Annotated in this window: 54 protein-coding genes and 1 tRNA gene (2 of these 55 cut by a window edge); 41 read left to right on the forward strand and 14 right to left on the reverse strand. The window is 65.6% G+C overall.

Annotated features, from left to right (window positions below; genetic code table 11):
- From ACSF9G_RS10955 to ACSF9G_RS10965, 3 genes are all read left to right on the forward strand, one after another.
- On the forward strand, positions 1-93 hold the end of the coding sequence (locus ACSF9G_RS10955; RefSeq protein WP_436641424.1) for a methyltransferase family protein. 663 nt of this gene lie to the left of the window's left edge; 93 of the gene's 756 nt are visible here — the last part of the coding sequence; its start codon lies beyond the left edge, outside the window; its stop codon occupies positions 91-93.
- Positions 94-412: 319 nt separating this feature from the next.
- Positions 413-2,248: a dihydroxy-acid dehydratase gene (gene ilvD / locus ACSF9G_RS10960; protein WP_436641426.1), complete on the forward strand. Its 1,836-nt coding sequence runs from the start codon at positions 413-415 to the stop codon at positions 2,246-2,248.
- Between the two features lie 480 nt (positions 2,249-2,728).
- Entirely contained in the window at positions 2,729-3,535 is an 807-nt protein-coding gene (locus ACSF9G_RS10965) for a tetratricopeptide repeat protein (RefSeq protein ID WP_436641428.1), read from the forward strand.
- Between the two features lie 77 nt (positions 3,536-3,612).
- Here the strand turns inward: ACSF9G_RS10965 and xth are convergent, their stop codons facing one another.
- A complete protein-coding gene (xth, locus tag ACSF9G_RS10970) occupies positions 3,613-4,395 on the reverse strand; it encodes an exodeoxyribonuclease III (protein WP_436641430.1) in 783 nt (260 codons plus the stop codon).
- 125 nt (positions 4,396-4,520) lie between these two features.
- Positions 4,521-4,862 carry an iron-sulfur cluster insertion protein ErpA gene (gene erpA / locus ACSF9G_RS10975; protein WP_436641432.1) on the reverse strand — a complete coding sequence of 114 codons (342 nt, stop codon included), beginning with the start codon at positions 4,860-4,862 and terminating at the stop codon, positions 4,521-4,523.
- Positions 4,863-4,913: 51 nt separating this feature from the next.
- On the opposite strand from erpA, the gene ACSF9G_RS10980 reads away from it, so the two are divergent.
- The 14 genes from ACSF9G_RS10980 (at position 4,914) to ACSF9G_RS11045 (ending at position 19,964) form a co-directional block, all read left to right on the forward strand.
- Positions 4,914-6,140: a deoxyguanosinetriphosphate triphosphohydrolase gene (locus ACSF9G_RS10980; RefSeq protein WP_436641434.1), complete on the forward strand. Its 1,227-nt coding sequence runs from the start codon at positions 4,914-4,916 to the stop codon at positions 6,138-6,140.
- 52 nt (positions 6,141-6,192) lie between these two features.
- Positions 6,193-7,950, forward strand: a complete 1,758-nt coding sequence (gene argS / locus ACSF9G_RS10985) for an arginine--tRNA ligase (protein ID WP_436641436.1) — start codon at positions 6,193-6,195, stop codon at positions 7,948-7,950.
- 70 nt (positions 7,951-8,020) lie between these two features.
- Positions 8,021-9,898: an SPOR domain-containing protein gene (locus tag ACSF9G_RS10990; protein WP_436641438.1), complete on the forward strand. Its 1,878-nt coding sequence runs from the start codon at positions 8,021-8,023 to the stop codon at positions 9,896-9,898.
- A gap of 79 nt (positions 9,899-9,977) precedes the next feature.
- Positions 9,978-11,006, forward strand: coding sequence for a beta-N-acetylhexosaminidase (nagZ, locus tag ACSF9G_RS10995; protein WP_436641440.1), 1,029 nt, complete (start codon positions 9,978-9,980; stop codon positions 11,004-11,006).
- A gap of 16 nt (positions 11,007-11,022) precedes the next feature.
- Positions 11,023-11,817, forward strand: a complete 795-nt coding sequence (locus ACSF9G_RS11000; RefSeq protein WP_436641442.1) for a segregation and condensation protein A — start codon at positions 11,023-11,025, stop codon at positions 11,815-11,817.
- Entirely contained in the window at positions 11,814-12,509 is a 696-nt protein-coding gene (scpB, locus tag ACSF9G_RS11005) for an SMC-Scp complex subunit ScpB (protein WP_436641444.1), read from the forward strand. Before ACSF9G_RS11000 ends, scpB begins: the two co-directional genes overlap by 4 nt.
- An 89-nt stretch (positions 12,510-12,598) precedes the next feature.
- The gene (locus tag ACSF9G_RS11010) at positions 12,599-13,702 is read left to right on the forward strand and encodes an ABC transporter ATP-binding protein (RefSeq protein ID WP_436642124.1); all 1,104 of its coding nucleotides are present in this window, start codon (positions 12,599-12,601) and stop codon (positions 13,700-13,702) included.
- An 87-nt stretch (positions 13,703-13,789) separates the two neighbouring features.
- A complete protein-coding gene (locus tag ACSF9G_RS11015; RefSeq protein ID WP_436641446.1) occupies positions 13,790-14,026 on the forward strand; it encodes a twin-arginine translocase TatA/TatE family subunit in 237 nt (78 codons plus the stop codon).
- Between the two features lie 80 nt (positions 14,027-14,106).
- Positions 14,107-14,706: a Sec-independent protein translocase protein TatB gene (gene tatB, locus ACSF9G_RS11020; protein ID WP_436641448.1), complete on the forward strand. Its 600-nt coding sequence runs from the start codon at positions 14,107-14,109 to the stop codon at positions 14,704-14,706.
- A gap of 16 nt (positions 14,707-14,722) precedes the next feature.
- Positions 14,723-15,511: a twin-arginine translocase subunit TatC gene (tatC, locus tag ACSF9G_RS11025; protein ID WP_436641450.1), complete on the forward strand. Its 789-nt coding sequence runs from the start codon at positions 14,723-14,725 to the stop codon at positions 15,509-15,511.
- Between the two features lie 64 nt (positions 15,512-15,575).
- Positions 15,576-16,889 carry a serine--tRNA ligase gene (gene serS / locus ACSF9G_RS11030; RefSeq protein WP_436641452.1) on the forward strand — a complete coding sequence of 438 codons (1,314 nt, stop codon included), beginning with the start codon at positions 15,576-15,578 and terminating at the stop codon, positions 16,887-16,889.
- 107 nt (positions 16,890-16,996) lie between these two features.
- Entirely contained in the window at positions 16,997-17,767 is a 771-nt protein-coding gene (gene surE, locus ACSF9G_RS11035) for a 5'/3'-nucleotidase SurE (protein ID WP_436641454.1), read from the forward strand.
- Between the two features lie 58 nt (positions 17,768-17,825).
- Positions 17,826-18,497 (forward strand): protein-L-isoaspartate(D-aspartate) O-methyltransferase, encoded by a 672-nt coding sequence (locus tag ACSF9G_RS11040; protein WP_436641456.1) that lies wholly within the window; start codon positions 17,826-17,828, stop codon positions 18,495-18,497.
- Positions 18,498-18,701: 204 nt separating this feature from the next.
- The gene (locus tag ACSF9G_RS11045; RefSeq protein WP_436641458.1) at positions 18,702-19,964 is read left to right on the forward strand and encodes a peptidoglycan DD-metalloendopeptidase family protein; all 1,263 of its coding nucleotides are present in this window, start codon (positions 18,702-18,704) and stop codon (positions 19,962-19,964) included.
- A 68-nt stretch (positions 19,965-20,032) separates the two neighbouring features.
- On the opposite strand, the gene ACSF9G_RS11050 is transcribed toward ACSF9G_RS11045, so the two are convergent.
- A complete protein-coding gene (locus ACSF9G_RS11050) occupies positions 20,033-20,917 on the reverse strand; it encodes an ATP-binding protein (RefSeq protein ID WP_436641460.1) in 885 nt (294 codons plus the stop codon).
- Between the two features lie 233 nt (positions 20,918-21,150).
- Here ACSF9G_RS11050 and yajC point away from each other — a divergent pair, with 233 nt between their 5' ends.
- The 5 genes from yajC to ACSF9G_RS11075 are packed head-to-tail and all read left to right on the forward strand — an operon-like array spanning position 21,151 to position 25,363.
- On the forward strand, positions 21,151-21,483 hold the full coding sequence (yajC, locus tag ACSF9G_RS11055; RefSeq protein WP_436641462.1) for a preprotein translocase subunit YajC: 333 nt from the start codon (positions 21,151-21,153) through the stop codon (positions 21,481-21,483).
- Positions 21,484-21,527: 44 nt separating this feature from the next.
- A complete protein-coding gene (secD, locus tag ACSF9G_RS11060) occupies positions 21,528-23,132 on the forward strand; it encodes a protein translocase subunit SecD (RefSeq protein WP_436641464.1) in 1,605 nt (534 codons plus the stop codon).
- Positions 23,133-23,147: 15 nt separating this feature from the next.
- Entirely contained in the window at positions 23,148-24,086 is a 939-nt protein-coding gene (gene secF / locus ACSF9G_RS11065; protein ID WP_436641466.1) for a protein translocase subunit SecF, read from the forward strand.
- Positions 24,087-24,117: 31 nt separating this feature from the next.
- Positions 24,118-24,495 carry an Mth938-like domain-containing protein gene (locus tag ACSF9G_RS11070; RefSeq protein ID WP_436641468.1) on the forward strand — a complete coding sequence of 126 codons (378 nt, stop codon included), beginning with the start codon at positions 24,118-24,120 and terminating at the stop codon, positions 24,493-24,495.
- 1 nt (position 24,496) lies between these two features.
- A complete protein-coding gene (locus ACSF9G_RS11075) occupies positions 24,497-25,363 on the forward strand; it encodes a phytoene/squalene synthase family protein (protein WP_436641470.1) in 867 nt (288 codons plus the stop codon).
- A 5-nt stretch (positions 25,364-25,368) separates the two neighbouring features.
- Here the strand turns inward: ACSF9G_RS11075 and trmFO are convergent, their stop codons facing one another.
- Entirely contained in the window at positions 25,369-26,775 is a 1,407-nt protein-coding gene (trmFO, locus tag ACSF9G_RS11080) for a methylenetetrahydrofolate--tRNA-(uracil(54)-C(5))-methyltransferase (FADH(2)-oxidizing) TrmFO (RefSeq protein ID WP_436641472.1), read from the reverse strand.
- A gap of 139 nt (positions 26,776-26,914) precedes the next feature.
- Between trmFO and ACSF9G_RS11085 the strand changes: the two genes are divergently transcribed.
- Positions 26,915-27,049: a hypothetical protein gene (locus tag ACSF9G_RS11085; RefSeq protein ID WP_436641474.1), complete on the forward strand. Its 135-nt coding sequence runs from the start codon at positions 26,915-26,917 to the stop codon at positions 27,047-27,049.
- A 79-nt stretch (positions 27,050-27,128) separates the two neighbouring features.
- Here ACSF9G_RS11085 and uvrA read toward each other — a convergent pair whose 3' ends face one another.
- Positions 27,129-30,005, reverse strand: a complete 2,877-nt coding sequence (gene uvrA / locus ACSF9G_RS11090) for an excinuclease ABC subunit UvrA (protein ID WP_436641476.1) — start codon at positions 30,003-30,005, stop codon at positions 27,129-27,131.
- Positions 30,006-30,011: 6 nt separating this feature from the next.
- Positions 30,012-30,551 carry a GNAT family N-acetyltransferase gene (locus ACSF9G_RS11095; RefSeq protein ID WP_436641478.1) on the reverse strand — a complete coding sequence of 180 codons (540 nt, stop codon included), beginning with the start codon at positions 30,549-30,551 and terminating at the stop codon, positions 30,012-30,014.
- 212 nt (positions 30,552-30,763) lie between these two features.
- Here ACSF9G_RS11095 and ACSF9G_RS11100 point away from each other — a divergent pair, with 212 nt between their 5' ends.
- From ACSF9G_RS11100 to ACSF9G_RS11115, 4 genes are all read left to right on the forward strand, one after another.
- Positions 30,764-31,246, forward strand: coding sequence for a single-stranded DNA-binding protein (locus ACSF9G_RS11100; RefSeq protein WP_436641480.1), 483 nt, complete (start codon positions 30,764-30,766; stop codon positions 31,244-31,246).
- Positions 31,247-31,434: 188 nt separating this feature from the next.
- Positions 31,435-32,463, forward strand: coding sequence for an efflux RND transporter periplasmic adaptor subunit (locus ACSF9G_RS11105; protein ID WP_436641482.1), 1,029 nt, complete (start codon positions 31,435-31,437; stop codon positions 32,461-32,463).
- Positions 32,460-35,696 (forward strand): efflux RND transporter permease subunit, encoded by a 3,237-nt coding sequence (locus ACSF9G_RS11110; RefSeq protein WP_436641484.1) that lies wholly within the window; start codon positions 32,460-32,462, stop codon positions 35,694-35,696. The genes ACSF9G_RS11105 and ACSF9G_RS11110 overlap by 4 nt, the downstream gene beginning before the upstream one ends.
- Positions 35,697-35,796: 100 nt before the next feature.
- On the forward strand, positions 35,797-36,153 hold the full coding sequence (locus ACSF9G_RS11115; protein ID WP_436641486.1) for a hypothetical protein: 357 nt from the start codon (positions 35,797-35,799) through the stop codon (positions 36,151-36,153).
- Here ACSF9G_RS11115 and ACSF9G_RS11120 read toward each other — a convergent pair.
- Both ACSF9G_RS11120 and ACSF9G_RS11125 read right to left on the reverse strand, forming a co-directional pair.
- A complete protein-coding gene (locus ACSF9G_RS11120; protein ID WP_436641487.1) occupies positions 36,150-37,121 on the reverse strand; it encodes a cation diffusion facilitator family transporter in 972 nt (323 codons plus the stop codon). The genes ACSF9G_RS11115 and ACSF9G_RS11120 overlap by 4 nt on opposite strands.
- A 39-nt stretch (positions 37,122-37,160) precedes the next feature.
- On the reverse strand, positions 37,161-37,787 hold the full coding sequence (locus ACSF9G_RS11125; protein ID WP_436641489.1) for a MarC family protein: 627 nt from the start codon (positions 37,785-37,787) through the stop codon (positions 37,161-37,163).
- Between the two features lie 175 nt (positions 37,788-37,962).
- Here ACSF9G_RS11125 and ACSF9G_RS11130 point away from each other — a divergent pair, with 175 nt between their 5' ends.
- Both ACSF9G_RS11130 and gyrA read left to right on the forward strand, forming a co-directional pair.
- Positions 37,963-38,367, forward strand: coding sequence for a GFA family protein (locus ACSF9G_RS11130; protein ID WP_436641491.1), 405 nt, complete (start codon positions 37,963-37,965; stop codon positions 38,365-38,367).
- A 234-nt stretch (positions 38,368-38,601) separates the two neighbouring features.
- Positions 38,602-41,391 carry a DNA gyrase subunit A gene (gyrA, locus tag ACSF9G_RS11135; protein WP_436641493.1) on the forward strand — a complete coding sequence of 930 codons (2,790 nt, stop codon included), beginning with the start codon at positions 38,602-38,604 and terminating at the stop codon, positions 41,389-41,391.
- Positions 41,392-41,569: 178 nt separating this feature from the next.
- Here gyrA and ACSF9G_RS11140 read toward each other — a convergent pair whose 3' ends face one another.
- Entirely contained in the window at positions 41,570-41,902 is a 333-nt protein-coding gene (locus ACSF9G_RS11140) for a hypothetical protein (RefSeq protein ID WP_436641495.1), read from the reverse strand.
- Between the two features lie 243 nt (positions 41,903-42,145).
- On the opposite strand from ACSF9G_RS11140, the gene coaD reads away from it, so the two are divergent.
- From coaD to ACSF9G_RS11170, 6 genes are all read left to right on the forward strand, one after another.
- Positions 42,146-42,649, forward strand: coding sequence for a pantetheine-phosphate adenylyltransferase (coaD, locus tag ACSF9G_RS11145; protein ID WP_436641497.1), 504 nt, complete (start codon positions 42,146-42,148; stop codon positions 42,647-42,649).
- 38 nt (positions 42,650-42,687) lie between these two features.
- Positions 42,688-43,233 (forward strand): peptidylprolyl isomerase, encoded by a 546-nt coding sequence (locus ACSF9G_RS11150; protein WP_436641499.1) that lies wholly within the window; start codon positions 42,688-42,690, stop codon positions 43,231-43,233.
- Between the two features lie 31 nt (positions 43,234-43,264).
- Entirely contained in the window at positions 43,265-43,738 is a 474-nt protein-coding gene (locus tag ACSF9G_RS11155) for a peptidylprolyl isomerase (protein ID WP_436641501.1), read from the forward strand.
- Between the two features lie 22 nt (positions 43,739-43,760).
- Complete coding sequence (queA, locus tag ACSF9G_RS11160; RefSeq protein WP_436641502.1) at positions 43,761-44,849, forward strand: tRNA preQ1(34) S-adenosylmethionine ribosyltransferase-isomerase QueA; 1,089 nt, start codon at positions 43,761-43,763, stop codon at positions 44,847-44,849.
- Positions 44,846-45,979 (forward strand): tRNA guanosine(34) transglycosylase Tgt, encoded by a 1,134-nt coding sequence (tgt, locus tag ACSF9G_RS11165; RefSeq protein ID WP_436641504.1) that lies wholly within the window; start codon positions 44,846-44,848, stop codon positions 45,977-45,979. Before queA ends, tgt begins: the two co-directional genes overlap by 4 nt.
- Before the next feature lie 203 nt (positions 45,980-46,182).
- On the forward strand, positions 46,183-46,389 hold the full coding sequence (locus ACSF9G_RS11170; RefSeq protein WP_436641506.1) for a hypothetical protein: 207 nt from the start codon (positions 46,183-46,185) through the stop codon (positions 46,387-46,389).
- Positions 46,390-46,396: 7 nt separating this feature from the next.
- Here the strand turns inward: ACSF9G_RS11170 and ACSF9G_RS11175 are convergent, their stop codons facing one another.
- Entirely contained in the window at positions 46,397-46,825 is a 429-nt protein-coding gene (locus ACSF9G_RS11175) for a DUF4864 domain-containing protein (RefSeq protein WP_436641508.1), read from the reverse strand.
- Between the two features lie 157 nt (positions 46,826-46,982).
- Between ACSF9G_RS11175 and ACSF9G_RS11180 the strand changes: the two genes are divergently transcribed.
- Both ACSF9G_RS11180 and ACSF9G_RS11185 read left to right on the forward strand, forming a co-directional pair.
- A tRNA-Lys gene (locus tag ACSF9G_RS11180) sits at positions 46,983-47,058 on the forward strand.
- 414 nt (positions 47,059-47,472) lie between these two features.
- Positions 47,473-49,071, forward strand: a complete 1,599-nt coding sequence (locus tag ACSF9G_RS11185; RefSeq protein WP_436641510.1) for a hypothetical protein — start codon at positions 47,473-47,475, stop codon at positions 49,069-49,071.
- Between the two features lie 138 nt (positions 49,072-49,209).
- Here the strand turns inward: ACSF9G_RS11185 and gltS are convergent, their stop codons facing one another.
- Together gltS and ACSF9G_RS11195 are read right to left on the reverse strand one after the other, a co-directional pair.
- Complete coding sequence (gene gltS / locus ACSF9G_RS11190) at positions 49,210-50,433, reverse strand: sodium/glutamate symporter (RefSeq protein ID WP_436641512.1); 1,224 nt, start codon at positions 50,431-50,433, stop codon at positions 49,210-49,212.
- Between the two features lie 220 nt (positions 50,434-50,653).
- A complete protein-coding gene (locus ACSF9G_RS11195) occupies positions 50,654-51,139 on the reverse strand; it encodes a histidine phosphatase family protein (protein ID WP_436641514.1) in 486 nt (161 codons plus the stop codon).
- 249 nt (positions 51,140-51,388) lie between these two features.
- Here ACSF9G_RS11195 and ACSF9G_RS11200 point away from each other — a divergent pair, with 249 nt between their 5' ends.
- Positions 51,389-51,946, forward strand: a complete 558-nt coding sequence (locus tag ACSF9G_RS11200) for a DUF2585 family protein (RefSeq protein WP_436641516.1) — start codon at positions 51,389-51,391, stop codon at positions 51,944-51,946.
- 36 nt (positions 51,947-51,982) lie between these two features.
- Here ACSF9G_RS11200 and ACSF9G_RS11205 read toward each other — a convergent pair whose 3' ends face one another.
- The gene (locus ACSF9G_RS11205) at positions 51,983-53,845 is read right to left on the reverse strand and encodes a thiamine pyrophosphate-binding protein (RefSeq protein WP_436641518.1); all 1,863 of its coding nucleotides are present in this window, start codon (positions 53,843-53,845) and stop codon (positions 51,983-51,985) included.
- Between the two features lie 124 nt (positions 53,846-53,969).
- Positions 53,970-54,287, reverse strand: coding sequence for a hypothetical protein (locus ACSF9G_RS11210; protein ID WP_436641520.1), 318 nt, complete (start codon positions 54,285-54,287; stop codon positions 53,970-53,972).
- Between the two features lie 196 nt (positions 54,288-54,483).
- Between ACSF9G_RS11210 and rpe the strand changes: the two genes are divergently transcribed.
- The 3 genes from rpe to ACSF9G_RS11225 all read left to right on the forward strand — a co-directional run.
- On the forward strand, positions 54,484-55,152 hold the full coding sequence (rpe, locus tag ACSF9G_RS11215; RefSeq protein WP_436641522.1) for a ribulose-phosphate 3-epimerase: 669 nt from the start codon (positions 54,484-54,486) through the stop codon (positions 55,150-55,152).
- A 90-nt stretch (positions 55,153-55,242) separates the two neighbouring features.
- Positions 55,243-56,457 (forward strand): amino acid ABC transporter substrate-binding protein, encoded by a 1,215-nt coding sequence (locus ACSF9G_RS11220; protein WP_436641524.1) that lies wholly within the window; start codon positions 55,243-55,245, stop codon positions 56,455-56,457.
- 100 nt (positions 56,458-56,557) lie between these two features.
- On the forward strand, positions 56,558-56,662 hold the beginning of the coding sequence (locus ACSF9G_RS11225; protein ID WP_261617658.1) for a branched-chain amino acid ABC transporter permease. 798 nt of this gene lie beyond the right edge of the window; only the first 105 of its 903 coding nucleotides appear in the window; the start codon lies at positions 56,558-56,560; its stop codon lies off the right edge, out of view.

The following is a 56,662-nucleotide window of genomic DNA, read 5'->3' on the forward strand; positions in this document are numbered from 1 at the left end:
TGGCTGGCGTTCCTGATTATCGGCACGCTCGCCTATGTCGGCCTTCGCGTCGCCCGCAAGCACACGACCTGGCTTGCCGTAGCCGGACGCTAGCACCTCCAGGCGCCTGTCTCCGGGCGCCTCGATAGGCGTGAAACGCCGCGCAGATTCCCGCAGCGAGCGGTTCCTCCTTGCAGTCCTTTCCGACCACGATCGGCCGGGTGAGCGGGCCCGGTGCCCGCGCGCGCGGCCCGAATGGGCGCCATGCGGCGGGATAGTGTGGACAAAACCTGGCGCTTCCCCGATTGTTGCGCACCGATCTTCGGGCGGAAGACGCAATAACAACGCGCGCGCCCGCCGGCGACCTTGCTGTATTTGGCTTTTGGCGCCGGGTACTCCATTTAGTGAACTGAAACGGACCTAGGAAACGACAATGCCCGCCTATCGCTCCCGCACCACAACGCACGGACGCAACATGGCCGGCGCGCGCGGCCTCTGGCGCGCCACCGGTATGAAGGATTCCGACTTCGGCAAGCCGATCATCGCCGTCGTCAACTCCTTCACCCAGTTCGTGCCGGGCCATGTGCACCTGAAGGATCTCGGCCAGCTGGTCGCCCGCGAGATCGAGGGCGCCGGCGGCGTCGCCAAGGAATTCAACACCATCGCCGTGGACGACGGCATCGCGATGGGTCACGACGGCATGCTCTACTCGCTGCCCTCGCGCGAGCTCATCGCGGATGCGGTCGAGTACATGGTCAACGCGCATTGCGCCGACGCCATCGTCTGCATCTCCAACTGCGACAAGATCACGCCCGGGATGCTGATGGCCGCGCTCAGGCTGAACATTCCCGCGGTCTTCGTCTCCGGCGGTCCGATGGAGGCCGGCAAGATCGTCCTGTCCGGCAAGACCCAGGCGCTCGATCTGGTCGACGCGATGGTCGCCGCCGCCGACGACACCATGAGCGACGAGGACGTGCAGGCCATCGAGCGATCGGCGTGCCCCACGTGCGGATCGTGCTCGGGTATGTTCACGGCGAATTCGATGAACTGCCTGACCGAGGCGTTGGGGTTGGCGCTGCCCGGCAACGGCTCGGTGCTTGCCACCCATGCCGACCGCAGGCGCCTGTTCGTCGAGGCCGGTCATCTGATCGTCGATCTTGCCCGCCGCTACTACGAGCAGGACGATGAAAGCGTCCTGCCGCGCAACATCGCGAATTTCGGTGCGTTCCAGAACGCGATGACGCTGGATATCGCCATGGGCGGGTCCACCAACACCGTGCTGCATCTGCTGGCCGCGGCGCACGAGGCCGATCTCGACTTCACCTTGGAAGATATCGACCGGCTGTCGCGCCACGTGCCGGTCCTGTGCAAGGTCGCGCCGGCCAAAAGCGACGTCCACATGGAGGACGTCCATCGCGCGGGCGGCATCATGGGAATCCTCGGCGAACTCGACCGAGCGGGGCTCATCGACCGGGATCTGCCCCTGGTGCATTCTCCAAGCCTGGGCGAAGCACTCCGGCAATGGGACGTTGCGCAGACGACGAGCCAGAGCGTTCGCGACTTCTATCGCTCCGCGCCCGGTGGTGTGCCGACCACGGAGGCGTTCAGCCAGAACCGGCATTGGGACGAACTCGACCTTGACCGCGCCGAGGGCGTCATTCGCGACGCCGAGCATCCCTTCTCGAAGGATGGCGGCCTGGCCGTGCTGAAGGGCAACCTCGCTGTCGACGGCTGTATCGTGAAGACGGCCGGCGTCGACGAGAGCATCCTCACGTTCTCCGGTCCCGCGCGCGTCTTTGAGAGCCAGGACGCCGCGGTGAACGCCATCCTGACCAATAAGATCAAGGAAGGCGACGTGGTGGTCATTCGCTACGAGGGACCTCGCGGCGGACCGGGCATGCAGGAAATGCTATATCCGACGAGCTATCTGAAGTCGAAGGGACTGGGGAAGGCCTGCGCGCTCGTCACCGACGGACGCTTCTCTGGCGCCACCTCCGGCCTCTCGCTCGGTCACGTCTCGCCCGAGGCCGCCAACGGCGGCACCATCGGACTCGTGCACGAGGGCGACATCATCGAGATCGATATCCCGAACCGGACCATCAATCTCGCCGTCGCCGACGACGAGCTTGCCCGCCGCCGAAAGGCGCAGGAGGCCGAAGGCTGGAAGCCGGCGGAACCCCGCAAACGCCGGGTCACGACCGCGCTCAGGGCCTATGCCGCCTTCGCGACGAGCGCGGACAAGGGCGCGGTCCGCGTCGTTCCCGAATAGGGCCCGCGTCGTCCGGTATAAAGCACCGGATATCGTCGCGCCGATCGCTGTCGATGCGACGTTGCAATTTGCCGGGGGGCGCCGCGTTGGCGTCCCTTTTTTCGTTTGGTTGTTCCCGCGCCACATCCCGCTCCGGGTTTTGTTGCAGTTTCGCAACACGGCGTGAGGGAAATACAACCTATTAACCGCAATCGGACATCCGCCGCTATTGCGCCACAAACGCCGGCGATTGAGATAAGGCCTTGTGGTCAAGGTCGTTTCGCGCGGCGTCGCGCCGCAGGCTTTATTCGCCGCCGGGGTGAGACCCGCCGAAGCGCCGGACACGGGGCCTTGCGTTGGTTTCGGACGCCATGGCACTGAGCGAGCCGCAAGAGATTTGAGATTGCCGGAAGAGGGCAGTGGAACGAGTGCCTCGACGGTGCGGTCTTCGCGCGATAACCGCAGCGACGCGCCTGAAAGGGTCGGTAGAAGTGGCAGGCTATGTGGACCGTTAAGTTCGTAGCAGCAGGAGTTGTCACCGCCGCGGTGTTTGCCGCCGCTCCGGCGCGCGCGCTGGATCCCTCGCTGCCGCTTGCCCCCGATGCCTCGCCGGTCGACGCATTCCGCATGGGCGCCGAGCTGTACAGCTCAGGCGACCGCACCTCCGCCTTCAACGCCTTTGAATTCGCCGCCTCCAAGGGCCATGCGATCGCCCAGTGGAAGCTCGGCAAGATGTACGCCGAGGGCGATGGCGTGCAGGAGGACGACTACAAGGCGTTCCAGATGTTCTCGGCGATCGCCGACGAACACGCCGACGACAATCCCTATACGCCGTCGGCACGCGTCGTCGCCGACGCTTTCGTCAATCTCGCCAACTACTACAAGACGGGCATCGCCAATGCCGGCATCAAGCCCGATGTCGGCCGCGCCGTTGACCTGTTTACCCACGCGGCGACCTATTTCGGCGACGCCGACGCCCAGTACAATCTGGCCAGGATCTATCTCGACGGCGAGGGCGGTGTCGGCTCCGATCCGGTTCGCGCCGTACGCTGGCTGAGCCTTGCGGCCCGCAAGAACCATGTCGCCGCCCAGGCGGCCCTCGGCGAGGTGCTGATTTACGGCAACGGCGTCCGTCCGCTGCCGGAGAAGGGCTATATGTGGATCGTCGTCGCCCGCGAGAATGCGACGCCGAAGAACCGTGACTGGGTTCTCGCGGTCGACCACAGGGTCAGCGCGGTTCTGACTGACGATCAGAAGGCCGTAGGCTCCGCGCTCGCCCAGTCCTGGATCGACAAGACCAGGAACTGACGCTCCCGATCGGTGCGGGCGACCAGTGCCGGGCCGAACCGCCGGACAAGCGGGATCGGCCGGTGCCGACTGCGGCGTCAGTCCGCGAGCTCGACCCAGACGGGCACGTGATCGGACGGCTTCTCCCAAGCCCTGACATCCTTGTCGATCCCGACGCGGGCAAGCCGGTCGGTCGCCTGTGCCGACAGCAGCAGATGATCGATACGGATGCCGTTGTTCTTCTGCCAGGCGCCGCCCTGATAGTCCCAGAACGTGTAGATATCTTCGCCTGGGTAGCCGGTGCGCACCGCGTCGGTGAGGCCGAGGGCTTCGAGTTCGCGGAGCTTTGCGCGGCTTTCCGGCTGAAAGAGCGCGTCGTCTTTCCATCTTTCGGGAAATTTGGCGTCCATCGGCATCGGAATCACGTTGTAGTCACCGGCGAGCACAAGCGGCTCCTCGAGTGCCAGAAGCTTTCCTGCGTGGGCGATCAGCCGGTCCATCCAGGCGAGCTTGTAGGGGAACTTGTCGGAGTCCACCGGATTGCCGTTCGGTAGATAGATCGAAGCGACGCGGACGACGCCGGTATCGGTGGAGACGGCAGCCTCGATGTAGCGGGCCTGCGTGTCGTCCTTGTCGCCTGGCAGGCCGACGGTCACATCCTCCAGCGGGCGCTTGGACAGGATCGCGACGCCGTTGAAGCCCTTCTGGCCGTGGATGGCCAGGTTGTAGCCGGAACCCTCCAGCGCGTCGGCGGGAAAGGCGGCTTCCTCGGACTTCAGTTCCTGCAGGCACACCACGTCGGGACTGGCCTGGTCGAGCCAGGTTCTCAGGTTCTCGATCCGGGCCCGGACGCCGTTGATGTTCCAGGTGGCGATCTTCATGCGCTTCCCCACTTGCCGGTCACGTCTCCACGCGTCAGGCAGGGCCCCGCGTGCCAGTCACCGATATGCATACGCGCAGGACGTCCCGGGCGAAACCGCCTGCGAAATCCGTCCACCGTGTGTTTTTAAATGGAGAAGGATGTACCACAGCCGCAGGCGGCCGTGGCGTGCGGGTTTCTGACCTGGAAGGAGGCGCCGATCAGATCGTCGACGAAATCGATCTCGGAACCGGACATGTACATCAGCGACACCGAATCGATGAACACCTGTACACCGTTCTTCTCGATGACCACGTCATCCTCGCCGCGATCGGTTTCGAGCTCGAATCCGTACTGGAAGCCGGAACAGCCGCCGCCGGAAACGCTGACGCGCAGGGCGGATTTCTCCGGATCCTTGGCGAGGATCTGGGCGATCCGGCGCGCGGCGCGGTCTGTTACGGTTACGGTATTGTCTTGCGTGTCCAGCATGTATCGCTCTCCAGACGGACCCCGGAGGGGCTCCGCGTGTGGTCTTAAGGTATGAAGCAGCCGACGACTGTCAATCCACCCACCGAATTGCTGGCACCTTACGCCTGCGATCCGGCGCACAGCCGCGGACGGCTGCACGCCGAGCCGGTGAGCCCGACGCGCACCGAATTCCAGCGTGACCGCGACCGCATCATCCATTCGACGGCGTTCCGCCGGCTCCAGTACAAGACCCAGGTCTTCATCTATCACGAGGGCGATCACTACCGGACGCGCCTGACCCACACGCTCGAGGTCTCGCAACTCGCCCGAGCGCTGGCGCGCAGCCTTCGCGTCGACGAGGACCTCGCCGAGGCCGTCGCGCTCGCCCACGACCTGGGCCATCCGCCGTTCGGCCACGCCGGCGAGCGGGCGCTGGATCGGGCGATGGCACCCTTCGGCGGGTTCGACCACAACGCGCAGAGCCTGCGCGCGGTGACGCAACTGGAGCGTCGCTATGCCGAATTCGACGGCCTGAACCTCAGCTGGGAGGCCGTCGAGGGGATCGTCAAGCACAACGGCCCGCTGATCGACGCCGGCGGCAACGCGATCGGTGCCTACGCCAAATCCGGCGTGCCCGAGCCGATCCTCGACTACAACACGGAGCAGGAGCTCGGCCTGCACCTCCATGCCGGCATCGAGGCGCAGGCCGCCGCGCTCGCCGACGATATCGCCTACAACAGCCACGACACCGACGACGGCCTGCGCGCCGGCCTGTTCGAGATCGCGGAGGTGGAGGAGGCGGTGCCGTTCCTCCGGCAGATCGTCGCCGAGGTGCGCGGGCGATATCCGGGCCTTGAGCGCAACCGGCTGATCCACGAGACCACGCGCCGTGTGATCACCCGGCTCGTCGAAGACGCGTTGACGGAATCGATGCGCCGGGTCGCGTCGCGCGACCCGCGGTCGCCCGAGGCCGTGCGCGCCGCCGGCCACCAGCTCGTCGCGTTCAGCGAAGACATGACGGCTTCTCTGCGCGACCTGCGCGCCTTCCTGTTCACGCGAATGTACCGTCACAGTCGGGTAAATCGGGTGATGGGCGAGGCGGAGCGGGCGGTCGAGCGGATTTTCGCCGAGCTTCTTGCCCGTCCCGATCGCCTGCCGGCGGAGTGGGCGCATGCCTGCGAGGCGACCGATCGGACGCATCGCGCCCGCATCGTTGCCGACTATATCGCCGGCATGACCGACCGTTTCGCCCTGATCGAACACCGGCGCCTGTTTGACGAGGCGCCGGAATTGCGCTAGGCGGCGCGCGCCGTTCGGAAATCCGGCGGGCAATCTGGGAAAGCTCTGAAGTATGGATGTATTCGGCGATTTCACGGGCCGGGTCGTCGGCGCCGTCGAGGCCCTGACGGCCGAAGGCGTATTGCCGGCCGGCATCGACACCTCGCGGGTGGTGGTCGAGCCACCGCGCGATCCGAGCCACGGCGACCTGGCGACGAACGCGGCGATGGTGCTGGCCAGGGACGCCAAGGCGAAGCCGCGCGATATCGCCGAAAAGCTGGCCGAACGTCTGCGCGCGTCCGGAGACGTGGTGTCGGTCGATGTCGCCGGCCCCGGCTTCGTCAACCTGACGCTGAGCGACGATTACTGGCGCGCGGGCCTTGATGCGCTGGTCCGGGCCGGCGGCGACTACGGTCGCAGCGGCATCGGCAAGGGCGAGGCGGTCAACGTCGAGTTCGTCTCGGCCAATCCGACCGGCCCGATGCATGTCGGCCATTGCCGTGGCGCCGTCTTCGGCGACGCGCTCGCCGGGCTGCTGCAGTTCGCCGGCTTCGACGTCTCCCGCGAATACTACATCAATGACGCCGGCTCGCAGATCGACACGCTCGCCCGCTCCGCCTTCCTGCGCTATCGCGAGGCGCTGGGCGAAGACGTCGGCGCGATCCCCGAAGGGCTCTATCCCGGCGACTACCTGGTTCCGGTCGGCAAGGCGCTGTCCGACGAGTACGGCAGGGGGCTGCTGGAGAAACCGGAAGCGGAATGGCTGCCGATCATCCGCGATTTCGCCATCGACGCGATGATGGTGATGATCCGCGACGATCTCGCCGCCCTCGGCATCGTCCATGACGTTTTCTATTCCGAGCGATCCCTGTCGAAGCCGGTCGACAAGATCGCCGAGACGATCGCCGATCTGCGCGGCCGCGGGCTCGTCTACCAGGGACGGCTGCCGCCGCCCAAGGGGCAGTTGCCGGACGACTGGGAGGATCGGGAGCAGACCCTGTTCCGGTCCACCGATTTCGGCGACGACGTCGATCGCGCACTGATGAAATCGGATGGCAGCTACACCTATTTCGCGTCCGACATTGCCTATCACCGCGACAAGTACGAGCGCGGCTTCCTGGCCATGATCAACGTGCTCGGCGCCGATCATGGCGGCTACGTCAAGCGGCTGCAGGCCGCGGTCAAGGCTGTCAGCGACAACAAGGCATCGCTCGACGTGAAGCTCTGCCAGCTCGTCAAGCTGTTCCGCGGCGGCCAGCCGGTGAAGATGTCGAAGCGGGCAGGGGAATTCGTGACCCTGCGCGATGTGGTCGACGAGGTCGGCCGCGACGTCGTTCGCTTCATCATGCTGACGCGAAAGAACGATGCGCCGCTCGATTTCGATTTCGAGAAGGTGCAGGAGCAGTCGAAGGACAACCCGGTCTTCTACGTGCAGTACGCGCACGCCCGGGCGCATTCGGTGTTCCGCAACGCTGCCGAGGTCTATCCCGACATCGCGTTTCCGATGGAAACCCCTGGTCCAGAGGGGCTTTTGGCGCTCTCCGATCCGTTCGAACTGGCACTGATCAGGACGCTCGCCACGTTCCCGCGCGTCGTCGAAACGGCGGCGCTCGCCCATGAGCCGCACCGCATCGCATTCTACCTGTACGACCTTGCCAGCGCGTTTCATGGTTTATGGAATCGAGGCAAGGACTTGCCACAATTACGCTTTATTAACGCAGAAGACAGAGCTTCAACCATGGCTCGACTGACACTGGTGCAAGCCGTCGCGTTGGTGATTTCGTCCGGATTGGGCATGCTCGGCGTCGAGCCGCTCGAAGAAATGCGTTGAAACACGCTGCCCGTCCGACAAGGATGATTAACCGACCCATTCGCGACAACAATGCGAGATAGGGCGACGAATGTCGGATACGCGCTACCCGAAGCGTTCCGTACCTGGGGAATACGACGAACTGGCGGATACGCCGTCGCGCAGCAGTGACCTGCCAGCGGACGATCCGCTAGCGGAGCTTGCACGCCTTATCGACGAGGATCCGTTCGCCGATTTCAACCGGCGCAGACGGGAGCCGTCCGTGTCGCCGGAAACCGACCGGCAGGCCTACGGGACGCACCGGGTCGAAGCCGAATCGCAGGCCGAAGTCGAATCCGACGATCCGGGCGAAGCCTATGACGCCGGATACGTGCAGCCGATCGAGCCTGGACCGGCTGCTGGCGACGATATTGCGGACGCGACGGATTATGATCGCGAGTCCACGGAACGCCTCTATGCCGATCTCGCCGCCGCGAGCCAACGGGTAGAGCCGACGTTCGGCGGGGATTATCGCCAGCACGATACTTATGACGAACCGGTGCCGCAGGATCAGGCCTGGCCGGCAGACGAATACGAATCGCCTTCGCAGGCGCCCCAATCCGCCCAGCCGCCCTATCCGCAGGGCCATACCATTCATCGCGCGCCCGCTGAGCAACCCGACCCCTATCAGGCAGCGCCGGACTATTCCGATCAGGAGCAGTACGCGGCCGCGCCGGAGCTGCGTCCGGCCAACTACGAGGACGACGTCTACACGGAATCCGAGCCCGTTTATGACGAGTCCGGACATATCCCGCCCTATGAAGGCGAAGTCCCGGTCGAGCCGGAGGGGCGCCGAAAAGGAACGATGATCGTTGCCGGCCTTCTCGGTCTGATCGTCCTCGGCGGCGCGTCGGCGCTGCTTTATCGCGGCATTTTCGGAGACGGCGACAGCGGGCCGCCGCCGGTCATTCGGGCCGACAGCGCTCCGTCGAAGCTGGAGCCGGAAAAGACCGGTGCCGACGAGGCCCCGCAACAGGGCAAGCTCGTATACGACCGAGTCGGCGGCAATGCCGGGAACGACGAGGCCAGGCTCGTTTCGCGTGAGGAGCCGGTAGCCGACGTTGGTGGTCGCCAGGTTCGTGTCATCGATCCGAACCAGGGGCAGGCACAGGCGCAGGGCGCCGGTTTGCGCGGCACCACGCCGACCAGCGATTCGCCGGCCGATAGCGCCGCGGGCGAGGAACTGCCCAAGCGCGTCCGCACCGTCGTCGTCAAGCCGGACGGCACGATCGTCGGCGAGATAGAGGCACCGAAGCCGGCCGAGCCGCTGCAGCCCGCGCCGCTTCCCGGCACGCCGCAGCCCGCCGCGCCCGAGCAGGCCGCGGTCACGGAAACCCAGCAGACCACGACATCCGGTGTGCCTATTCCCGAACCGAAGCCCGCCGAGCTGGCGAGCGCGCAGCCGGCCGCCGTTCAGGCGGCACCTGCGCCCGCGGCACCGGCACCAGCTCCGGCACCCTCGGCAACTCGGAACCCGCCCGGCGCCAGTTTCGTGCCGCCGGCGGCCCCGGCGCCGGCGCAGCCGCAGTCCGGTCAACCGCTTCAGCTCAACCCGAATGTTGCCGCCACCCTTCCGACAACGCGGAACAACGCCGCCCCTGCGGCCGCGCCGGCACAAAGGACCACGACGGCCGCGGCACCGAGCCACCCGGCCGAAGCACAAACGACGACATTCCCGCCGGGATCCTATGTCGTTCAGGTCGCGGCCAGCCGCAGCGAGCAGGACGCACGCGGGACGGCGACGTCGATCAGTCAGCGCTACAGTGGCCAGCTTGCCGGTTATTCACCGGCGGTGGAACGCGCCGACCTCGGCGATCGCGGAATCTATTATCGTGTCGGCGTCGGTCCGATGAGAAGCCAGGGCGATGCTAACGCTCTGTGTTCAAAGCTGAAATCCGCCGGATTGGACTGCTTCGTGCGTCGCAATTGAGGGGTGGCCGGTTCGCCGGCCCTCCCGATCCGGAAACGATCCGGTTGACCGGGCCTCTGGCGGGGGCTAATCCGCCGCTATGGCAGCGAGAGCCTTCATTTCCGGATGTGCCGGCCCGGAGCTGATGCCGGCGGAGCACGATTTCTTCGCCAGCACCGATCCGTGGGGTCTGATCCTGTTCGCGCGCAACTGCGTCGACAAGGAGCAGATCCGCGCGCTGGTCGCCGATTTCCGGCGCGCCGTGGGACGTCCCGACGCGCCGGTGCTGATCGATCAGGAAGGCGGGCGGGTCCAGCGGCTGCGTCCGCCGATCTGGACCGACTATCCTTCGGCAGACGTAATCGCACGGATCCGCGAGCGCGACGCAAACGCCGGAAAACGGGCGGCGTGGCTGCTCGGCCGCCTGATCGGCGAAGAGCTAATCGATCTCGGCATAACCGTCGATTGCGTTCCCGTCCTCGATATCCGCCTGCCGGCGACGCACGACGTGATCGGCGACCGATCCTTCGGTCGCGAACCGGCGGCCATCGTTGAACTGGCGGGGGCTAAGACCGAAGGCGTATCCGCCGCCGGGGTCGCCCCAATCATGAAGCACATACCCGGCCACGGACGCGCGGGCGCCGACAGCCACTTCGACCTTCCAGTGGTCGACTGCGCGCGGGAGGAACTGGAACGCACCGACTTCGAGCCCTTCCGCTGCCTGGCGGGACTGCCGATGGCTATGACAGCGCATGTCGTTTACGCCGACATAGACAATAAGGCGCCGGCGACCCTGTCGCCCGTTCTCGTAAATGATATCATCCGTGGGACGATTGGCTTCGACGGGCTGTTGATGACGGACGACCTGTCCATGGGCGCGCTTTCGGGCACGCTGGAGGAGCGAACCGTCAGGGCTTTCCAGGCCGGTTGCGATATGGCCTTGCACTGCAACGGGGACCTCGACGAGATGGTGGCGGTCGCGTCCAGAACGCCGGAATTGTCAGGGCGCGCCGCGGAGCGCGCCGCGGGTGCACTCGTCTGGGCGAAGCGCGAGCCATGCGATATCGCGGCGGCTCGCGACGAGTTTCTCGCCTTGCTCGATCTGGCGGCCGGGGCGGGGGAGGCCTAGTGGCCGGGGCGTCTCCATGACGGACAAGGGCGCCGATCTCTGGGCCGAAACGTCGGAGCGCATCCCGCAACCCGATGCGGAGGCGTTCCTGGTCGACGTCGAGGGCTTCGAAGGGCCGCTGGACCTGCTCCTGGCTCTGGCCCGCTCACAGAAGGTCGATCTGGCCAAGATCTCGATCCTGGCGCTTGCCGATCAATATGTGGCTTTCATCAACGAGGCGCGCCGGCTGCGGCTGGAACTCGCAGCCGACTATCTGGTGATGGCCGCCTGGCTCGCCTATCTGAAGTCACGTCTGCTGCTGCCGAAACAGGCCGATGACGAGGAGCCGACCGGCGAGGAGATGGCCGCAATCCTCGCTTTCCGGCTGCAGCGCCTCGAGGCCATGCGCGACACCGCCGTCAAACTGGTGAACCGAGACAGGCTGGGCCGCGACGTCTTTCCTCGGGGGCTTCCCGAGGGTATCCGTGTCGAGCGTCGCAATGTCTACCACGCGACCCTGTTCGACCTTCTGAAGGCCTACGGTGAACAGGCCAGTCAGCATGCCGTTCGCAGGGTCGTTCTGAAGCCGCGCAATGTCGTCTCGTTGAAGGAGGCGCGCGATATCCTCGAACGTCTCGTGGGTACGATTGGCGCCTGGACGGCGCTCGACGCGCTTGTGGGCGAGTTCATTGCCGATCCGGCGATGCGCCGCACCGCAACCGCCTCGACGTTTTCGGCCAGCCTGGAACTTTGCCGCGAAGGCGTTCTGGAACTTCGACAGGAAAAAACCTTCGCGCCGATCTATATGAAGGCGCGGGAACCGCGAAAATGACGGAAACGACCGAAGACAACATCGCCAGCATGACGCCGAGCGAGCGCCGCGAACAGCTGCGCATGCTCGAAGCGCTTCTGTTCGCCGCCGCCGAGCCGCTGGACATCGCCACGATCGAGTCGCGCTTGCCCAAGGACGCCGATATCCCGGCGCTGCTGGGCGAACTGCAGGCGGCCTATTCCAGTCGCGGCGTCAATCTGGTGCGTGTAGGGGACAAGTGGCGTTTCCGCACCGCGGAGGACTTGTCGTTCCTGCTGCGCCGCGATGCCGTCGATCAGCGGCAGCTCTCGCGTGCCGCCCTCGAGACGCTCGCCATCATCGCCTATCACCAGCCGGTGACGCGTGCCGAGATCGAGGAAATCCGCGGCGTTTCCATCTCCAAGGGGGTGCTGGACGTGCTCATGGAGGCGGGCTGGGCGCGCATGCGTGGCCGCAGACGCACACCGGGTCGACCGGTCACCTACGGCACGACCGAGGAATTTCTCGATCATTTCGGCCTGGAGTCCCTGCGCGATCTCCCCGGCGTCGAGGAATTGAAGGGCGCCGGCCTGCTTGACAGCCGCCTGCCGCCGGACTTCAAGGTGCCGACGCCGTCCGACGGCGACGCCCTGGCGGAAGACGAAGATCCGCTCGAGGAAGAAGACGAACTCGCATTCGGCGAGGATTTCGCCGAGTGCGAGGAGGAGCGTTGATGTCGACGGCGACGAAAGACGCCAGTCCGGTGCATGAAGCGGTCGCGACGGGGCCGGGCGATCGGCCGAAGTCCGGGCGGCTGCGCGACATGGGGCGCTGGGGCCGGCGCGGCACCGCCGGTGCGGCGATCGCCGCCCGTCTGTCCTTCGACAACGTGTCCCACAGCTATGACACGGCGCTCGCGGTTGACCGGGTGACGCTCGATATCGAGCCGGCGGAATTCGTCTGTCTGCTCGGCCACTCGGGCTGTGGCAAGACGACTCTGCTCAAGCTCGCCGCGGGGCTGGAGGAGCCGGCGAGCGGCAGCATCAAGATCAACGGGCAGGAGGTTTCGGGCGGACGCCGCTTCGTTCCGCCGGAGAAGCGGGGCGTCGGCCTGATGTTCCAGGACTTCGCGCTGTTTCCGCATCTGTCGATCCTGAAGAACGTCATGTTCGGGTTGACGACCCTGCCGCGCGGCGACGCCGAGCACGAGGCGCTGAAGGCGCTGCGTCGTGTCGGGCTCGAGGATTACGCCGAACTCTATCCGCACGCGCTGTCCGGCGGAGAGCAGCAGCGCGTGGCGCTGGCCCGCGCGATCGCCCCCCGTCCGAGCGTGTTGCTGATGGACGAGCCGTTCTCCGGCCTCGACAGCCGGCTGCGCGACGAGGTGCGCGACGAGACCCTCGCCGTCCTGCGCGAGACGCGGGCGACCTGCATCATCGTCACGCACGACCCCGAGGAGGCGATGCGGATGGCGGATCGCATCGTGCTGATGCGATCGGGGCGCCTGGTCCAGGTCGGAACCGCATCCGAGCTCTATCACACGCCCGTGGATCTCTCCGCGGCGCGCTTTTTCACCGAGCTGAACGAAATTCCCGGGGAAGTCGAAGGTGGGCGCGTGGTGACGCCCGTCGGCGATTTTGCCCGCCAGGGGGTCGTCAACGGCGAGGAAGTCACCGTCTGCGTCCGCCCCCACGGCGTGCGGCTGGTCGAGCCGGGGACGGGCGTGCCCGGTCGCCTGGTCGCGAGGCGGTTTCTCGGCGAGGTGGAACGACTCGATATCGCCGTCGAGGGCCTCGACGGGCCACTGAAGGCCCGGTCCCGCGACATGAACCCGGTCGCCGTGGGCTCTGAGGTCGGCGTCGCCATCGACGAGGCGGCCGTGCTGATGTTTCCGATCCGCGGAGAACGGAGCCGTTTCGGCGATTAACCCCTTCGCGGCATCGTGTTGCCGCGGGGCGGCGACCTATATAATGTCGCGACGAACCCGGTAACCTTGTATTCGAGGAGAGCGTAAATGGCTCCCAGTTGGTTTCAGATCCTAATCGTCATCGTTCTGCTCGTCCTGTTGTTCGGCCGCGGCAAGATTTCCGACCTCATGGGCGACGTCGCCAAGGGGATCAAGAGCTTCAAGAAGGGGATGAGCGAAGACGAGACGGCCGCCGAGGACACCAACAAGACCATCGAGCACCAGGCAAGCGAGACGGTCGAAACGCCCAACAAAGAGACCAGCGGCGCCAAAAAGGCGAGCTGAGTCTGGACCGGCGGTCCGGACCTGCGTTCCCGGTCCGGCTTGATTTGATCTGGAGCCCGCCATCGCGGGCGGAGACCTAGATGTTCGATTTCGGATGGAGCGAGCTGCTGGTGATTGCCGTGGTGGCGATCGTCGTGGTCGGTCCGCGCGAGCTGCCCAGCATGTTGCGCACGTTCGGCAAATACGCCGGCCAGTTGCGCAAGATGGCGGGCGAATTTCAGAGCCAGTTCAACGAGGCGCTGAAGGAAGCCGAGCTCGATGACGTGCGCAAAAGCATCGAAAGCGTCCGGTCGGTCAATCCGGTCAACCAGATCAAGGACAGCCTCAATCCGCTGAAGGACGCCGGCGAAAGCGTCCGCAAGGCGGTCGAGGAACCCGAGACGCCGAAATCGCCATCGGCCAAGGCGGCGACAAACGGTGCCGGCGCGAAATCCGGGGCATCTTCGGCGCAGACCGCCAAGGACGCCGCGGACACGGCCGCCGAGGGCAAGGCCGCCGACGCCAGGAAGGCCGCGGCTGCCACGGGCCGGACCGGCGCGAGCAAGCCGGCCGCTCCCAAGAAACCGGCGACTCCCAAGAAGCCGGCAACTCCCAAGAAACCGGCTGCGAAGAAGAAGGCGGCCGCCAAGATGCCGAAAGCCGTCAAATCCGGCTCCGCCAGCTCCGATACGGCGGCCTGAGCCCGGAACCCGCTAGATGAGCCACGAAGATATCGAAGCGACAAAAGCGCCGCTGGTCGAACATCTGATCGAATTGCGGCAGCGGCTGATGTGGTCGCTGATCGCGCTCGGCATCGGTTTTGTCATCTGTTTCTTCTTCGCTGCCGAGATCTTCAACATCCTGTTGAAGCCCTACGAATGGGCCCGCGGCAACGTCGAGGGGCTGGAGCTCATCTATACCGCCCCGCAGGAATATTTCTTCACGCAACTGAAGATCGCGCTGTTCGGCGGGGCGTTCCTCGCGTTTCCGGTGATCGCGGCGCAGATCTACATGTTCGTGGCGCCCGGCCTCTACAAGAACGAGCGCGGCGCCTTCCTGCCGTTCCTGGTGGCGACGCCGGTCCTGTTCCTGCTCGGCGCGTCGCTGGTCTACTTCCTCACCATGCCGCTGGTGATGCAGTTCTTCCTGTCGATGGAGCAGTCCGGCCCCGGGGTGGCGAAGATTCAGCTGGTCGCCAAGGTCAGCGAGTATCTCGGCCTCGTCATGACGCTGATATTCGCGTTCGGCCTGTGCTTCCAGCTTCCAGTCCTGCTGACGCTACTCGGCCGCGCCGGGATCGTGTCCTCCGATGGACTGAAGGCCAAGCGCAAATACGCGATCATCATCACCTTCGCGGTCGCCGCCTTCCTGACGCCGCCCGATCCGATCAGCCAGATCGGGCTTGCGCTGCCGACCCTGCTTCTCTACGAACTGTCCATCATTTCGGTCAGGATGGTGGAGAAGCGGCGCGCCGAGGCTGAGGCCGAGCGCGAGGCGGACTCCTAGGGCCTGGCCGAGTTCCGCCAGAGCCGGCACGCCCGGCAGACCCATCCAGCAAGCCGTTACGCCCATGTTCGACATCAAATGGATTCGCGACAATCCCGACGCCTTCGACGCCGCGCTGATGAAGCGGTCGGAGGAGTACAAGGGCACGGCCGCCCGGCTTGTCGAGCTCGATGACCGGCGCAAACTCCTCGTCACCGATCTGCAGGCCCTGCAGGAGCGCCGCAACGCCGCGTCGAAGGAAGTCGGCCAGGCCAAGGCCGCGAAGGACGAGGAGAGGGCGCAGGCCCTGATCGTCGAGGTTGCCGGCATCAAGGAACGCGTCCCCGCGCTCGAGGACGAGGTGCGTACCGTCGAGGCCGAATTCGACAGGACCATGTCCTGGACCCCGAACCTGCCGCTCGACGACGTGCCGGTCGGCGCCGACGAGGAGGCGAATGTCGAGATCCGTAAGGTCGGCACGCCCCGCGCGTTCGACTTCGAGCCGAAGCAGCATTTCGAGATCGGCGAGGGGCTCGGCCAGATGGATTTCGAGACGGCGGCCAAGCTCTCCGGCGCGCGTTTCGTCGTGTTGAAGGCCGGTATTGCCCGGCTCGAGCGCGCGCTCGCCGCCTTCATGCTCGACCTGCATACGGGCGAGCACGGTTACACCGAGGTCAACCCGCCGCTCCTGGTGCGCGACGAAGTGATGTTCGGCACCGGACAGCTGCCGAAATTCCGCGAAGACCAGTTTTATGCCGGCAGCATCGAGGACATCGAGGCCGAGGATCGTAACGGCTATTGGCTCATCCCCACCGCCGAGGTGCCGCTGACCAATCTGGTCCGCGACGACATCGTCGAGGAGGACGCGCTGCCGCTGCGGGTGACCGCCTGGACGCCGTGCTTTCGGGCCGAAGCGGGCGCGGCGGGCAGGGACACGCGCGGCATGATCCGCCAGCACCAGTTCTCCAAGGTCGAGCTCGTCTCCGTCACCACGCCGGAGCAGTCTCTCGAGGAACTGGAACGCATGACCGCCTGCGCCGAGGAAGTGCTGAAGCGCCTCGCCCTGCCGTATAGGGTGATGGCGCTGTCGACCGGCGACATGGGCTTCTCCGCCCGCAAGACCTTCGACATCGAGGTCTGGCTGCCTGGGCAGAACGCCTATCGCGAGATTTCGAGCTGCTCGCTCTGCGGCGATTTCCAGGCCCGCCGCATGAACGCGCGCTATCGTCCTAAGGATGAAAAGGGCGTGCGCCACGTCCACACGCTGAACGGCTCCGGCGTCGCCGCCGGGCGCGCACTCATCGCTGTGCTGGAGAACTACCAGCAGGCCGACGGCACGGTGGCCGTGCCGGATGTCCTCAAGCCCTACATGGGCGGAATGGACGTGATTGGGGCGTGAGACGGCGGGAAGCCGTCTTTTGCCACGGCCTGTGATGCCCTTGAAAAACACAGGCACGACATCCGGGTTGGTTGAACGGTATTTGGAAGAAAGCGGACACTGATCGAATGCGTATTCTGGTCACCAACGACGACGGCATCCACGCACCGGGCCTCAAGGTGCTCGAGACGATCGCCCGCGAGCTGTCCGACGAGGTGTGGGTGATCGCGCCGGAGACGGACCAGAGCGGTGCCTCGCATTCGCTGACGCTGAACGACCCCTTGCGCCTGCGTCAGATCTCCAGGAACCATTTCGCGGTGCGGGGCACGCCGACCGATTGCGTGATCATGGGCATCCGCCACCTGCTCAAGGACCAGCAGCCGGATCTCGTTTTGTCCGGCGTCAACCGTGGCCAGAACCTCGCCGACGACGTCACCTATTCGGGCACGATCGCGGGCGCCTTCGAGGGCTCCATCCTCGGCGTGCAGTCGATCGCGCTCAGCCAGACCTTCCGCAATCCCGAGCAGATTCCCTGGGAAACCGCCGAGACGCACGGCGCGCGGACCGTCCGTCGTCTGCTCGACGCCGATTTTGATTCCAGCGTCGTCCTGAACGTCAATTTCCCGGCCTGCTCGCCGGACGAGGTGCAGGGCATCGAGGTGACGCAGCAGGGCAAGCGCGACCAGTCGCTGCTGCACATCGATGCTCGCTTCGACACCCGCGGGTTCCCGTACTACTGGATCGGTTTCGACCGGCGCAAGTCCAGCCCGGCGCAGGGCACGGACCTGCGCGCGGTGTACGAAGGCAGCATATCGGTGACGCCGCTGACCCTCAATCTCACCGACAGCGTGGCGCAGGCCCGGCTCCAGGAGCATCTCGCGCTCAGCCAGGAGGCGTGAGACACTGAGTGCATGACGGGGGCGGACGAGGGGGCCTTGAAGGGGCCCATAAAGGGCAATGAGCGACGAGGACGGCGGTAGCGACCTGAGCGAGGGCCGTATCGCGGTCGCCCGGCTCATCATGGGGTTACGCGCGCGTGGCGTGCGCGACGCCGGGATTCTCAAGGCGATCGAGACGATCCCGCGCGCGCTGTTCGTCGACGAGGTTCACGCCGTCCACGCCTATGACGATCGCTCGCTGCCGATCGATTGCGGGCAGACCATCAGCCAGCCTTTTGTCGTCGCCTACATGACGTCGCTGTTAAAGCTCACCGATCGTGACAAGGTGCTCGAGATCGGCACCGGGTCGGGCTATCAGGCCGCCGTGCTGGCCAGGCTGTGCCGGCGCGTCTACACGGTCGAGCGATACCGCACCCTGCACAGGCAGGCCGAGGACCGGCTGAGGGAACTCGGCGTTTCCAACGTCACCGCTATGGTGGGCGACGGCCTGCAGGGCTGGCCGACACAGGCGCCCTTCGACAAGATCATGGTCACTGCGGCGGCCGAGGCCGTGCCGCAGGTCCTCGTCGACCAGCTCAAGGTCGGCGGCATCATGGTGATCCCGATCGGTCCGATCGGCGGTGCGCAGTTCCTGCACCGGATCGTGCGCACCGAGGACGGTTACGACGACGACACGCTCATCGGCGTCATGTTCGTCCCCCTCGTTCCGGGCAAGGCGCAACAACTCTGACTTCCAGCGTCGAAAACGCTTAATTCTTCTTAGCCTTAAGCCAATGTTTACCTCAACGGCCGTTTACTAACGACTGTGTTTTTCAGTGTGTTCGGCGTGAGTGGTGCAATGCGTAGCGTAATCGGCGGATTCCGTCAGACCCTGTTGCTCAGGGTCGCGATCGTTGGGGCACTCGGGGCGTTGTCAGCGGGCTGTAGTTCCGATGTGACCCGGTTTAGCGGCGGCTCCTTCTTCGGTGGTGATCCCGGCGCCGACTACACCGGTTCGATCCCGCCGGTGCCAAGCGAGCCGGTGGCGAGCGGCGTGGCGCTGAGTTCCCCCGTCCAGCCCACCTACGGCCAGCCCACCTACAGCCAGGTCGGATCGGCTCCGGTTTCGTCCGGCAACGGTTCGGTCGTGACTGTGGCCCCCGGCGAGACGGCGTTCACCATCGCGACCCGGTACGGTGTTCCGGCGCCGGCGCTGATGAAGATCAACGGCATCAGCGACGTCAACGCCGTCCAGCCCGGGCAGCAGCTTATCATTCCGGTGTTCTCGCAGGCCCATGGCGGCTGGGTGCATCCCAGCCAGGCGCAGGGCGTGGTCAAGGTTGCCGGGCCGACGCCGGCCAGCGCCGCCCGGGTGGCGAACTCCACGACGGAAACGGCCAGGCCCAAGCCCGCGACGGCCGGTGGCGTTCATACCGTGTCCTCCGGCGAGACGGTCTATTCGCTCAGCCGCGCGTATGGCGTAAGCCCGAACGAGATCATCGCGGCCAACAATCTGCAGGCGCCCTACGGCATCCGTATCGGTCAGAAGGTGCGCATTCCCGGCGAAGGCGCGCAGGTCGCCACGGCCGCGCCGGCGCAGAAGGCCGCGCCGAAGGCTCAGACGAATGTCGCCGCCGCTCCGGCGCCCCAGCCCGCCGCCGAGACGCCACAGCCACAGCAGGTCGCTGCGGTCACGCCGGCTCCGGTCCAGAAGTCCGGAATCGAGAGCAGCGATCTGGATGCCCCCGAGCCGAAGAAGGTCGCTTACGCACCTCAGAACGACACCTCCGCGGGAACGTCCACTCGCGCCGGCGTGCCCGAGCCCGCCGCGCTGTCGGCCGGCAATTTCCGCTGGCCGGTGCGCGGGCGCGTCATCTCCTCCTTCGGCGACAAGGGAGACGGCGGCACCAATGACGGTATCAATGTGTCGGTTCCAGAAGGCACCTCGGTCCGCGCGGCCGAGAACGGCGTGGTCGCCTATGCCGGCAACGAGCTGAAAGGCTACGGCAACCTGGTACTGATCCGTCACGCCGACGACTGGGTCACCGCCTACGCCCACAACAGCGAGCTTCTGGTCAAGCGCGGCGACGTGATTTCGCGCGGTCAGGTCATCGCCAAGGCCGGCCAGACCGGTTCCGTGTCGACCCCGCAGATGCATTTCGAGCTGCGCAAGGGCTCGACGCCGGTCGATCCGCTCAAGCACCTGGCTTCTGACTGACCGTTCCACCTGGGTCAGACCAAAGACGGCGCGCCGGCAATCGGCGCGCCGTTGTCTTTAGTGCCGGGTCAACGGGCCGCCTTGAGCGGCACGCCGAGGCGACCGGCGAGATCCTGGATGAACTGCCAGGCGACGCGCCCAGAGCGGCTTCCGCGGGTCGTGGCCCATTCGAGCGCATCGCGTTCGACGGTTTCCGGCACGACATCCAGCCCGAAATGGCCGGCATACCCCCGAATCATGTCCAGGTATTCGTCCTGGCTGCACTTGTGGAAGCCGAGCCAGAGCCCGAAACGGTCGGACAACGACACTTTTTCCTCGACGGCCTCCGACGGATTGATCGCCGTCGACCGCTCGTTCTCCATCATGTCGCGCGGCAGCAGATGGCGCCGGTTCGACGTGGCGTAGAACAGGGTGTTGTCGGGTCGCCCCTCGATACCGCCTTCAAGCACCGCCTTGAGCGATTTGTAGGAGGTATCGTCGAAATCGAAGGAAAGGTCGTCGCAGAAGATCAGGAATCGCTCCGGAACGTCGCGAATCAAGGCCATCAGGACCGGCAACGTCTCGACATCCTCGCGATGGATCTCGACAAGCTTCAGGGGCCGGGCGCCGTCTGCGATCAGGGTCTGGTTCACGGTGGCGTGCGACGCCTTGATCAATGAGCTCTTGCCCATGCCGCGGGCGCCCCAGAGCAGGGCATTGTTGGCGGGCAGGCCACGCGCGAACCGCTCGGTATTCTCGATCAGGAGATCGCGGGCCCGGTCGATTCCCTTGAGCAGCACCATGTCGACGCGGTTGACGGCCGACACTGGCTGCAGGCCGGGCGGGGAGGGGCGCCAGATAAAGGCGTCCGCCGAGGCGATATCCGCCGGCGCGGGCGCGGGCGGAGCTATCCGTTCGAGACTGTCGGCAATTCGCCCCAGAAGTTTCGTCAGTTCGTCTTGTTCCCCGGACACCGCTACCTATCTCCAAGAATTCGCGCTTGCGGAGCATTACCCGTGCCCCGCGCGCGGACCGTATCACGCGCGCCTGCGGGGTCAATCGGCCCGGCAAGTCCGGGTTCCGACAACCTTTGCGGACGGTTCGGTATCAGTTTGCAAAGCGCGAGGCGCTCGCTATAGTCCGCGCGCTTTCGCTGCGGGGAATCCGACGGCGCAGTGCCCCGTTGTGTCTGGATTGGAGGACTACGATGTTTGTCACGCCCGCCTTCGCGCAGGTCCCAGGAGCGCCCGGCGGCGATTTCCTCATTTCGCTACTGCCTTTTGTCCTGATCTTCGTGGTTCTCTATTTCCTGATCCTTCGCCCGCAGCAACGGCGCGTGAAGCAGCAGCAGGAAATGATTGGCTCCCTGCGCCGTGGCGATACTGTGGTCACCGCGGGCGGCCTGATCGGCAAGATCTCCAAGGTGATCGACGACCGGGAAATCCAGGTCGAGGTTGCCGAAGGCGTGCGTGTCCGGATCGCCCGTCATATGGTTGCCGAGGTTCGCGCCAAGGGCGAACCCGTCAAGGACGAAGGCTAGAGCGACCTTTCCCACGAATGTTCCCCTCCGAGCGTTAGGCCCCCATGCTGCACTTCGCCCGCTGGACCGTTATCCTGATCATCGCGATTTGCGCGGCAGGGATACTGGCGACCGTCCCGAATTTCGTTTCCAAGCAGGAAGCCGAATCGTGGCCGTCCTGGATTCCGCACCGTCAGCTCGTCCTTGGCCTCGACCTGCAGGGTGGCTCGCACATCCTGATGGCGGTCGATACGGAGGCGGTCATCAAGGAGCGGGTCGATACGCTTCGCGATGACGCACGTCAGATCCTGCGTGACAAGCGCATCGGCTACACCGGCCTCGCGGCGCATGATCACTCGGTTAGCGTCCGAATTCGCGACGTCGCCCAGACTGATGAGGCGGTCAAGGCGCTGCGCGAGCTGTCCCAGCCGATCGGCTCGATTCTGACCGGTTCGACGGCGCGGGACGTCGCCATACAGGCCACGCCCGAGGGGCAGATCACCCTTGATCTCAGCGAGGAGGGGATCAACCAGCGCGTCAGCTCGGCGGTCGAACAGTCGATCGAGATCGTGCGCCGCCGTATCGACGAACTGGGGACGACCGAACCGTCGATCCAGCGCCAGGGCGCCGACCGCATTCTCGTCCAGGTTCCCGGACTCGACGATCCTGCCCGCCTCAAGGCGCTGATCGGCCAGACCGCAAAGCTCACCTTCCGCTTTGTCGATATGTCGATGCCGGCGACCGAGGCGCTCAACGGACGTCCGCCACCGGAATCCGAGTTGTTGTATTCGCAGGACGACCCGCCTGCTCCCTATCTGATCGAAAAGCGCGTGATGGTGAGCGGCGAGGACCTCGTCGATGCCCAGCCCGGTTTCGATCAGCGCACCAACGAGCCGATCGTCACCTTCCGGTTCAATTCCAGCGGCGCGCGCCGTTTCGCCGCCGCCACACAGCAGAATGTCGGCCGGCCCTTCGCCATCGTTCTCGACAACGAGGTGATCAGCGCGCCGGTCATTCGCGAGCCGATCCTCGGCGGTTCGGGTCAGATCAGCGGCGACTTCACGGTGGAGGAAGCCAACGATCTGTCGATTCTTCTGCGGGCCGGTGCACTGCCGGCGCCGCTGACGATCCTGGAGGAGCGCACGGTCGGTCCCGGGCTCGGCGCGGACTCGGTCGAAGCGGGCAAGATCGCGGCCGTGATCGGTACCGTCGCGGTGGTGATTTTCATGATCGTCGTCTACGGCCTGTTCGGGGTATTTGCCAATATCGCGCTGTTCATCAACATCGCGCTCGTCATCGGAGTTCTGTCCGTGCTCGGCGCGACCCTGACGCTGCCTGGCATCGCGGGTATCGTCCTCACCGTCGGCATGGCGGTGGACGCGAACGTGTTGATCTACGAACGTATCCGCGAGGAACAGAAAGCCGGAAAAAGCGCCATCGCCTCCATCGATTCGGGCTACCGGCGCGCGCTCAGCACCATCATGGATGCGAACATCACCACGCTGATCGCCGCCGTGATTCTGTTCTATCTCGGCTCCGGCCCTATCCGCGGCTTCGCCATAACGCTTGCCATCGGCATCGTGACGACGCTGTTCACGGCCTATCTCGTCAACCGTCTGATCGTCGCGGAATGGGTTCGGCTGCGTCGCCCCTCCGCCGTACCGATCTAAATTGGGAGCGAACCTTTGCGTCTCTTGAGGCTGGTTCCGGACGACACCCATATCGGGTTCATGCGCCTTCGGCGCATCACCTTGCCGCTGTCGGCGACCCTGTCCGTTCTGTCGATCGTCCTGTTCTTCGTGGTCGGCATGAATTTCGGCATCGATTTCCGTGGCGGCTCGCTGATCGAGATCCAGACCAAGGACGGCCCGGCCAACATTTCCGAGCTGCGCCAGACCGTTGGCAATCTCGGGCTGGGCGACGTCCAGATCCAGGAATTCGGCGCGCCCGACGAGGTTCTGATCCGTGTCGTCCAGCAGGAGGGCGGCGAACTCGCCCAGCAGGCGGTGATCTCCAAGATCCGCGAGGCGCTGGGAGACTCGGTCGACTATCGCCGCGTCGAGATCGTCGGACCAACGGTCAGCGCCGAGTTGGCCCGCACCGGCACGATCGCCGTTTTGGCGTCGATCCTCGCGATCCTGATCTACATCTGGTTCCGGTTCGAGTGGCAGTACGCCATCGGAGCGGTGATCGCCACGGTGCACGACGTCGTCATGACGATCGGCGTGTTCGCCGTTTTGCAGCTTGATTTCAATCTGTCGAGCATCGCCGCGATCCTGACCATCGTCGGCTATTCACTGAACGACACGGTCGTCGTCTATGACCGAATTCGCGAAAACGTCCGACGATTCCGGAAAATGCCCATGACGGATCTGCTCGACCTAAGCGTCAACCAGACGCTGTCGCGCACGATCATGACATCGCTCACCACTTTGCTCGCGCTCATCGCGCTCTATGTCTTCGGGGGCGAGGTGATCCGCAGTTTCGTGTTCGCCATGATCTGGGGCGTCCTGGTAGGAACCTATTCGTCGATCTATGTTGCATCTCCCGTCCTGCTCTATCTCGGCGCCAAGCCCGAAAGCGGCAGCGGATCCAAGGCCGCTGCGGCCGTGGAGGGGACCTGAGTCAGGGAGCGGCCGTGCGCCGTTCGACGAAATGCAGATGCGCGACGCGCACTTCCCGCGACGGGCTCCGATAGAAGCCTACGGGCATGGTGGATTCCGCTTCGCGAACATGTCGCATCGCGGATCGATCCTGATTTTGCACAGCGGTATCTACGCCTGGGAGGCGCCCGATCCGGCGCGTCTCGACGCGGCAAGCCTGAAGCGCGTGTTCCGCGAGGCCGAACCGCCGGAGCTGCTGCTGATCGGAACAGGCCGCCGGCTCCAGCAGCCGGCCGCCGATCTGCGCTTGGCTTGTTCGGAGCACCGTATCGGGCTCGATGTCATGGATACCGGCGCAGCCGTCAGAACCTACAACGTCCTGCTGGCCGAGGGCCGTTCCGTGGGGGCCGCGCTGATCGCGGTGGATTGACATGGGTGGCGCGGCGACATTGGCCAGCTACCGGTACTGCGAGGACCTGGTTCGCCGCGGCGACAAGGACCGCTTCCTCGCCAGTCTGTTCGCGCCCGAGGCTGAGCGCAGGCATCTCTTCGCCCTCTTTGCCTTCAATCTCGAGGTCGCCCGCATCCGCGATGTCGTGAGCGACGCCCTGCCTGGCGAGATGCGCCTGCAGTGGTGGCGCGACGCGCTCGCCGGTTGCGGTCACGGCGAGGTGGGCCGGCATCCGGTCGCCGCCGCCCTGATGGAGACGGTCGAGACATGCGATCTGTCCCGCCAGCCACTGCTCGACCTGATCGAGGCACGGACCTTCGATCTGTATGACGACCCGATGCCGTCGGTCGCCGATTTCGAGGCCTATTGCCGGGCCACCTCGTCGCAACCGATGGCCCTGGCGACGGACGTCCTTGGCGCGCGCGGCTGCAACTGGACGGCCACGATGGTGGATCACGGCGGCATCGCCTACGCGATCACCGGGCTGTTGCGGGCGATGCCTTTCCACGCATCGCGCGGACAGATCTTCCTTCCCGAAGACGTGATGAGCCGCCACGGTGCCCGACGCGAGGATATCTTTTCCGGCACCGCATCCCCCGAACTGCAGGCCGTGCGCGCCGAACTGCGTCGCCTTGCCTGGCAGCATCTCGACCAGGCCGGATACTGCATCGGGGAGATATGCCGCCAGGCCGTCCCCGCGATATTGCCGATTGCGCTGGTCAGGCCCTACCTGGAACGCATGGACCGGCCGGACTACAAGCCGTTCGAGGACAAGTGCGTCGTGCCGCAATGGCGCCGCCAGTGGATCCTCTGGAACGCGGCGCGCAAGGCGACCAAGGTCTGCTGAGCGGACTACTCGGCCGCGTCCCGCAACCCGATCCAAGCATTGATGTCCGCGAGCGCGCGCGCCGACATCGCCCGTTTGCGCGCAAGCGTCTTTTCCTTGCCGCGCAGGCGTTTGCCGGGCACCTTCGGCACGTCGATCGGCGGAAACAGCCCGAAATTGACGTTCATCGGCTGGAAACTGCGCTGAGCCCCGTCCTCGGACAGGTGGCCGCCGGTGATGTGGGCGATCAGGGCACCGAGAGCCGTCGTCTGCGGCGGCTGGACGATCGTCAGCCCGCGCCGTTCGGCGGCCGCGAACCGTCCGGCGAGCAGGCCGATGGCGGATGATTCCACGTATCCCTCGACACCGGTGATCTGGCCGGCGAAGCGCAGCCGTGGCATGGCCCTCAGGCGCAGCGTGTCGTCGAGCAACTTCGGGCTGTTCAGGAAGGTGTTACGGTGAAGCCCGCCCAGCCGCGCGAATTCGGCGTTCTCCAGACCCGGGATCGTGCGGAAGATCTCGGCTTGCGCCCCGTATTTTAGCTTCGTCTGGAAGCCGACCATGTTGTAGAGGGTGCCGAGCGCATTGTCCTGGCGCAGCTGCACGATGGCATGGGACTTCACCTCGGGATCGTGCGGATTGGTTAGGCCCACCGGCTTCATCGGACCGTGCCGCAGCGTCTCGCGGCCGCGCTCGGCCATCACCTCGATAGGCAGGCAGCCGTCGAAATAGGGCGTATTCTTTTCCCAGTCGCGGAATTCGGTCTTCTCGCCGGACAGAAGCGCGTCGATGAACGCCTCGTACTGGTCCTTGTCGAGCGGGCAGTTGATGTAGTCGGCCCCCGTTCCGCCGGGGCCGGCCTTGTCGTAGCGCGACTGGTACCAGGCCTTGGAGAAATCGATAGAGTCCTTGTGCACGATCGGCGCGATCGCGTCGAAAAAGGCGAGCGAATCCTCGTCCGTCGCCGCGCCTATCGCCTCCGACAGGGCGGGCGAGGTGAGGGGGCCGGTGGCCACCACCACGCTGTCCCAGTCCTGCGGCGGCAGGCCGGCGATCTCCTCGCGGCGGATCTCGATCAGCGGATGGGCCTCGAGCGTCGCCGTCACCGCGTCGGAAAAGCCGACGCGGTCGACCGCGAGCGCGCCGCCGGCGGGCACCTGATGGGCGTCGCCGCACCGCATGATGATCGAGCCGCAGCGCCGCATCTCCGCGTGCAGGAGGCCGACCGCATTGGTTTCGGCGTCGTCGGAGCGGAACGAGTTGGAGCAGACGAGCTCGGCGCAGCCCTGGCCGAGATGGGCCTCGGTCATGCGCACCGGCCGCATCTCGTGCAGAACGACCGGCACGCCGGCCTCGGCGATCTGCCAGGCGGCTTCAGATCCGGCGAGGCCCGCGCCGACGACATGGATGGGGGAGAGGGATGTGTCCGACATGGCCGCTACTTAGTCCGCGCGCGCGCCAAAGGCAAAGGGCACGTTCCCCTTTCAATGGCGGGGACGTCGCCCAATATACTGTAACAGGGACGAGGGTCTGCCGGGGCTGGGGTAACAGCCTGTCAGGAGGCAGGGAGCCATGAAGCTCACGAACGTCGCCTACAATGCGGAAAAGTGGACTGGTCATACCGAACAGGTCGACAGGATCGTCCTGCTCGCCGTGCTGCTTGCCGGCGCGCTCGGCCTGGCGATCGTCGCCTATGTCGTTCTGTGACCGGTAACACGGCACAAACATAGACCGTCGATGGCGGGTAGCGCGCCTCAGCCACGAAAAAACGGCCGCGCGTTCCGCGCTACTCCGCCGCCTCGGTCCGCTTGTTCGGCCGGCGCGCGAACAGTTCCACCAGGAACTGGCCGGTGTAGCTTCTCTTTTCCGCTGCGATGTCCTCGGGCGTGCCGTGCGCGACGATCTCGCCGCCGCCGTCGCCGCCTTCCGGGCCGATGTCGATGATCCAGTCGGCGGTCTTGATGACCTCCAGGTTGTGCTCGATCACCGCCACCGTGTTGCCCTGGTCGACGAGCGAGTGCAGCACCTCCAGAAGCTTCTTCACGTCGTGGAAGTGCAGGCCGGTGGTCGGCTCGTCGAGGATGTAGAGCGTGCGCCCCGTCGCGCGCCGCGACAGTTCCTTGGCGAGCTTGATGCGCTGCGCCTCGCCGCCCGACAGCGTGGTCGCCTGCTGGCCGACATGGATGTAGCCGAGGCCGACCTTCTGCAACGTCTCGAACTTCTCGCGGATCGACGGCACCGCGTCGAACAGGTCGCGCGCCTCGTCGACGGTCATGTCGAGCACGTCGGCGATCGACTTGCCCTTGAACAGCACCTCCAGGGTCTCGCGGTTGTAGCGCCGGCCCTTGCAGACGTCGCAGGTCACGTAGACGTCGGGCAGGAAGTGCATCTCGATCTTGATGAGGCCGTCGCCCTGGCAGGCCTCGCAGCGCCCGCCCTTGACGTTGAACGAGAAGCGGCCCGGCGCGTAGCCGCGCGCCTTGGCTTCCGGCAGGCCGGCGAACCACTCGCGGATCGGCGTGAACGCGCCGGTATAGGTCGCCGGGTTCGAGCGCGGCGTGCGGCCGATCGGCGACTGGTCGATCTCGATGATCTTGTCGATATGCTCCAGGCCGTCGATGCGGTCGTGCGCGCCGGGATGCTCGCGCGCGTTGTTCAGCCGCCGGGCGATCGCCTTGTAGAGCGTGTCGATCAGGAGCGACGACTTGCCGCCACCCGAGACGCCGGTGACGCAGGTGAAGGTGCCGAGCGGGATCTCGGCGGTGACGTTCTTCAGGTTGTTCTCGCGCGCGCCGACGACCCGGATGCGGCGGTGCCCGGAGATCTCCCGACGCTCGGCGGGAACCTCGATTTGCTCGAAGCCGGTCAGGTACTTGCCCGTCAGGCTCGCCGGATTGGCCATGATCTCCTCCGGCGTGCCCTTCGCGACGATCTCGCCGCCATGCACGCCGGCGCCGGGACCGACGTCGATGACGTAGTCGGCCGAACGGATCGCGTCCTCGTCGTGCTCGACGACGATCACCGTGTTGCCGAGGTCGCGCAGGTGGCGCAGCGTGCCGAGCAGACGCTCGTTGTCGCGCTGGTGCAGGCCGATCGACGGCTCGTCGAGCACATAGAGCACGCCGGTCAGGCCCGAGCCGATCTGCGAGGCGAGGCGGATGCGCTGGCTCTCGCCGCCCGACAGCGTTCCCGAGGAGCGGGACAGCGTCAGATAGTCGAGGCCGACATCGTTGAGGAAGGCGAGGCGCTCGCGGATCTCCTTGAGGATGCGCGTGGCGATCTCGTTCTGCTTCTCGCTCAGGTGCTCCGGCAGCGCCTCGAACCAGCCATTCGCCTTGCGGATCGACATGGCGACGACGTCGCCGATGTGCAGGCCGGCGATCTTCACCGCCAGCGCCTCCGGCTTCAGCCGGTTGCCGTTGCAGGTCGAACAGGGCGTCTGGCCCATGAATTTCTCGATTTCCTCGCGCGACCACGAGGATTCCGTTTCCCGCCAGCGCCGCTCGAGATTGGGGATCACGCCCTCGAAGGTCTTCTTGGTGTCGTAGGCGCGCAGGCCGTCGTCGTAGGTGAACTTGATTTCCTCGTCGCCCGACCCGTACAGGATCGCCTCCTGCGCCGTCTTGGGAAGCTTCTCCCACGGCACGGTCATCTTGAACTTGTAGTGCCGGCCGAGCGCCTCCAGCGTCTGCAGGTAGTAGGGCGAGGACGACCGCGCCCAGGGCCCGACGGCTCCGGCCTTCAGGGTCAGCGACGGATCTGGGATCACCATGTCGGGATCGACCCGCATCTCCGAGCCGAGGCCGTCGCAGACCGGGCAGGCGCCATGCGGGCTGTTGAACGAGAACAGCCGCGGTTCGATCTCGGCGATGGTGAACCCGGACACCGGGCAGGCGAACTTCTCGGAGAAGATCAGGCGCCTGGCTTCGCCCTTGTCGTCCGTCTCGTCGGCGAACTCCGCGACCGCCAGCCCTTCGGCGAGCTGCAACGCGGTCTCGAACGAATCCGCCAGCCGCGAGGCCATGTCCTCGCGCACCACGATGCGGTCCACGACCACGTCGATGTCGTGCTTGAACTTCTTGTCGAGGGCCGGGGCTTCGGCGATCTCGTGGAAGGCGCCGTCGATCTTCACCCGCTGGAAGCCGCGCTTCATCAATTCGGCGAGTTCCTTGCGGTACTCGCCCTTGCGGCCGCGCACGATGGGCGCCAGCAGGTAGAGCCGGGTGCCCTCCGGCAGCGCCAGCACACGGTCGACCATCTGGCTGACCGTCTGGCTCTCGATCGGCAGGCCCGTCGCCGGCGAATAGGGAATGCCGACGCGGGCGTACAGGAGGCGCAGGTAGTCGTAGATCTCGGTGACGGTGCCGACCGTCGAGCGCGGGTTGCGCGAGGTCGTCTTCTGCTCGATCGAGATCGCCGGCGACAGGCCCTCGATGTGGTCGACATCGGGCTTCTGCATCATCTCGAGGAACTGGCGGGCATAGGCCGACAGGCTCTCGACGTAGCGGCGCTGGCCCTCGGCATAGATCGTGTCGAAGGCGAGCGACGACTTGCCCGAGCCCGACAGGCCGGTGATCACCACCAGTTCGTCGCGCGGGATGTCGACGGAAACGTTCTTCAGATTGTGCTCGCGCGCGCCGGAAACGGAGATGTTCTTCTGCATGGTGCCTCAGGTCTCCGACTGTTCGGCGACATTTTCGTGAGCGGCCAGATAATCGGCGCGCGACAAGGCGTAGTAGCGATGGAGGTGATCGGCGTGGATCCGATCGTCAATATAGGGCAGGCGGAGCCGTTCAAGAACCCTCCGGGAGCGCGCGTTCTCCGGCAGCACGACCGCGACGATGCGCGGCAGCCTCAGCGCCTGGAACCCGTAGTCGAGAACGGCGGCGGCCGCCTCGCTCGCATAGCCCTTGCCCCAGACCTCGGGAACGAGATGATAGCCGATCTCGATCTCGTCGGTCCCGGCGAGCGGCTGGAGGATGGCGTTGCCGACGAACCGCCTGTCGTCGGCCCTGAAGGCGGCGAACCAGCCGAGCCCCTGCGGGCTCAGCGCGCGGCTTCGCTTCAGGACGTCCGCGACATCGCGCTCGGTGACGCGCTCGTTCTGCCAGAACACAACCCGCCGGTCACGCAGCAGAAGGCCGAGCAGATCGGCTTCGTCGGCGCGATAGGGACGCAATACCAGTCTTTCGGTGCGGATTTCGGTCATCGGTAGCCTTGAACCCGGAGAATCGCGGGATTGCTTTCCAAAAGAGAACAATATAGGAACATACTGTTCCGTCCAACAGGATATACCCAACGCGACGTGGCGTTGAACCTGCCCGACCGTCGCAGCTCCTGTGGAAAACCGCTGCATGGGGCGACGGACCGGGGCCGGGCGGATAGTGTCTGCGGCGAAAACTGGAAACGAAAGGTCAGGTGATGTCGGGAAGCGTCAACAAAGTCATCCTCGTCGGCAATCTCGGCGCCGATCCGGAAATCCGCCGCACCCAGGACGGCCGTCCGATCGCCAATCTGCGCGTCGCTACGACGGAGACATGGCGGGACCGCAACAGTGGCGAGCGCCGGGAGCGCACCGAATGGCATCGCGTGGTGATCTTCAACGAAGGTCTCTGCAAGATTGCCGAGCAGTATCTGCGCAAGGGCTCGAAGGTCTATATCGAAGGCCAGTTGCAGACCCGGAAGTGGCAGGACCAGTCGGGTCAGGACCGCTATTCGACCGAAGTCGTCCTCCAGGGCTTCAATTCGGCCCTGACGATGCTCGACACCCGTAGCGGCGGCGGTGGCGGCGGATCGGACTACGAATCGTCGGGAGGCGGTGGCGATTTCGGCTCCAGCGGCCCGATGCAGGGCGGCGGCGGCCGTGGCCCGTCCAGCGACATGGACGACGAAATTCCGTTCTAGGTCCGGAATTCCCGGAAAAGTCCCAGACTTGCAGCGCGAATGCCGCCGGATCCGTTCACTCCGGCGGCATTTTTGCGTTAATCTTTCCGCGTCTGCCCCTTGAGGAGCGCGCCGCCGATTACCACTTTTCATATTCCAATTTCTGAATATATAGGTATATCTGCGACGCGGACCGGGGAGAAATGGTCATGACGTTACGCTGCAAGCCCATCACAGTTTCGACTTTCCTGCTGGCTTCGGTCGTGGCCGGCGCCCTGGCCATGCCGCCGTCGCTGCTGCGCGCCGCCGAAAGCGAATTTGTCGTCGAGCCGCGAACGGTCGAGGATTTCAAGGCCGTCTTCGCGACGGTCCAGAGCGCCGACGTCGTGCCGGCTCGCGCCCGCATCGGCGGAACCGTCACCGAGCTGACGGTGGGCGAGGGCGACGCGGTCACGGCAGGCCAGAAGATCGCGACCATCGTCGACGACAAGCTTGCGATCCGTATCCAGGGGCTTGAGGCCAGCATTCGCGGCCTGCAGGCGGCGCTCTCCAACGCCGAGACAGAGCTCAAGCGCGGCACGGAGCTGAAGGAGCGCGGTATCGTCGCCCAGGCGCGGCTCGACCAGTTGCAGACCGCCGCCGATGTCGCCCGCAACCACCTGCAGACCGCGCAGGCCGAAAAGCTGGTCGCCGAGCAGCAGATCGCCGAAGGGGCGGTCGAAGCGCCCGGGGCCGGCCGGGTCCTGGCCGTCCCCGTGACCATCGGTACCGTCGTTCTCCCCGGCGAAGCCATCGCCGAAATCGCGTCGGACCGCTACATCCTCCGCCTCAAGGTGCCGGAGCGCCACGCCCGCCATATCGAGCTCGGCGACGAGATCCTGATCGGCAAGCGCGGAATGGGCGAGGCCGGCGGCGCCGTGGACAAGGGCAAGATCGTCACGGTCTATCCGCGCCTGGAAGCCGGCAGCGTCGTCGCGGATGCCGAAGTCTCGGGTCTCGGTGGCTATTTCGTCGGCGAGCGCGCCCTGGTGCGGATCGCGGCGGGCGAGCGCGACACCTATGTCATCCCCCAGAGCTTTGTCTTCAAGCGATACGGCCTCGATTACGTCCGGGTCACGGTGCCCGATGGGACGCCGCTCGACGTGGTGGTGCAGCTGGGGCAGAAAATCGCCGATGGCGAGCCGATGGTCGAGGTGCTCGGCGGGCTTAAGGCCGGCGATCGTCTGGTGCGCCCATGAAGCCCGGCATCTCCGGCTCGCTGACGCGGGCCTTCATTTCGTCGCCGCTGACGCCGCTGCTGCTGATCTCCGCGCTGGCGCTCGGCCTGGTCGCGCTGGTCTCGCTGCCGCGTGAGGAAGAACCGCAGATCAGCGTGCCGCTGGTCGATATCCACGTCTCCGCCGACGGGCTGCACGCCGATGATGCGGTCAAGCTCGTCACCGAGCCGCTCGAGACCATCGTCAAGGGCATCAACGGCGTCGAGCACGTCTATTCCCAGACCCAGGACGATCGCGTCACCGTCACCGCCCGCTTCTTTGTCGGTACCGATCCCGATGACGCCATCCTGCGCGTGCACGAGAAGGTGCGCGCCAATATGGACCGCATCCCCATCGGCATTCCCGAGCCGCTGATCGTCGGTCGGGGCATCGACGACGTGGCCATCGTGGTCGTCACCCTGGCGCCCAAGGCGAGCGCTGCCGACCGCTGGACCGACAACGGACTTTATTACATCGCCCGCGACCTGCTGGTCGAACTCGCCAAGGTCGAGGATGTCGGCCTGACCTATATCGTCGGTGGCCGCGACGACCAGATCCGCATCGAGCCGGATCCGGAGCGCATGGCGCTCTACGGCATCACGCTGGAGCAGCTGATCGGCAAGGTGACCGAGGCGAACCGGTCGTTCCTCGCCGGCACCGTTCGCGACACCGACCGAAGCCTGCCGGTCGTCGCCGGCCAGACTCTGCAGGGCGTGCCGGATATCGGGCTCCTGGAGATGACCGCGCGGGACGGCCGCAAGGTCTATGTCGGCGACGTCGCCGATGTAGTGGTCGATGCCGCCCCCGAGGAACAACGCGTCTGGCACATGAGCCGCGACGAGGACGGGGCGATGACACCCGTTCCCGCCGTCTCCATCGCCATCTCCAAGCGCGCCGGGGCCAATGCCGTGGTGATCGGCGAGCGGCTGGTCGAGCGCCTGGAACTGATGCGCGACCGGCTGGTGCCGGAAGATCTCGATGTCCTGATCACCCGCGACTATGGCGAGACCGCCAACGAAAAGGCGAATGAGCTCCTGTTCCACCTGGCACTGGCGACCGTCTCCATCGTCATATTGGTCGCCTTCGCCATCGGCTGGCGCGAGGGCGTCGTCGTCCTGATCGTCATTCCGACGACGATCCTGCTGACCCTCTTTGCCTCTTATTTCATGGGCTACACGATCAACCGCGTCAGCCTGTTCGCGCTGATCTTCTCGATCGGCATTCTCGTCGACGACGCCATCGTCGTGATCGAGAACATAGCCCGGCACTGGGCAATGAAGGACGGGCGAAGCCGCCGCGAGGCGGCGATCGACGCCGTCGCGGAGGTCGGTAACCCGACCATCGTCGCGACCCTGACGGTCGTCGCGGCCCTTCTGCCGATGCTGTTCGTGTCGGGCTTGATGGGGCCGTACATGAGCCCGATCCCGGCGAACGCGTCCGCGGCGATGATCTTCTCGTTCTTCGTCGCCGTCATCGTCACGCCCTGGCTGATGATGAAGATCGGCAAGGAACACGGCGGCCACGGCGGGGGCGGGCAGGTCGCCGAGCACGAATCCGCCCACGGCGGCGTTCTCGGCCGGGCCTATGTCTCGGTCGCCAGGCCGCTGTTGAAGACCAAGTTCCGCGTCTGGACCTTCCTGCTCGTCGTCGGCGTCGCCACGATGGGTGCGATGTACATGTTCTTCGACAAGACCGTCACGGTGAAGCTGCTGCCGTTCGACAACAAGTCGGAGCTGCAGGTGGTCGTGGACCTGCCCGAGGGCGCGACGCTCGAGGACACCGACCGCGTGCTGACCAGGGCCGCGGAAAAGCTGGCCGACCTGCCGGAGCTCGCCTCGATCCAATCCTATGTGGGCACATCGGCGCCGTTCAACTTCAACGGTCTGGTGCGCCACTACTATCTGCGCAGTCTGCCGGAGAACGGCGACCTCCAGGTCAACCTGACGCCGAAGGCCGAGCGCGACCGCACCAGCCATGATATCGCGCTCGAGGTGCGCCAGCGCCTTGCCGATCTGGAGGTGCCCGAGGGGACCGTGATCAAGGTCGTCGAGGTTCCGCCCGGTCCGCCGGTGCTGGCGACGCTGCTCGCCGAGATCTACGGTCCCGACGAAGAGACCCGGCGCGCGGTCGCCACCGAGGTGCGCAAGATCTTCGAGGACGTGCCCTACATCGTCGATGTCGACGACAGCTTCGGCACGCCGGCGACGCGTCTGCACATCCGCATCGACCAGAACAACCTCGAATATCACGGCGTCTCCCAGAGCGACGTCTACGACGCCATCCGCTCCTATCTGACCGGCGTTCCGGTCGGCTACTCGCACCGAGGCAACGGACGCCACCCGATCGAGATCGCGGTGCGGCTGCCAAAGGAGGATCTGGCCGTCTCCCAGCGCACGCTGTCGACGCCGGTTCCCGCCAACGCCCTGCCGGGCAACCGCGGCGTGGTCGAACTGGGCGACGTGGTGACGCTCAGCGAGGAAACCGCGTCCTATCCGGTCTTCCGCCGCGACGGCCGTCCGGCCGAAATGATACAGGCCGAGCTCGCCGGCGAGTACGAGGCTCCGATCTACGGCATGATCGCCGTCTCCGACGCGATCGAGGCCCACGACTGGGGCGATCTGCCCAAGCCGCAGATGCTGTTGCACGGACAGCCGGACGACGAGAGCGTCGCCTCGCTGCTGTGGGACGGGGAGTGGGAAGTAACCTATGTCACGTTCCGCGACATGGGCGCCGCCTTCGCGGTCGCGATCCTCGGCATCTATTTCCTGGTCGTCGCCCAATTCGGCTCGTTCCTGCTGCCGCTCGTCATCCTGACGCCGATCCCGCTCACCCTGATCGGCATCGTGATCGGCCACTGGCTGTTCGACGCGTCGTTCACGGCGACTTCGATGATCGGTTTCATCGCGCTGGCCGGCATCATCGTGCGCAACTCGATCCTGCTGGTCGACTTCATCCGCCACGAGCGCAGTCCGGACAAGCCGCTCAGACGCACGCTGCTCGACGCGGGCGCGATCCGCTTCAAGCCGATCCTTCTGACGGCGCTCGCCGCCATGATAGGCGCGGCGGTGATCCTGTTCGATCCGATCTTCCAGGGTCTCGCGATCTCGCTGTTGTTCGGCCTGGCATCGTCGACGCTGCTGACGGTGCTGGTGATCCCGGCGATCTACATCGCCCTGCGCGACGACAAGCGGCCACTGGAGCCGTCGGCCCGCTGAGGTCGCCGGCCAGTAACCTGCCGGACCGCTGACGCAGTTGTGACTGGCCGTCGGCGGTCCGATCCGCTCCACTGAGGCGATGCGGATCGCCACATTTGTGATGGCAACCTTCGTCGGCGCGTTCGCGGCCGCGCCGACGGCGTCGGCCGGCGAGGCCGATGTGGAGTCCGTCCAGGCGACGCGCCAGACGGACGGTGCCTGGCGGTTCGACGTCGCCGTGCGCCACGCCGACGCCGGCTGGGACCACTATGCCGACGGCTGGGATGTGGTCGCGCCGGACGGCAGCGTTCTGGGTACCCGCACCCTCTTGCACCCGCACGACGACGAGCAGCCGTTCACACGCTCGCTCACCGGCGTGTCGATCCCCGATGACATCACCGCCGTCACCGTCCGCGCGCACGATTCCGTGCACGGCTACGGTGGCGCCGAAGGGACGGTCGACCTGACCGCCGACTAGGCATCATTCCCCTTGCTCTCGCGGATGTGTTCCTGTTCGGCGGCGATGCTTGCCGCGTGGCCGGCCGCCGACTGGATCTCGGCAAAGACCCGGCGCACGTCGGAATACTGCGTCTTGATGTCGACCTCGAGCTTCGAGATCGTTCGTTCAACCTCGCCCGCGGGCATGGAATCGGAGAAATCGAGGCTTATCGCCACCAGCACGTCGTTCGGCCCCAGGTGCATGGTCCGGAGTTCGTTGATGCGGCGCACGCCGTTCGCCGACATGGCGATCTTGCGGACGCCGGTGATGAGTTCCCGGCTCGCCGCCTCGCCGATGATCAGCCCCTTCGTCTCGTAGGCGAGCATGGCGGCGGTTCCCGCCAGGATCAGGCCGATCCCGACGGAGGCGTAGCCGTCGAATTCCGGAATCCCGGTGAACTGTGCCGCCGAGATGCCGATCAGCGCGACGAGCAGGCCGAGCATCGCCGCGGAATCCTCGAACAGCACGGTGAACACGGTCGGGTCCTTGGAGCGTCGGACCGCGTCGATCAGGTTGCGGCGGCCGCGCGTCTTGTCAAATTCGCGATAGGCGACCCACCACGCGCCGGCCTCGAACACCATGGCCAGACCGAGCACCACGTAGTTGACGATCGGATTGGTGATTTCGTGCGGGTCCAGGATCTTCCGGTAGCCCTCGTAGAGCGACACGCCAGCGCCCACGCCGAAGATCATGATCGCCACCACGAACGCCCAGAAGTAGACCTCCATGCCGTAGCCGAACGGGTGATGCTCGTCTGCCGGCCGCTTCGAGCGCCTGATGCCGATCAGCAGAAGCCCCTGGTTGCCGGTGTCGACGAGCGAGTGGATCGCTTCCGACAGCATCGCCGACGAACCCGTGTAGGCAGCTGCCGCGAACTTGGTGATCGCGATCAGCGCGTTCCCCGCCAGCGCGGCATAGATGACCTTGTTTGATCCACCAGAAGACATTTATTCCTCAAATTCAAGATGATAATTCAGTTTCTTAATTCAGAATATAAGCTCTAGCACGCCGTCGGCGACGAACTGCACCGCCAGGGCCGCGAGAATGACCCCGAGCAGGCGCGTCACCACCGTCCGCACCGTCTTTCCCATCAGGTGTCCGATCGGCACCGCGACGAGGAGGATCGCGAGCGTTACCGCAAGGACGGAGACGATGACCGCGATCACCCAGGCGAACTCGATCCATCCGCCGCCGGACTGGCTCTCCAGAAGGATCACGGCGGTGATCGCGCCGGGACCGGCCATCAGCGGAACGGCGAGCGGCACCGCCGCAATGTCGTCGTGGGGCTCTTCGGCGACCGAGCGTTCCGCCGTCGTCTCCTTGCGCCGAGTGCGCTGCTCGAAAACCATTTCGAAGCTGATCCAGAACAGCAGGATGCCGCCGGCGACCCGGAATGCGGGCAGGGAGATCCCCATCGCCTGCAGCAGCCACGAGCCGCCGATGGCGAAGGCCACCAGCACCAGTACGGCGATCAGGACGGCGCGCGCGGCCGTCTTGCGCCGGTCCGCTGCCTTGCGCTCGGCCGTGAGGGCGAGGAAGAGCGGGGCGATGCCGATCGGATCGATGATCACGAACAGCGTCACGAAGGCGGAGATGAGCGCTTCCGGCGTCATGGCACCGTCTCTTCTTTTGGGGCAAGACAGCCTGACCGGCGGGGCGGCCCGATTCAAGCCCGCCGACCGAACCCCGGTCCGTCATCCACCGCGCATTCGGCCATCGGCCTTGCGAAACCGGGGCAGGTTCGCATCTTGCGGGTCGGACACAATCGCAATCGAAGGACATCCGACAATGGCGCTGACAGGCGAGTGTTTCTGCGGGGCAGTCAAATACCGTATCGATGGCAAGCCGTATGCGGCGCGGTCGTGCCATTGCTCGCGCTGCCGCAAGGCCTTCAGCGCCCAGGCGTCGTCCTATGCGCAGGTGCGGCCGGGAAGCTTCACCTGGACCCAGGGTGAAGAGCTGCTGACCACCTTCCTCGACGAAAACGGCGCGGGCAAACGGTTCTGCAGCGTTTGCGGCTCGACCCTGTGCGGGGTCGTCGGCGGCGACGTCCACGGGATTACGCTGGGCTGCCTCAATGAGGATCCCGGAATCGAGATCGAGATGCACATCTTCGTCGGCTCGAAGGCGCCGTGGGAGGTGATCCCGGACGGCGTCGTCGCCTACGAGACGATTCCACCGGACTGGCGCTGAAATCCGGTTCTCGTAGCGGCAGGTCACGCCGTCGGAGAAACCGCGCCGAACGCCCCGTCGACGGGATATCGCCCGTCCGAGTCGAAGGAAGTCGCGCACCGCCGGGCCGCCGCCCGATAATTGCCTGATTTATCGGGCAATTTCTGTTCTCGACCCTATCCATCCGGATTTGCCCCCGAAGCCCGGAATCGGGTAAAATAAAAACCGACAAGAACCCGCCGAACGAGACAGCCTTTGTCCGATAACAATACCCCGCCGACGGGCGATACCGGCCCGGTCGATCCGTCTGATATCAAACCGGTCTCGATTACCGACGAGATGCGGCGCAGCTATCTCGATTACGCCATGAGCGTGATCGTCTCGCGCGCGCTGCCCGACGTGCGCGACGGCCTCAAGCCCGTGCACCGACGGATCCTGTTCTCGATGCACGAGAACGGCTACGACTGGAACAAGGCCTACCGCAAGTCGGCCCGCGTCGTCGGCGACGTGATCGGTAAGTACCACCCGCACGGTGACCAATCGATCTACGACGCGCTGGTGCGCATGGCGCAGGACTTTTCGCTGCGCCTGCCGCTGCTCGACGGGCAGGGCAATTTCGGCTCCATCGACGGCGATCCGGCCGCCGCCATGCGGTACACCGAGGTGCGGCTGGCCAAGGTCGCGCATTCGATCCTGGAAGACATCGACAAGGACACGGTCGATTTCCAGGACAACTACGACAATTCCGAGCGCGAGCCGGTCGTCCTGCCGGCGCGGTTCCCGAACCTTCTGGTCAATGGCGCGGGCGGCATCGCCGTCGGCATGGCGACCAACATTCCGCCGCACAACCTGGGCGAAGTGGTGGATGCCGCGATCGCCTGCATGGACGATCCCGCCATCGATATCGAACGGCTGATGGAGATCGTCCCCGGTCCGGATTTCCCGACCGGCGGCATCATCCTCGGTCGCGCCGGCATCCGCTCGGCCTATACGACCGGGCGCGGCTCCATCCTCATGCGCGGCAAGGTCCATACCGAGACCATCCGCAAGGAGCGCGAGGCGCTGGTCGTCACCGAGGTGCCGTATCAGGTCAACAAGGCGGTGATGATCGAGAAGATCGCCGAACTCGTTCGCGACAAGCGCGTCGAGGGCATCTCCGACATCCGCGACGAGTCCGACCGCGAGGGGCTGCGCGTCGTCATCGAGCTGAAGCGCGACGCCATGGCCGATGTCGTCCTCAACCAGCTCTACCGCTACTCTTCGCTGCAGACGAGCTTCGGCGCCAACATAGTGGCGCTGAACGGCGGCAAGCCGGAACAGCTCACGCTGATCGACATGCTGCGCGCCTTCATCGCCTTCCGCGAGGAGGTCGTCGGCCGGCGCACCAAGTTCCTGCTCGGCAAGGCGCGCGATCGGGCCCACATCCTGGTCGGCCTGGCGATCGCGGTGGCCAATATCGACGAGGTCATCCACCTGATCCGGACCGCGCCGGACCCGGCAACGGCGCGCGAGGCGTTGATGGCGCGCGACTGGCCGGCCAAGGACATGGGGCCGTTGATCGCGCTGATCGCCGATCCGCGCCACCGTTTGTCGGAGGATGGTACCTATCGCCTGTCCGAGGAGCAGGCCCGCGCGATCCTCGACCTCCGCCTGCAGCGGCTGACGGCGCTCGGCCGCGACGAGATCGCCGAAGAGCTGACCAAGCTCGGCGCGGCGATTGCGGACTATCTCGATATCCTCCGCTCGCGGGCCCGCATCCAGTCGATCATCCGCGAAGAGCTGATCGCCGTGAAGGAGGAGTTCGGCACGCCGCGGCGGACCGAGATCGCGGATTTCGTCAGCGATTTCGAGGACGAGGACCTCATTCAGCGCGAGGACATGGTCGTCACGGTCAGTCATGGCGGCTACATCAAGCGCGTGCCGCTCTCGACATACCGGGCCCAGCGCCGCGGCGGCAAGGGCCGCTCCGGCATGTCGACGAAGGAGGAGGATTTCGTCACCCGCCTGTTCGTCGCCTCGACGCACACGCCGGTGCTGTTCTTCTCCTCGCGCGGCATGGTCTACAAGATGAAGGTGTGGCGACTGCCGCTGTCGGCGCCCCAGGCGCGCGGCAAGGCGATGGTCAACCTGCTGCCTCTCATCGAAGGGGAATGGATCACCTCGATCATGCCGCTGCCCGAGGACGAGGACAGCTGGGGCGAGCTCGACGTCATGTTCGCGACCAATCGCGGCACGACGCGGCGCAACAAGCTGTCGGATTTCGTCCAGGTCAACCGCAACGGCAAGATCGCCATGAAGCTGGACGAGGGCGATGCCATCGTCGGCGTCGACACCTGTTCGGAGAGCGACGACGTCCTGCTGACCACGGCGAACGGTCAGTGCATCCGCTTCCGCACGACCGACGTGCGCGTCTTCAAGGGGCGCGACTCCACCGGCGTGCGCGGCATCAATCTGGCCGACGGCAACCGTGTCATCTCGATGTCGATCCTGCGCAACTTCGATGCGACGCCGGCCGAGCGCGGCGAGTATCTGAAGCGCAGCCGTCTGGTGCGTGGCGAGGTGGATCAGCCCGAGCCGTCCGATGAGGCCGACGAGGTCGGAGCCGGAACCGAGCTCAGCCAGGAACGGTATGCCGAGATGAGCGCGGCCGAGCAGTTCGTGCTTACCCTCTCGGACAACGGCTACGGCAAACGCACCTCGTCGTACGAGTACCGGGTCACCGGGCGCGGCGGCAAGGGCATCGTCGCGATGGTCGTCAACGACCGCAACGGGCCACTCGTTGCGTCGTTCCCGGTCGAGGACGACGACCAGATCATGCTGGTGACCAACGGTGGCCAGTTGATTCGCTGCCCCGTCGACGGAATCCGCATCGCCGGCCGCAACACCCAGGGCGTCATCGTCTTCAAGACAGCCGGAGGCGAACGCGTCGTCTCGGTTCAGCGCGTCAGCGAGGAAGAGGGCGACGCCGAGGATGAAGAGGACGAGGGCGAAGGCGGCCAGGGCGAAGATGGCCAGAACGGAGAAGGGCCGGACGGAGAGGCGTGAGCGGGCTACGGTCCCGCTCGTTCCCGCAAGAAGGCGAAAGCGCGCGCCGCCGGGTTCGTCCCGATCCGAAGGCCATCGATTGCCGGCCGGAACGACGCGTCCTGGACACGACTCCGGCAGGCGACCGCGTCACCGCTTGACGTCTATCTTGCCACTCTCTTGCCCGGCCGGCGCTGCCTCACAAGCCGACCGAGATACGGCGCAGTTCGGCGCGCCTGGCCTCTGACGCGCCCTCGTCGAACTCGATCGTCCGCACCTTGCGGTCCGCCGTGGCCTGGTCGGGATGCAGCAGGCAGTCCTTGGTGACATGCGGCCAGACGGCGTCCGGGCAATCGGGGGCGGCGACGCCGCCGTTTTCCACGATCGAACTGCGCAGCACCGGCGATTCCTGGGCTGGTTTGTTGGCTTCGGCTTCACCCGGTTCCCAGGCGATCACCAGCGCGACGACCGCCGCGGTAAATGACAAGAGGGAAAACGGAATATACGGAGTATACGATTTCAAGTTCGGCATTCGACGCCCCTGTGGCACGAGATTTTCTCGTATTGTTGGAGCGGATCGTACGGTTTATGTCTGAAAGAACCCCAAATCGGCCGTTCAACGTGCGTTCATCGTAAAAATATAGTTGAAAATACATCATTGCCCGGAATTTCGGGGTTTTCGCTACGTAATGCGTCCGGAAATGGCCCTCACACGCCGTCCCAGGGTTAACGCGCACCGCTTGTGCAGCCGCCGTCGTCGGGGTATCCACGCGCCATGACCCGAACCGGCATCTATACTGGCAGCTTCGATCCGATCACCAACGGCCACGTCGACGTCATCGTGCGAGCGGCGCGGCTGGTCGATCGTCTGGTCGTCGCCGTCGGCGTTCATCACGGCAAGACGCCAGTCTTCACCGTCGAGCAACGTCTCGCGATGATCGAGGCGGAAGTCGGCGACCGCGTGCGCGGCGCCGGTTGCGACTTCGTCGTCACCACCTTCTCCGGTCTTGCCGTCGATGCCGCGCGCGATGCGGGCGCATCCGTCATCGTCCGCGGGCTGCGCGACGGCACCGATTTCGACTACGAGATCCAGATGGGCACCATGAACGCGATCATGACCCCGGACGTCGAGACGGTATTTCTGGCGGCCTCTCCGGCCTGTCGCCACATTGCCGCCAGCCTTGTCCGTCAGATCGCGAACATGGGGGGCGACGTTTCGCCCTTTGTCCCGGCTACCATAGCCGTCGCCCTGAAAGATCGTCTCGCCGGGCAGAAGTGACCCGGCCGTTTCGTCTCTCTCAAGCAGGAGATCTGCCCGTGCGTATTCTTTTCGCCGCACTCTTTGCCCTGGCGCTCGCCGTCGCACCCCAAGCGAAGGCGCAGTCCGCCGATCCCGAGAACACGCTGATCCTGGAACTGAAAGACGGTCCGGTCGTCATCAAGCTTCGGCCCGACCTCGCGCCCAAGCATGTGGAGCGCATCAAGAAGCTCGTCCGCGAGGGCTTCTACGACGGCGTCGTCTTCCATCGCGTCATCGACGGTTTCATGGCCCAGACCGGCGATCCGACCGGCACGGGAACCGGCGGTTCCAACGAGCCCGACCTGAAGGCGGAATTCTCTAACGAAACGTTCGCGCGCGGCACGCTCGGCATGGCGCGCACGCCGGACCCGAACAGCGCCAACAGCCAGTTCTTCATCATGTTCGCGCCGGCGGCGCACCTGAACGGCCAGTACACCGTCTTCGGCGAAGTCGTCGAAGGCATGGACAATGTCGACAAGCTGAAAAAAGGCGACGACGCGCGCAACGGCATGGTTCAGGACCCCGACAAGATCATCAAGGCCAGAATTGCAGCCGACGGCTGATCACCCACGCCAAGAAAAGGAACAGTACGATATGAGCGAATACGCCGATCCGGAAAACACGCTGGTCATGGAGACGAGCAAGGGCCGCGTCGTCATCGAGACGCGCCCCGATCTCGCGCCCGGCCACGTCGCCCGCATCAAGGAACTGGTCCGCGAGGGCTTCTACGACGGCATCGTCTTCCATCGCGTCATCGAGGGCTTCATGGCCCAGACCGGCTGCCCGCAGGGCATCGGCGTCGGCGGCTCGGGCACCAAGCTGAAGGCGGAGTTCAACGAGGAGCCGCACAAGCGCGGCACCGTCTCGATGGCGCGCGCCGCCGATCCCAATTCCGGCGACAGCCAGTTCTTCATCTGCTTCGAGGACGCACCCTTCCTCGACCGTCAGTACACGGTCTGGGGCAAGGTGATCGAGGGCATGGAGAATGTCGACCAGATCAAGCGCGGCGAGCCCGTGCAGGATCCCGACAAGATCGTCTCGATGAAGGTTGCGGCCGACCTCGGCTAGGCGGACCCGACCGGCGGGCGCCATGCGCGTCGACCTCTTCGACTTCGAGCTGCCGCAGGACCGGATCGCGTTGCGTCCGGTTGAACCGCGCGACGCGGCGCGGCTGCTCGTCGTCCGCCCCGGCGATACCCCGGATCTCGACGACAGGATCGTCGGCGACCTGCCGGACCTGTTGCGGCCCGGCGACGTCCTCGTCTTCAACGACACCAAGGTGATCGCGGCCCGCCTCAGGGGCCGGCGCATCGGTCGCGGCGAACCCGAGCCGAAGATCGAGGCGACGCTGCACATGCGTCTGGACGGAAGCCGCTGGAAGGCGTTCGTCAAGCCGGCCAAGCGTCTGCAGCCCGACGACACCATCCGCTTCGGCGGCGAGGGCAGGGTGTGCCTGCTCGGCATGCTCGACGCGATCGTCGAGGACAAGGGTGAGGGCGGCGAGGTCACGCTCGCCTTCTCCTTCCATGGCCCCGTCCTGGACGAAGCGATTTCCCAGGTCGGAGAGATGCCGCTTCCGCCCTATATCGCCGCGCGCCGGCCGACCGACGACCGCGACCAGTCCGACTACCAGACGATGTTCGCGCGCGAGGAGGGCGCCGTCGCCGCCCCGACCGCCGGCCTGCACTTCACGCCGGCCCTGATGACGACGCTCGAGGACCGCGGCGTCGGCACGGCCCTCGTGACGCTGCATGTGGGAGCGGGCACGTTTTTGCCGGTCAAGGCGGACGTGACCGAGGAGCACCGGATGCACTCGGAGCTGGGCCACGTCACGTCGGAAACCGCAGACCGGCTGAACCGCGTCAGGGCCGAAGGTGGCCGCATCGTCGCCGTCGGCACCACGTCTCTGCGCCTGCTCGAAAGCGCGGCCCGCGATGACGGCACGATCGGGCCCTTCGCCGATGCGACCGATATCTTCATCACGCCCGGCTACCGCTTCAAGGCCGTCGATATCCTGCTGACGAATTTCCATCTGCCGCGTTCGACCCTGTTCATGCTGGTCTCCGCCTTTTCCGGACTGGAAACCATGCGGCGCGCCTACACCCACGCGATCGAATCCGGCTATCGCTTCTATTCCTATGGCGATGCCTGTCTTCTGTATCCGGGGGAAACCGCTTGAGCCTTGCCTATGCCTTCGATGTGAAAGCCCGCGACGGCAAGGCCCGTCTCGGCGAGATCACCTTCGCCCGCGGCGCGGTGCGGACGCCGGCCTTCATGCCGGTCGGCACGGCGGGCACCGTCAAGGCGATGTTTCCGGAAACCGTGCGCCAGACCGGCGCCGACATCGTGCTCGGCAACACCTACCACCTGATGCTGCGTCCGGGCGCCGAGCGGGTGGCCGAGCTTGGCGGCCTGCATCGCTTCATGAACTGGCCGCGCCCGATCCTCACCGACTCCGGCGGCTTTCAGGTCATGTCGCTGTCGAGCCTGCGCGAACTGACCGAGGACGGCGTCACCTTCCGCTCGCATCTCGACGGCTCCGAGCATCACCTGACGCCGGAGCGCTCGGTGGAGATCCAGCGGCTTCTCGGCGCCGATATCACCATGCAACTCGACGAATGCGTGGCGCTGCCCTGTCCCGACGCGGAAGCCGAGCGCGCCATGCTGCTGTCGCGGCGCTGGGCGGAACGCTGCAAGGTAGCCTTCGGCTCCGATCCCGCCCGTGCCCTGTTCGGCATCGTCCAGGGCGGCACCGTCGAGGCGTTGCGCGTCCGCTCCGCCGAAGGCCTGCAGGACATCGGCTTCGACGGCTACGCGGTCGGCGGCCTGGCCGTCGGCGAGCCGCAGGACGTGATGCTGTCGACGCTCGACGTCACCGTTCCCGTGCTGCCCGAGGACAGGCCGCGCTACCTGATGGGCGTCGGAACGCCCGAGGACATGCTGCTGTCGGTGATGCGCGGCATCGACATGTTCGACTGTGTGATGCCGACGCGCGCCGGCCGCCACGGCCAGGCCTATACGCGCTTCGGCAGGATAAACCTGCGCAACGCCCGCCACGCCGCCGATCCAAGGCCGCTCGATGAGGAAAGCGATTGCCCGGCCGCGCGCGACTATTCCCGCGCCTACCTGCATCACCTTGTGAAGGCCGGCGAGATCCTCGGCGCCATGCTGCTCACCTGGATTAACGTCCACTACTACCAGTCGCTGATGGCCGGCATCCGCCAGGCGATCGGGGAAGGGCAACTCGCCGGTTTCGCCGCGCGGACGCAGGCCGGATGGGCTGAGGGCGACATTCCGTCAAGGTCGTGACGAGGCCCGTGCCGCGTTTGCACAACGCCCGGCCCGGCCGGATCGCGTGTCGTGACCGCGGTTCTTGACCTCACCCGGGCCGCAACCTAGGGTGCGGCCGCTCCCGCCGGGACCAGTCCGCCGTCCGATGCAGCGCATCGCGACCGCGGTCCACGCCGGTCCGGGTGCAGACCGACAGGGCCACCCAGGATCAGGATACCACCATGACGCCCGTTACCGCCTCCGTTCGCGCTGCCGCAATCCTTGCCGCCATGCTGTTCCTGAGCGGGTGCAACGGCGGTGCAGGCGATCCGGATGTCGAGCCGCTGGCCGCGCCGACGGCGGAACAGTCGCTCGAATCCCTCGACGACCTGCCGGGCGGCATCGGTCCCAGCGACGAAACCCCGGACGCCCCGCCCTCGCCGCTGTAGACGCGGTTCAGGCCCCGACGCCCGGCTTGAGCTGGCAGCCGGTGATCTTCCAGGTTCCGTCCGGCTGTCTGCGCAACGTGTAGGCGGCGACCCACGCCGCACCGTCCGGCCCGACGACGTCGACGAATTGCAGCGCGTCGTCCGCGCCCACCATCTGGTGCTCCATGAACGCGAAGGATCGCGGCCGGAACACCGGCTCGTATCCCTGTTCGACCATCCGCATGAACACGCCGGGCGAGGGGAAGATGCGCTGGATGCCGGGCGAGGCGAAGGAATAGGCGCGGCTGCCGTCGCCGGCGCGGAACGCCGCGATCTGCGAGGCAATCACGTCCTGGATGGCCGTGACGTCTTTGCCCGTCTGTTGAGCCGAGACGGGGCCGGCAAGCCAGGCGACGAACAGGCACCCGAAGAGCACGCGACTGACGAATCGGGTCATCGATACCTCCCGCTCTTTGCCCGGATACGCGGGGCGGACGATTTCGGATCCTTCGAAAAGTGTAGCCGTAACGGGCTGATTCTGGGATGCGCTGTCGAAAAGCCGTTTGAACGCTTGACCTTGCAAAAGCCCCCACATAGGTTTCCGGCGACCTTGAGAGCCCGTAGCTCAGCTGGTAGAGCAACTGACTTTTAATCAGTAGGTCCAGGGTTCGAATCCCTGCGGGCTCACCAATGTTTTCAAGACCTTAGAGACAATCGATCCGGGCTGCTTGGTCGCGCGCGCGCCGCGTGGCGCAGGACCGGCGGTTACTCGGCTACCTCGTGTCCCGTTCAATAGTTCGTCCTGGCCGCCATGTGCGCCGGTCCGTCCGCGCGGGCCGCAGTTGTTCCACGTGGCCGCCAAGCAATCCAGGTTCGCAATACTCACCTTGCGTCACTTAAAAATGCCGTAGCGTTAGTTAACGTTGCACGAAATAAACGTATTCACAAAGACGAATGCGTTATGCTTTCATTCGAAATCGACCATCGGCCGGAAGGCCGGTTTAGGGAGCTACTTTAAGGAGATTTTGGATGAGAGTGTTTGATCAGCCCCTTGGGGGAAGGGCGCGAGGACTGACCGTCGCGTCCTTAGGTTTGACGATCGCCATGGCCACACTTCCGGCCTCGACCGTTCCCGCGAATGCCCGGTCGTTGGACTGGGAGATCATTGCCAACAGCAACACGGTCATTCCCGGTACGTCGAAGACCTACAGCAGCTTCAATCAGCCTTCGATCAACAACAACTGCCTTACGACGTTCCGCGCGCGCGGCACGGGACCGTCGACGCCGCCGAGCGGTGTCTATTATGTCCGCGCCTGCAAGTCCGGCAGCCGGATACGAAAGCTGTTCGCCCGTGGCGATCTCGTTCCCGCGCCGAACAACACCGGAGCGACCTTCAAGGAGTTTCCGTCGTTTTCGCGCATAGACGTCGAGAACGACTTCATCGCCTCCCGCGGTCAGTCGGATCCGGTGTGGACCTACACGACGCCCTCCGGCGACACCAAGGTCGGCACGGCTGGAATCTATTTCGGCACGGGGAAGACGTTCATCCCGGGCACCGGCGCGAGCCTGCTGGGCGCGGTTCCCGGTTTCTGGTACTTCGACGTCCCTGACTTCCCGGGCACGAAATTCGATCAGTTTCCCGGCGCGCCAGCCCCCTTCGATGGGAAGTTCATCGCCTTCAAGGGCAACTACACCGAGACGATCGGAGCCGCGACGATCGCCCGGACCGGCGTGTACCTCCGCCAGATCGGCAAGCGTACGGAGCTTCCGGTCGTCAAGATCGCCGATACCCACGATCGCATTCCCGGCACCTCCACGACATTCGGATCCACGGCGCCGCCAAGCGCCGCGGCCGGGATGATCGTCTTCCTCGGCCTTGATAATGAAGACAATCCGACATTGGGCGGCATCTATCGCGCCAAGGCCAAACGTCCGAAGAAACTCAGGGACCGGCCGCGACGCCTGAGGACACTGGTGGCCATCGGCGATAAGGTTCCCGGTTTCAGGAAGCAGCGGTTCACCCGGTTCGGCGAAGGCCTGTCCTTCGACGGAAACCTGCTGACGTTCTGGGGGGCCTGGGGTGATCAGATGCGCACCGTCAGGCTCCATTGCCCCGTGGACGGCAACGCCGATCTTATCGCCGAATGCATCGTCCAATGCCCGGATACGGACGCGGTCGGCAACTATTGCGAGCGGCAGGTGCCTGCCAATCAGGGCATTTTCGTTCGCTATCCCGATGGCAAGATCAAGCGGGTGGCGTCGACCCGGCGCACCAACGGAAATTTCCAGGACTTCCTGTTCTGGGTCTTTTCCGGCCGTCCGCCGGGCGTCGGTGGCGGCGGCGACGACGGCGGAGAGGTCCCGGAGCCGCCGCGATGGCGTTCCTCCGCCTTCGCGGCCGTTTCGTCTAACCGAAGCGATGTGCCCTCCGTCGTCTTCAAGGCCATCCACCGCACGAAAGGCGAAGGTCTTTATCTGCGCCGCCGGATGACGAAGAAGCGCATCGTTCCGATCATCCGGATCGGGGACGACGCCGCGCCGATCGACAGCGCGGCGCCGGCGGGATCAAGGGTCACGTCGGTGGGCGTCGAGCGTGACGGCTATCGGAACTGCCATCTTGTCGTGAATGCCGGCTTTCTGAATGAAGCGACCAGCGAAAGCTGGGCCGGCGTCTATCTCGAGAAGAACGCCTGCACGCGCTGATCCCGCGCCAGCGCAGGACCGTGGAAATCGGCGTCGCCACGGCGGCGCCGATTTTCGTTTCGTCCAGCGGCGCGCCGTTCGGACGCGAGGCCACGGACGCTTCGGAACCCGGGCAAGGGGCGTGCCGCAATCCGCGGCCTAGAACGTCACGAACCAGCCGATGACGAAGGCGTTGGCGATGTCGACGAAGAAGGCCGAGACCAGCGGCAGCACGATGAAGGCCAGCGGGGCGGGGCCGTAGCGTTTCGTCACCGACGACATGTTGGCGATCGCCGTCGGCGTCGCCCCCAGCGTGAACCCCGCGAACCCGGCGCTCAGCACCGCCGCCGTGTAGTCAGATCCCAGGATACGGAAGAACACGAACAGGATGATCGCCGCGGTCGCGATCGCCTGCAGCGCCAGGATGGCGAACAATGGCCCACCGAGGCCGGCCAGCGTCCATAGCTGCATGCTCATCAGCGACATCGCCAGGAACAGCGACAGGCAATAGTCCGAGACCACCGCCAGCGCCGGCGTCCTCGCCGGCCAGGGCAGGCGCGGAAACAGATGCGGCACGGTGTTCGACAGAAGCATGCCGGCCAGCAGGCACGGCACGAAGAGCGGCAGCTTCAGCCCCCAATCGGAGATCACCTGATGCGCGAGATAGCCGATGATGACGGCGATGTTGACCGCGAGCAGCACGCGCATCAGCATCACGTGGTCGATGGCTTTCTTTCCCGCGCCGTCGCTCTCGTAGCCGACGCCGACGATCTCCCCGTCCGTCGCGGTCGACTGAAGGTTATTCCGGTCGATCAGCGTCTTGGCGATCGGCCCGCCCATCAGCGCGCCGACGATCAGGCCGAGGGTCGCCGCCGCGATGCCGATCTCGCTGGCGGCTGCGAACCCGGTCTGCGCCTGGATTGTCGGGCCCCAGGCGATCGCCGTCCCGTGGCCGCCGATGAGCGAGGCCGAGCCGATGAGCGCGCCGACCGGGGCGGGGAAGCCGAACAGCGTCGCGCCGAGGAGACCGATCACGTTCTGCAGGACGATGAACGCGAGCGTCATGACGAGCAGCAAGGCCAGCATGCGCCCGCCGGCGATCAGATCCGACAGGCGCGCGTTGAGCCCGATCGTCGTGAAGAAGAACACCAGAAGCTCGTCGCGGGTCGAAAGGTCGAAGACGGTCTCGATCCCGAACCAGGAATAGGCCACCCAGGTTGCCAGCGCCACGGCGATGCCGCCGGACACCGGCTCGGGGATGTTGTAGTTGCGCAGAAACGCGACATGCCGCGTCAGGAAGGCGCCGAGGAAGAAGACGACGAAGCCGATCGTGATGGCCAGGAAATCCGGGATGTCGAGGATCCGGCTTTCGGGGCCAGTCATCGTGTCGGTGTCCTCCAAACCCGCCTGTTTCCAATCAATTCTACCAGTGTGAGGTCGGGAGGGGAGCCGATCAAGCCGGAAAATCCCATGAAACCCCGGGATCGCCTACCCCGACTTGGGCGGTGCCCCGCTTCTTGGCGGGCGTCTCCGGGCAGGGCCTTTTATCCGAGCAAAGGCGTCACGTGATCACTGGGCGATTGCCGGGGAGGGCAGCCATTCGTCAGGGCATGCGAAGATGGACGACGGACGGAGCAGAACCATCGGCGACGACGACAACAAACATGTTGGCGTAGTCATCGGCGGCAATGGGCGTGATCTCCGGCGCGCCCAAACGCTGCAGGATGGTCGGGATGGTTTCGGTATGCGCGACGACGAGAACCCTGTCTGCGGCGTGGTCGAAGTCCAGAAGGTCCACGAGCCCCGTCACGTCAGTCATCGGAATTTCGGCGCGGTCGGCATCGAGCGACGTGGCGATGATCTCGCCGGTTTCGCGGGACCGCGTCGCATCCGTGTTTATGACGGTGTCGATCCCCGCGTTGCCGAGAAACGTGGCCCAGTCGTGGGCCCGGCTCCGTCCGGCATCGCTCAGATGCGGGTCGGCGCCCGTGGTCTCCTTTTCGGCATGCCTGATGACGAACACCATCTCCTGCGCCTCGGCGGGAGAAAGCGACGCCAAAGCCGCGCAGAGCGCCGCGGCGAAGATCAACGCTTTCATGTCGGGGCCACTCCATCGTCTCTGGCAGGTGTCCTAGGCAGAGGTCTTGGGCAGACCTGGGCGAACCGGGATTCCAACCGACGTGACGTCGCAAAGCAAGCGCGGCGACTCAACCCGCATCGACCGGCATCGCCAAGACGGCCCAGGTTTTCGTATCGTTGGGTTTCGTATCGTTCCGCGTGGAGCCCCTTTGGCTAAGGCCTGCATGCGCTTCGGATACCGGTGGGGGAGGCCCGACCCATGACGACCCGCATCTGGTTCGCGCTGGCGGCCGGCTTCGTCGCCCTGCAGGCGATTGCGCTGCTGGCGCTGGGCCTGCCGCTGATCTGTACGTGCGGCCATCTGGATCTGTGGCACGGAAATCCGTCCGGCCCGGAGACGTCGCAGCACCTGACCGATTGGTACACCGTCACCCACCTCACGCATGGGATCGGGTTCTACCTTCTGCTGTGGCTCGCGGCGCCGCGTATGTCGGTCGCGGCGCGGTTCGCGATCGCCGTCGGCCTGGAAGCGGGCTGGGAGGTCGTCGAGAACATGCCGTTCATCATGGAGCGCTATCGGCAGACCGCGCTCGCCCGCGGCTATTTCGGCGACAGCGTCGTGAATTCGGTCTTCGACACCGTGACGGCGGCGGTCGGCTTCGTGCTGGCGCGTTTTCTCCCGGTCTGGACGTCGATCGTCCTGGTAGTCGCCATCGAGCTGATCCTGGGCCTGGCCATACGCGACAACCTGACCCTCAATATCGTCCAGCTCATCTTCCAGAGCGATGCCATCTCGCGCTGGCAGGTCGGTGGCTGACCGGGGCCGATATCCGGCCAGGCTTCACGATCGGGGTCAGCGCACCTTGCGCTGCCCGAAGGTCGGCTGCACCTCGGGTATCGGCGGCATCTGCCAGGTCCCGGTCACCGGAATGCCGGTGTCGCGGTTGATCATGACATCGAGCACCGTCGGCACGCCGGACCGGATCGCCTCGGCATAGGCGTCGGCGAACTGGTCGGGATGGTCGATGCGGATGCCGCGCGCGCCCATCGCCTCGGCCATGCGCGAGAAGTCCGGGTTCCAGAATTCCCCGGTCTTCTGGTTGATGAAGCTGGTGCCGATCTCGCGGCCGTCGAGATAGGCCCGCTGCAGGTCGCGGATCGTGCCGATCGAGTAGTTGTTCTGGACCACCCAGACCGCCGGCAGGTCGTACTCGACGGCGGTCGCGACGGCGTGCGAGCACATTGAGAATCCGCCGTCGCCGCACAGCGTCACGCAGGGCGATCCGGGCCGGGCGAGCCGCGCGCCGAGCACGCCGTAGACGCCGAACCCCATCGCCGCGAAGCCGCCGGCGGTCATGTGCGAGCCCGGCACCTTCGGCATCCAGTACTGCTCGGACCAGACCTGACAGTTGCCCACGTCGTCGACCATGATCGTGTCGTGCGGCGACACCCGGTTCATGTCGGCGAGCATGCGGCGCGGCTCGATCGGCACCTCGCCGCTGCGCGCGTAGGGATCGCAGAAATTGCGCCAGTCCGCCTGCCAGGTCCTGATCTCGCTGCGCCATGCGTCGCCGTCGGCCAGCTTCAGGCCCTTGCCGCGGGCGATCCGGAGCGCGTGATCGAGAAACTGCCGGGCATCGGCGGTGATGCCGACCTCGACGGGATAGTTGCGGCCGATCTCGTTGGGGTCGATGTCAACCTGGATGAGCTTCGTCGGCGGGATATTGTAGACATAGCCGGGTATCCACGATCCCGTGTGCAGGTCGTTGAAGCGCGCGCCGATCGCCAGGATTACGTCGGCGTTGCGGCAGGCCTCGGTCGCCGGGTACTCGCCCCAGACGCCGGCGACGCCGAGATGCAGCGGATGATCCGCCGGCATCGCACCCTTGCCCATGAACGAGGTGTAGACGGGGATCTCCAGCTGTTCGGCAAGCGCCTTCAGTTCGTCGAAGGCGCGGGAAACGCGGATGCCGCCGCCGGCCAGGATCAGCGGCTTTTTGCTCTTGCACAGAAGCTCGAGTGCCCGTTCGATCGTGTAGTCGGAGATGCCGTTGGCCCGATGCCCGGCGGGCGGCCCGCCGGCGGGCTCGGGCGTCGAGACCGGCGCCGTCTCGATATAGAGGTCGTAGGGCATGTCGAAATGGACCGGCCCCGGCCGGCCCGTGCGCATCAGCTGGAAGGCTTCCGGCAGGGCGGTCGTCAGCTCCTCCACCCGGCGGATGCGATAGGACTTCTTCACCACCGGCGTGAAGATCGAGGACATGTCGCCGTTGTAGCGGTAGTCGTCCTGCAGCGCGCCGCTGTTCACCTGGGTCGTCGGCACCTGGCCGGTGATCACGAAGAACGCCGAATTGTCGTAGAAGGCGTTGGCGACCGAGATCATCAGGTTCATCGGTCCGGGCCCCGTCGAGGCATAGACCGCGAGCGGCTGGCCGGTCAGCCGGAAGTAGACGTCGGCCATGAAGCCGGCGCCCTGTTCGATGCGCGGCGAGATGTGCTTGATCTGGTCGGTGTGCTTGTAGATGCCGTCGAGAAGGCCGATCGCTCCGTGCCCGGCGTATCCGAGGATGTAGGGGACCCGTTCTTTGACGAGATATTCGGCGATGATGTCGGTGCCGCGCATCTCGTTGCTGCCCGGCATGCCCCGGTAGCTCGGCGTCGGCGAAACGAAGGTCGATGAGTGGCTCGGCCCCTGGTAGCGGCTGCGTCCGTACATTCCTCCCTCCCGGTTCTTGGTGACCGCGATGCGTTGTGCAACGAGGCTACGCCCGAAGCCGGGAGGAGTCATCAGACAGTCGCGGGTGCCAGTCGCGCCTGAAAGCAGGGGCCGGCCGGCGCGGCTAGCGGTCGGTGGCGCCGGACGGGCCGTCGCCGGACGGTTCGCCCCGCACCGATTGGTCGATGTAGAGCAGGCGGGCGTGTGCGTTGGCATTCAGCCGGTTCGCCGAGCACCAGCGCGAGAACGCCTTCGGGTCGATCGTCAGGCGCACCGTCGGACGGCCGCTGTCGCGCACCTTCTGTTCCAGGAATTCGGCGCGGCTGCGCCATGTCTCGTAGGACCTCGGCAGTTGCGCCCGGTCCGCCATGATCGCCAGGATGCGTTCGTAGTCGCGCCTCCGGTACCACGGTATTCCGACTGTGTTTTCCCCGCCCGCCATCAATCCTGCCCCTCGTTAGCCAGCCATGATGCCGGCAGGCGTCCGGTTTCGCCACGCTATTTCGCGGGGTGTGGATATCTTGTGGCAATCGGCGCCGCCGGATGCGGGGGCGGGGACGGTGGCCTGTATTTCGAAGCCGCGTCTTGATTTCGCCGCCGCCGCGTGGCTCTAGGAGCGGATCACAAGAGGAGTAGCCATGGCCGAGCCATTGATTGCACCGTCGATCCTGTCGGCGGATTTCGCCCGTTTGGGCGCCGAGGTCGAAGACGTCGTCGCCGCCGGCGCCGACTGGATCCATGTCGACGTCATGGACGGACACTTCGTCCCGAACATCACCATCGGACCGCTGATCGTGCAGGCGTTGCGCCCCGTCACCGACAAGGTGCTCGACACGCACCTGATGATCGCGCCGGCCGATCCCTATCTCCAGGCCTTCGCCGAGGCCGGTTCCGATATCATCACCATCCACGCCGAGGCTGGCCCGCACCTGGACCGGTCGCTGCGGGCCATCCGCGCGCTCGGCAAGAAGGCCGGCGTGTCGCTGACGCCGTCGACGCCGGAATCGGCCATCGAATACGTGCTCGACACGGTCGACCTGATCCTGGTCATGACGGTCAATCCGGGCTTCGGCGGACAGTCGTTCCTGCACTCGCAGCTCCCCAAGATCCGGAAGATCCGCGAAATGATCGGGGACCGCGACATCCGCTTGCAGGTCGATGGCGGCGTCTCTGCGCAGACCGCCCGCGATGTCGTCGCCGCCGGGGCGGACGTCCTCGTCGCCGGGTCCGCCGTCTTCAAGGGCGACGGCGTGGACGCGTACAGGAAAAACATTGTTGCCATCAAGGAGGCCGCATCCCGACCTTGAACCTCTGGGAAAACAGCGTCATTGTTTAGGTGGACTAATAAAAACGGCAAACAAGTGCCGTGCCTAAGACACCTAAGGGGAGGAAATACAATGCGAATATTTCCCACTTTGACGGTCGCCGCCGCCGGCCTGGCCGCGCTTGGCGGCGCCGCGTTCGCCGAAGACACCATAACGCTCGGGTCCGCGGTGTCGCTGACCGGCAACTACTCGACCAACGGCGAGCATACCCAGCGTGGTTACGATCTGGCGGTCGAGAAGATCAACGAGGCCGGCGGGATCAAGGTCGGTGACAAGACCTACAAGCTCGAGGTGAAGTACTACGACGACGAGTCGACCCCGGCGCGCGGCGCCGAACTCGCCGAACGCCTGGTCAAGCAGGACGGGATCAAGCTGATCCTCGGTCCCTACGGCTCCGGCCTCACCAAGGCCGTGGCGCCCGTGACCGAAGAGCTGCAGGTGCCGATGGTCGAGGCCAACGGAGCGTCCCGGTCGTTGTTCACCAACGGCTGGAAATACATCTTCGCCACCCTGTCGACGTCCGAGCAGTACCTGGCGAGCGCGATCGCCCTGGCGGCCGAGAACGCGGAAGCGCTCGGCAAGAAGCCCGAGGAGATCAAGGTCGCGGTCGTGGTCGAGAACGATCCGTTCAGCGCCGACGTGCGCGCGGGCGTGCTCGACGACATGAAGAAGTACGGCATGCAGCTCGTCATCGACGACCAGTTCCCGCGCGAGCTGAACGACATGTCGGCGACGCTGACCAAGGTGAAGGCGCTGAAGCCTGACGTCCTGATCGTCTCCGGTCACTCCAAGGGCGCCGCGACCGGCATCCGTCAGGTCAGCGAGCAGAAGGTGTATGTGCCGATCCTCGCCATGACCCACTGCGATTCCGCCGACATCATCGGCAATTTCGGCGCGGCCTCGGAATACACGCTGTGCGCCACGCAATGGGCGCCGACCCTGTCCTACAAGGACGACCTGTTCGGCTCGGCGGCGGACTACGCCAAGACCTTCGAGGCGAAGTACGGATACGCCCCGCCGTATCAGGCGGCCGAGTCCTCGGCTGCGGTGCAGGTCTTCGCCGATGCGCTCGAACGGGCCGGCTCGACCGATCCGAAGGCCGTGCGCGACGCGCTCGCGGCGACCGACATCGAGACGTTCTACGGCAAGATCAAATTCGACGAGACCGGCAAGAACATCGCCAAGCCGATGGCGCTGTATCAGGTGCTGGACGGCGAATACAAGATCGTCGCCCCGAGCGCCGTCGCCGAGACCAAGGCGGTGATCCCGCGGCCGGCGATGAACTGACCGGACACCCAAGGCACGGCTCCGGGGCGGGGGGAAACGACGCCCCGGAGCCGTGCAATTCGCCTACGACAATAAACAGTCTTCCAGGACGGGGCGGGTCGTGTTCGACAACCTGATGATACTGTTCCAGGCTCCGGTGATCACCGTGGACCTGGTCCTCAACGGACTTCTGCTCGGGGCGATCTTCGCGCTCGCGGCATACGGG

It is taken from the genome of Microbaculum mangrovi (assembly GCF_051390635.1).
Taxonomy (GTDB): domain Bacteria; phylum Pseudomonadota; class Alphaproteobacteria; order Rhizobiales; family Tepidamorphaceae; genus Microbaculum.

Bases quoted from the DNA above. Each gene is read 5' to 3' on its own strand.
- ilvD (WP_436641426.1), top strand. From the start codon at position 413: ATGCCCGCCTATCGCTCCCGCACCACAACGCACGGACGCAACATGGCC.
- ACSF9G_RS10965 (WP_436641428.1), top strand. From the start codon at position 2,729: ATGTGGACCGTTAAGTTCGTAGCAGCAGGAGTTGTCACCGCCGCGGTG.
- xth (WP_436641430.1), bottom strand. From the start codon at position 4,395: ATGAAGATCGCCACCTGGAACATCAACGGCGTCCGGGCCCGGATCGAG.
- erpA (WP_436641432.1), bottom strand. From the start codon at position 4,862: ATGCTGGACACGCAAGACAATACCGTAACCGTAACAGACCGCGCCGCG.
- ACSF9G_RS10980 (WP_436641434.1), top strand. From the start codon at position 4,914: ATGAAGCAGCCGACGACTGTCAATCCACCCACCGAATTGCTGGCACCT.
- argS (WP_436641436.1), top strand. From the start codon at position 6,193: ATGGATGTATTCGGCGATTTCACGGGCCGGGTCGTCGGCGCCGTCGAG.
- ACSF9G_RS10990 (WP_436641438.1), top strand. From the start codon at position 8,021: ATGTCGGATACGCGCTACCCGAAGCGTTCCGTACCTGGGGAATACGAC.
- nagZ (WP_436641440.1), top strand. From the start codon at position 9,978: ATGGCAGCGAGAGCCTTCATTTCCGGATGTGCCGGCCCGGAGCTGATG.
- ACSF9G_RS11000 (WP_436641442.1), top strand. From the start codon at position 11,023: ATGACGGACAAGGGCGCCGATCTCTGGGCCGAAACGTCGGAGCGCATC.
- scpB (WP_436641444.1), top strand. From the start codon at position 11,814: ATGACGGAAACGACCGAAGACAACATCGCCAGCATGACGCCGAGCGAG.
- ACSF9G_RS11010 (WP_436642124.1), top strand. From the start codon at position 12,599: ATGGGGCGCTGGGGCCGGCGCGGCACCGCCGGTGCGGCGATCGCCGCC.
- ACSF9G_RS11015 (WP_436641446.1), top strand. From the start codon at position 13,790: ATGGCTCCCAGTTGGTTTCAGATCCTAATCGTCATCGTTCTGCTCGTC.
- tatB (WP_436641448.1), top strand. From the start codon at position 14,107: ATGTTCGATTTCGGATGGAGCGAGCTGCTGGTGATTGCCGTGGTGGCG.
- tatC (WP_436641450.1), top strand. From the start codon at position 14,723: ATGAGCCACGAAGATATCGAAGCGACAAAAGCGCCGCTGGTCGAACAT.
- serS (WP_436641452.1), top strand. From the start codon at position 15,576: ATGTTCGACATCAAATGGATTCGCGACAATCCCGACGCCTTCGACGCC.
- surE (WP_436641454.1), top strand. From the start codon at position 16,997: ATGCGTATTCTGGTCACCAACGACGACGGCATCCACGCACCGGGCCTC.
- ACSF9G_RS11040 (WP_436641456.1), top strand. From the start codon at position 17,826: ATGAGCGACGAGGACGGCGGTAGCGACCTGAGCGAGGGCCGTATCGCG.
- yajC (WP_436641462.1), top strand. From the start codon at position 21,151: ATGTTTGTCACGCCCGCCTTCGCGCAGGTCCCAGGAGCGCCCGGCGGC.
- secD (WP_436641464.1), top strand. From the start codon at position 21,528: ATGCTGCACTTCGCCCGCTGGACCGTTATCCTGATCATCGCGATTTGC.
- ACSF9G_RS11070 (WP_436641468.1), top strand. From the start codon at position 24,118: ATGCAGATGCGCGACGCGCACTTCCCGCGACGGGCTCCGATAGAAGCC.
- ACSF9G_RS11075 (WP_436641470.1), top strand. From the start codon at position 24,497: ATGGGTGGCGCGGCGACATTGGCCAGCTACCGGTACTGCGAGGACCTG.
- trmFO (WP_436641472.1), bottom strand. From the start codon at position 26,775: ATGTCGGACACATCCCTCTCCCCCATCCATGTCGTCGGCGCGGGCCTC.
- ACSF9G_RS11085 (WP_436641474.1), top strand. From the start codon at position 26,915: ATGAAGCTCACGAACGTCGCCTACAATGCGGAAAAGTGGACTGGTCAT.
- uvrA (WP_436641476.1), bottom strand. From the start codon at position 30,005: ATGCAGAAGAACATCTCCGTTTCCGGCGCGCGCGAGCACAATCTGAAG.
- ACSF9G_RS11095 (WP_436641478.1), bottom strand. From the start codon at position 30,551: ATGACCGAAATCCGCACCGAAAGACTGGTATTGCGTCCCTATCGCGCC.
- ACSF9G_RS11100 (WP_436641480.1), top strand. From the start codon at position 30,764: ATGTCGGGAAGCGTCAACAAAGTCATCCTCGTCGGCAATCTCGGCGCC.
- ACSF9G_RS11105 (WP_436641482.1), top strand. From the start codon at position 31,435: ATGACGTTACGCTGCAAGCCCATCACAGTTTCGACTTTCCTGCTGGCT.
- ACSF9G_RS11110 (WP_436641484.1), top strand. From the start codon at position 32,460: ATGAAGCCCGGCATCTCCGGCTCGCTGACGCGGGCCTTCATTTCGTCG.
- ACSF9G_RS11115 (WP_436641486.1), top strand. From the start codon at position 35,797: ATGGCAACCTTCGTCGGCGCGTTCGCGGCCGCGCCGACGGCGTCGGCC.
- ACSF9G_RS11120 (WP_436641487.1), bottom strand. From the start codon at position 37,121: ATGTCTTCTGGTGGATCAAACAAGGTCATCTATGCCGCGCTGGCGGGG.
- ACSF9G_RS11125 (WP_436641489.1), bottom strand. From the start codon at position 37,787: ATGACGCCGGAAGCGCTCATCTCCGCCTTCGTGACGCTGTTCGTGATC.
- ACSF9G_RS11130 (WP_436641491.1), top strand. From the start codon at position 37,963: ATGGCGCTGACAGGCGAGTGTTTCTGCGGGGCAGTCAAATACCGTATC.
- ACSF9G_RS11140 (WP_436641495.1), bottom strand. From the start codon at position 41,902: ATGCCGAACTTGAAATCGTATACTCCGTATATTCCGTTTTCCCTCTTG.
- coaD (WP_436641497.1), top strand. From the start codon at position 42,146: ATGACCCGAACCGGCATCTATACTGGCAGCTTCGATCCGATCACCAAC.
- ACSF9G_RS11155 (WP_436641501.1), top strand. From the start codon at position 43,265: ATGAGCGAATACGCCGATCCGGAAAACACGCTGGTCATGGAGACGAGC.
- queA (WP_436641502.1), top strand. From the start codon at position 43,761: ATGCGCGTCGACCTCTTCGACTTCGAGCTGCCGCAGGACCGGATCGCG.
- ACSF9G_RS11170 (WP_436641506.1), top strand. From the start codon at position 46,183: ATGACGCCCGTTACCGCCTCCGTTCGCGCTGCCGCAATCCTTGCCGCC.
- ACSF9G_RS11175 (WP_436641508.1), bottom strand. From the start codon at position 46,825: ATGACCCGATTCGTCAGTCGCGTGCTCTTCGGGTGCCTGTTCGTCGCC.
- ACSF9G_RS11185 (WP_436641510.1), top strand. From the start codon at position 47,473: ATGGCCACACTTCCGGCCTCGACCGTTCCCGCGAATGCCCGGTCGTTG.
- gltS (WP_436641512.1), bottom strand. From the start codon at position 50,433: ATGACTGGCCCCGAAAGCCGGATCCTCGACATCCCGGATTTCCTGGCC.
- ACSF9G_RS11200 (WP_436641516.1), top strand. From the start codon at position 51,389: ATGACGACCCGCATCTGGTTCGCGCTGGCGGCCGGCTTCGTCGCCCTG.
- ACSF9G_RS11205 (WP_436641518.1), bottom strand. From the start codon at position 53,845: ATGTACGGACGCAGCCGCTACCAGGGGCCGAGCCACTCATCGACCTTC.
- ACSF9G_RS11210 (WP_436641520.1), bottom strand. From the start codon at position 54,287: ATGGCGGGCGGGGAAAACACAGTCGGAATACCGTGGTACCGGAGGCGC.
- rpe (WP_436641522.1), top strand. From the start codon at position 54,484: ATGGCCGAGCCATTGATTGCACCGTCGATCCTGTCGGCGGATTTCGCC.
- ACSF9G_RS11220 (WP_436641524.1), top strand. From the start codon at position 55,243: ATGCGAATATTTCCCACTTTGACGGTCGCCGCCGCCGGCCTGGCCGCG.